Origin of the sequence: Azospirillum sp. TSO5 (assembly GCF_003116065.1) — a bacterium.
Lineage (GTDB): Bacteria > Pseudomonadota > Alphaproteobacteria > Azospirillales > Azospirillaceae > Azospirillum.
Window position 1 is genome coordinate 1 of record NZ_LGQY01000116.1, and the last position, 49,745, is coordinate 49,745.

Sequence of the window (49,745 nt, forward strand, 5' to 3'; positions counted from 1 at the left end):
TTTCCAGACTGCCCCTCCCGCCATATGTCTCCATCCGACACATGAAGAAGCGCCGCGGCGCCGATCAGGAGAGAGCAGGATGCAGACCGTGAAGGCAAATGGCGCCGAAATCCCCGCACTGGGCTTCGGCGTTTTCCGCATGTCGGACGAGGAGGTCGAGCGGGTGGTTCCGGCCGCGTTGGAAGCCGGTTTCCGTCATTTCGACACCGCGCAGATCTACCGCAACGAGGCGGCGCTGGGCCGCGCCCTGCAGGCCGCCGGCGCCCGCCGCGACGATCTGTTCCTGACCACCAAGGTCTGGGTCGACAAGTACAGCCCCGACCTCTTCGCCGCGTCGGTCGATGAAAGCCTGGACAAGCTGAAGGTCGACCGGGTGGACCTGCTGCTGCTGCACTGGCCGGCCGATCAGGTCGCCATCGCCGACCAGATCGAGATGCTGAATGCGGTGCAGGCCGCCGGCAAGACCCGCTTCATCGGCGTCAGCAACCAGAACATCGCCCAGTTGCGCGAGTCGGCGCAGTGCAGCCGCGCGCCCATCGTCACCAACCAGATCGAGGTCCACCCCTATCTCGACCAGAGCAAGATGGCGGCAGCGGCCCGGGAGCTGGGCGTGGCGATCACCGCCTATTACGCCATGGCCGACGGCAAGGTGCCGCGCGATCCGGACCTGCAGCGGATCGGCGCCAAGTACGGCAAGACCGCGGCCCAGGTGACGCTGCGTTGGCTGATCCAGTTGGGCCACATCGTGCTGTCGAAGACCGCCAAGCCGGAACGGGTGCCGGAGAATTTTGCAGTGTTCGACTTTGCGCTGGATGACGGCGACATGGCGGCGATTGCGAAGCTGGCGCAACCGAACGGGCGGATCGTCAGCCCGGCGGGGCTGGCGCCGGTTTGGGACAAGTGAGAAGCGAACAGGGCTGACGATTGAGGCGCGTGTCGTCGGCTCTCCGACTCACGCGCCAATCAGCATGTCCAAGGCGGCTACGATTGCGGTGTCCTCAGACAGCAAGTTACTGACCTGGGGGCCAAGCTCTGAAAGCATCACCGCACTGGCGAACTGGGTCACCATGACATGCGGGCGGCCTTCGACAGAGAACACGGGATTGAGACGCGCTGCCGGGCGCGGAGCCTTGTCCGGCGGAAGCAGCGGAGCCACGAAGCGCGTGTTCAGATCACGCAAAATATCGGCTTGAAGGTCCAGTAGATAACCCGGTCCGTCCAGCCGGCGATAAACGTCGAAACGCGCCATCAGTACGGCCGGTTCTTCGCCAGCGGAAGGCCATGCGCCTCCACATAGGCATTGGACGACTGTATGGCTTCCCGGTTCTCTTCCAGCCACTGCCGGTCACGCAGCTCGGCAATCTGCTGTGCCAATCCGCGTTCACAGGCACGCGACACATTGATGCCGAGTGCCTTTGCTTGCTCCAGCAAATCACTGTTCAGGCTAATGTTCGTTGCCCGCCGGGGTGCAGACGCATCGAAGGAGTGGCGCTCACCGGCCATCGGAACCTCCATGATAATACGCATAGAGAGTGCGCATACCAGACGCCCAAATCAAGCCGCAACCGCTCCCACAGCGACCAGAACGGTTACAACATCCGCGGCAGCGTCACCCTGACGCGCAAGCCGCCGCTGGCGCGGTTGCTCAGCTCGATACGGCCCTGGTGCGCTTCGACGATCGACTTCACGATGGACAGGCCGAGCCCGCTGCCGCCGGTCTTGCGGTTGCGGGAGCCTTCCAGCCGGACGAAGGGCTTGAAGACGTTGGCGATCTCCGCCTCCGGGATGCCCGGCCCGTCGTCGCAGACATCGACCACGATCTCGGCGGCGTCGGCATCGACGGAGACGGTGGCGCGCTCGCCGTATTTGATGGCGTTGTCGATCAGGTTGGCGAAGGCGCGGCGCAGGCTGGAGGGGCGGCCGGCGAGGCGGAGTTGGCGCGGCTGGTCGAAGCGGTCGTTGCGCTCCACCCCGCCGCCGAAGATGGTGCGGACGGCGGCGAACTGCAGCGGCGGCGGCTCGTGGTAGGTCACCGGGGCGCCGGTGTCGGCGTAATCGTCGCACAGGCTCTGCAGCAGGCTGGCGAAGGCGACCACCTCCACCTCCTCGCGCAGCACGTCGTCGCCGAGGAATTCCAGCGTCGCGGTGACCATCGCCGCCATCTCGTCGATGTCGGCCATCATCTTGGCGCGCAGCGCGTCGTCATCGACATATTCGGCGCGCAGCCGCAGCCGCGTCGCCGGTGTGCGCAGATCGTGGCTGATCGCCGCCAGCAGATGGGTGCGCCCCTCCATCAGGTCGCGCAGCGCGTTGCGCGCCTGGTTGAAGGCACGGGCGAGCGAGGCGACCTCCTCCGGCCCGTCCTCCGGCAGGGGACGGGGGTGCAGGCGGTCGTGGGGACGGGTCGCCTGCTCCGCCAGCGCCTCCAGCGGGCGGACCAGCCGGCCGGGCAGCCAGAGCAGCAGCGCCAGCGCCAGACCGAAGGCGGCCAGCCCGGCCAGCACCATCTCGAACGGCGTGCTGCGCGGCCGCCAGAAGCGCGGGCTGGCGAACTCCAGCCAGCCGCCGCCGGCAAGCTGGACATAGACGCGGGCGTCGCGCAGTTGGGCCGCCGTGTCCTCCGCCACCAGGGACAGCGATTCGGCCAGCGTCTGGGCGTGGGCGGGCTGGAGCGGCAGCAGGGCGCGCTGGGCGGCGACGAACACCGGGCGCGGCGCGTCGACAACGCCGTCCAGCACCCAGCCGGGCGGAACGGTGGGGGTGCCGGGCGCCTGCCAGGATACCGACAGGTCGGGCAGACCGTGCAGCGCCAGCGCCGGACCGGCGGCGACGCCGTCCTGCACGGCGCGGTCGGCCGCCTCCACCGCCGCGGCCATCGCCGGACCCAGCCGATGGGCGGTCAGCAGCTCCCGCGCGCGGTCGTCCACCAGCCGCATGCCGACCAGCGCACCGCCGTGGGTCAGCGCCAGCAGCGCGACCATCGCCAACAGGATGCGGTGGCGCAGCCGGGCGGCGCGCAGCCGGGCCGGCAGCAGACGCTCAAGCGCCACGGCCGGTCCCGGAACTGGTTCCGGAAGAGGCGGCTTCGCCCTGGTCCACCACCGTCGCGGTGAACTGATAGCCGATGCCGCGCACCGTCTTGATCAGCGCCGAGCCGCCCGGCCCTTCCTCCAGCTTGCGGCGCAGGCGGCTGATCTGGATGTCGATGCTGCGGTCGAAGGGAATCGAGGTGTCGCCGCGGTGCTTCTCCAGCAGTTCGGTGCGCTCCACCACCTGCGGTGCGCGTTCCAGCAGCGTGCCGAGCAGGGCGTATTCGCCCTGGCTGAGATGCACCACCACCCGGTCGGGCGTGCGCAGTTCCCGCCGGCCCTGGTCGAGCGACCAGCCGGCGAAGCCCAACACGCGCGGCCGTTCGCGCACCGGCTCCGGCCCGCCGCAGCGGCGCAGGATGGCGCGGATGCGGGCCAGCAGTTCGCGGGCGCTGAAGGGCTTCACCAGATAATCGTCGGCGCCGACCTCCAGCCCGACGATGCGGTCGACCTCGCTGCCCATCGCGGTCAACATGATGACGGGGGTTTCCGATTTGGCGCGCAGACCGCGGCACAGGCTGGTCCCGTCCTCCCCCGGCAGCATCACGTCGAGGACGATGAGGTCGACCGGCCATTGCGCCAGAACCCGCGCCATCTCGCGGCCGTCGCCGGCGGTGGAGACGCGGAAGCCGCTCTTCACCAGGAAATCATGCAGCATGTCCCGGATCTCGGGATCGTCGTCCACGACCAGGAGATGGCGCGCGCGCTCCATGGCTTTCCTTCCCTATTCCGTATGGAACTTTCTTCTTGGTTGGCGCCGAGTGTAGCCTCCCCGGCCGGTCCGGGTACAGTGCGCCGCCAAGGCTCGTTTGTAACGGTTGCGTAACAGCGGCGTGGCCGTGAAAAGGCGTTGTTACCAAATAATCCGGGCGCCGAATTGCCTGCGGGATAGAGTTCCTCCAGCGGCCGAACGGCCAGCCGGAATACCGAATGAAGAAGGGAACAGGGGGAAATGTCCAAGATGCCGTCTCTCAGCACATCGATCCTCGGCATGACCGCGATCGCGACCGTGATGGCCGGCGCCCTGCTGGCCGCGCCGGCCCAGGCCGAGCCGAAGGTGGAGGTGCTGCATTACTGGACCTCCGGCGGCGAATCGAAGGCGGCGGGCGCGCTGCGCCAGGACTTCGAAGCGGCGGGCGGCAAGTGGATCGACGCGCCGGTGGCAGGCGGCGGCGGCGACGCGGCCAGCACCGTCCTGCGCTCCCGCGTGCTGGCCGGCGACCCGCCGAACGCGGTGCAGTTGAAGGGTCCGAACATCAAGGACTGGGCGGCGCAGGGCAAGCTGGCGACGCTGGACGACGTCGCCAAGGCGGAGAATTGGGACGCCATCCTGCCGCCGCAGATCCGCGACGTGGTGACCTACAAGGGCCATTACTACGCCGTTCCGGTGAACATCCACCGCGTCAACTGGATGTGGGTGAACCCGCAGGCGATGAAGAAGGCCGGCGTCGAGATCCCCAAGACCTGGGACGAGTTCAACGCCGCCGCCGAGAAGCTGAAGGCCGCCGGCATCATCCCGCTCGCCCATGGCGGCCAGCCCTGGCAGGAAGGCGCGCTGTTCGAGGATGTCGTCCTCGGCCTCGGCGGTCCCGACTTCTACCGCAAGGCCCTGGTGGAGCTAGACGAAAAGTCGCTGACCAGCGACACGATGGTCAAGGTGTTCGACCAGATGCGCAAGCTGCGCGGCTATGTCGACGACGGCTTCCCCGGCCGCGAATGGAACCTCGCCGCCGGTCTGCTGATGAACGGACAGGCCGCCATGCAGATCATGGGCGACTGGGAAAAGGGCGAGCTGACCGCCGCCGGCAAGGTGCCGGGCAAGGATTTCGTCTGCGCCCATGTGCCGGGCAAGTCGGGCTACATCGTCAATTCCGACAGCTTCGTCATGTTCAGCTCGGCCGACCCCGACCGCGCCGCCGGTCAGAAGCTGCTGGCCAAGCTGATCCTGGGCAAGAAGTTCCAGGAGACCTTCAACGTGCTGAAGGGCTCGATCCCCGCCCGCCAGGACATGGCGCGCGACAGCTTCGACGAATGCGCGGTGAAGTCGATGGACGATCTGAAGACCGCCATCGACAGCAACAGCGCCGTGCCGTCGATGGCGCATGAAATGGCGGTGCCCGGCGCCGTCCGGGGCGCCTTCCTGGACGTCGTCACCGCCCACTTCAACTCCACCATGTCCTCGCAGGACGCGGTGAAGCGTCTGGCCGAGGCGGTCGATCTGGCGAAGTAAGTCTCCGTTTTTATTTGGTGTCGTCTCTCCTTCTCTGGTGTTGCGCGTGACCTTGAAGCCCCCCTTCCACCATGGGAGAGGGGCTTTCTTCTTTCGCCCCACGAATTGCGGGAGCACCGCGGTTCCAGCGGTGAAACAGGATGGCGCCGGGCAGTCGAAAGTTCGCCGCGGCACCCCGATAGTCATTCCGGTGATCTCCGACGGGAACCGGATGGGTCCGACAGGCCGGACATTTGCCGGCGACTGGCGGCTTACTTCCCCGATCGTGCGGAAGCGAAGGAAATCGGCGCGCACGCAAGGCGAATGGCCGCCGTCCGACAGGCAATGCCGGCATTAGCGCCGGAGCAATCTCTCTAGAATCTCTTTAGAAATTTATCGGTTCCGCCGACTTCCGCTAACGTGTTTACCGGCCTTTCCGTCGGGAACATCATTGGTGGGCGAAATGCGGATGCCGTTCCAGAAACAAACACTGCCTGCGGACGCCCCTTTACCCGGCGGATTCGGCACCGGATCAATCAGGATCCTTGACCGTCTTGGACTGACGACAACCCTGTGCTTGTTGTCGCTCTCGGTGTTGAGCTATTTCCTCGCCGCGTCGAATACCCATTATGGCGAAGTCGGCTTGCCCAATCAGGCGGCGTTCTTCGACCGTCTGGCGACCTCCATCGCCGACCTGCCCGTCCCGCAGGCCCTCCAGTTGGCCCATGCGCTGACCGCCGGAAACGTCTTCACCCATGACGGCCTGTATTTCCTAGCCTATTGCCTGCCGCTCGCCCTTCCGGTCGCCTTGGCCGCATGGCTGTTCCGCTGGCTGTCCGACGCCGACGGGCCGGTTCCCAAGGCGGTGACGGACCGGCTGTTCCTGTGGCCGGTCGTCTTCACCGCCGTCAGCATCCTCTCGTTTCCGGTGATGACGCAGGACATCTGGTTTTCCGCGCTGTGGGGCGAGGAGATCGTCCGGGGACAGAATCCCTATTATGTTCCCTTCACGCCGGAGCAGGCCGCCGCCTTCCCGTTCGACGAGGTGCCGGCGATGATGACCTACGGCCCGCTGTGGGCGGTGGTCTCGGCCGGCGTCATGGCGCTCAGCGGCGGGAATGTCTGGGTGACCGCGCTTCTGTTCAAGCTGCTGCTAGCGGGGGCCTGGATCGGCGGGCTCGCCATCATCCGGCATATCGGCCGGACCCATGACGAGGCGACCGCCGCCGCCGGGCTCGTCGCCTTCGGCTGGCTGCCCATCGGCCACATCTATTCGGCCGGCGAGGCGCACAACGACATGGCGATGGTCGTCCTGATGCTGTTGTGGCTGATGCGCCTTTCCGCCGGCGACCGCGCCGGCCCGCTGGCGCTGGCGGCCTCGGCCGCCTGCAAATACACCAGCGCCGCCCTGGTCTCCGTCGATCTGCTCTACAGGCTCGGCAAAACCAGGAAGCTGGATTTCAAGGACAGGCTCACCGCCTACCTGCTGCGCGGGATTCCTGCCGCCGCCTTCTTCCTGGCCGTCCTGTTCCTCTTCTACCGCTCGCCCGCCTTCTTCGACGCCGTGCGCGGCATGTCCGGATGGCAGTGGCTGCAGCCGGCGGACGTCGTCCGGGTGGCGGAGCGGCTGCTGGGCATCGACATGGCCCCCCTGCGCTGGCTGGTGCGCGGAGCCTTCGCCGGCTTCGCCCTGTGGACTCTGGCCGCGCTGTACCGGCGGCCGACCGCGGAGAATGCCTGGAAGGCGGCCACCGCGGTGATGGCGGCGGTGGTGTTCGGCCTGTCGACCCACCTGTGGCCCTGGTTCATGCTGTGGCCGCTGGCGCTGGCCGCGCTGGTGCCGTCCTGGTGGTTCTCGCGCTGGATCTTCGGCGTCGCGGCCTTGGCCCCCTTCGCGGTCGTCCCCTTCTGGCGCTATGAAGACGGATTCGATCCCTTCTACACCAAGACGCTGACCGCCCTGCCGCTCTATGCGGGGGCGACCCTCTTCATGGTCTGGATGCTTGGCCGCAAGGAGAGGGCGGCGGTCGCCGCATGGGCGGCGTCGCTGCCGGGCCGCCTGCGCATCGCCCGGGCTCACCGATCATGAGGGGCCGATCATGAGGGGCAGGTCATGCGGGAGCGCCGGATGCCAGCCAACACGATCGAAACCCTCGCCACGACAGGCCGGACCACGGCTCCGCCCTTGCCTGGGAGTGACCCTATGCTGATGCCGACCCCGCAGCCGGCCAGGGACAGAAGCCTGGACGTCATCCGCTTCACCGCCCTTGTCTTCATGGTGGCGGCCCATTGGGGCCGCACGATCAAGGACGCCGACCACCTCGTCAACGTCCTCCAGTTCGTATTCGAACTGGCGCCGGTGATGTTCTTCTTCGCCTTCGGAATGACGCTCGATCATTTCCTGAGAAAGCCGCTGGCCCGGCGGATCGAAGGCCATCTGAAGCTGTTCATCCTGGCGGCAATCCACGGCCTGTACCAGGAGAAGAACCCGTTCACCAGCGACTTCTTCATGTTTCTCTTCGCCGCCCGGCTTCTGTTCGACATCCACGCCAGTATCGGCGCCGCCAACCGGGTGTTCATCGCCCTCTTTCTACTCGCGCTGTGCGGCGCCTGGGTCGTCCTTCCGCTCCCCTACGTCTACGACCTGTTCGCGTCGCCGTTTCCGGGCTGGTTCCCGGTCTTTCCCTGGTTCCTCTTCGTCGTCGCCGGGCGGATGTTCGCCCATCACCGGCAGTCCTCCCGCACCGCCGTCATCGCCCTGCTGGGGCTGTCGGTGGCGCTGTTCGACATCCTGATCCTCGGGCACAGACTGTCGAAATGGCCGCTGTCGCCCGATTATGCGCTGCTGTTCGGCAGTGCGACCGCGCTGGCGTTCCTCGCCCTCGATCGCGTCCGCTGGCCGACCTTCCTGTCCTGGCGGACCGTGGACCTGCTGTCCGGCAATCTGCTGCTGGCGACCGCGCTGCATTACATCGCCGTCGCCGCGGTGAGGTCGGCGCATGGCGCGCTGGCGCCGGTCCTCGCCGGATCGGTTCCCGCCGCTTATCTGCCGGCGGCAATCACCCTGGAATATGTTCTGCTGGCTGGCATCGCCTTCCTCATCCTGATCGCGCTGGTCCGCGCGACCCTGGGGGTGGGAGCATGGCTGGACGGACGCGGCATCCTGGGCATCGCCGACACCCTGCTGCCGACGATCGCGGTGACCGGCATCGTTCTCTATGCCGCCATGCTCCACCTCAACAACGATCTGCGCGACGCCGGGCTTCCCTTCCTCTGCGCCGTGGCCTTCCTGATCGTCTACAAACGAGGCATAGGAGGGCGCGCATAGGGGGACGCCGGCGTCGCGACCGCCGTCAGTTCGGCGTGATCGCCACCTTCAGCACGCCGTCGCGCTGGTGGCCGAACAGCTCATAGGCCGCCTCGATCTGGTCCAGCGTGAAGCGGTGGGTGACCAGCGGTTTCAGGTCGACGCGGCCGGAGGCGACGACGCCCAGCAGCCGGCGCATCCGCTCCTTGCCGCCGGGGCAGAGCGAGGTGACGATGGTGTGGTCGCCCAACCCTGCCGCGAAGGGGCCCAGCGGCAGGCGCAGGTCGCCGGAATAGACGCCCAGACTGGACAGCGTGCCGCCGGGACGCAGGACGCGCAAGGCGGCTTCGAAGGTCGCCTGGGTGCCCAACGCCTCGATGGCGACATCGACGCCGCGGCCGTCGGTGAGGCGCATGATCTCCTCCACCGGATCGACCTCGCGGAAGTTGACCACGTGATCGGCGCCCATGCGCCGCGCCATCTCCATCCGCGCCGGCACGGCGTCCACGGCGATGATGGTGGTGGCGCCCTTCAGCTTGGCCCCGGCGGTGGCGCAGAGGCCGATGGGGCCTTGCGCGAACACCGCCACCGTGTCGCCGATGCGGATGTTGCCGCGCTCCGCCCCGGCGAAGCCGGTGGACATGATGTCCGGGCACATCAGCACCTCCTCGTCCGTCAGCCCGTCGGGGACGGGGGCGAGGTTGGTCATCGCGTCGGGCACCAGCAGATATTCGGCCTGGGCGCCGTCGATGCTGTTGCCGAAGCGCCAGCCGCCCAGCGGCTTCCAGCCATGCCTGGTGCCGGCGCCGTCCTGGGAATGGCAGCCGCACAGGCAGGCGTTGCTGTGGCCGCTGGGGGTGATGGCCCCGGCGATCACCCGCTGGCCCTCCTGGTAGCCGGTGACGGCGGAGCCCAGCTTTTCGATGATGCCGACCGGCTCGTGACCGATGGTGAGGCCGCGATTGACCGGATATTCGCCCTTCAGGATGTGGATGTCGGTGCCGCAGATCGTCGTCGTGGTGATGCGGATCAGTGCGTCGAGCGGTCCGACGTCGGGGACCGGCTTGTCGTCCAGCACGATGCGGCCCGGTTCGACGAACACCGCCGCTTTCATCATGACCATGGCGTCCTCCCCTTGATGGTGGCCGCCGGTCCCGGAGCTGCGTCGCGCAAACATCGCGAACGGCCCGCGGCCGGCGCTGTGCTTCACGCCGTCCAGTCTGGCACGGCAGGGAGGGAGCCCGCGTTGATGCAGATTAAAAGGTGGGAGCCTTGGCGTCGGGGCCCGCACCGTCACGGCGCCCCAACCCTTCGGAAAGGAGCGAGACGACCAGAGTGTTCAGGCTGACGCCCTCACGTCCGGCCCGTTCGCTGAGCCGCCGGTGAAGCGATTTCGGCACCCTCTGCTGCCATTTACCGCTGAAAGCCCCGTCATCGGCGACCGACGGCGGCGGAATCTCCCGGCCGGCGGCGCGCATCGCCTCGATCCAGCCATGCATGGCGTCGGCACCGTTGGAAATCGCCTCTTCGATGGAATCGCCGTCGGACATGCAGCCGGGAAGGTCCGGAAACTCGATCAGATATCCGCCGCCATCCTCGTCGCTGAGGGGCCGGATGGTGAAAGGATAGTCGAGTTTCATCGGTCATTCTCCTGTGCTTCGCGCTGCTCCAACACCCGTCGTTCCTGGACGGCTTCGATGAAGGCGACGAACGCTTTGACATAAACCGGCTTGATCGGGCGATGAGCAGGGACGGATGGCGCCTCGACAACACCGGGATAGTCGAAAATAACGTGGCTGCCGGAAGGCTTTCGGATAGTCACGCCCTGTGCGCGGGCGACAGCCTCAAGATCCTCGATCCGCCAATCCCGCGGATTGTTCTTCATGCGGGCGAGGATCTTATCCGTCTGAGTCATGGTTGGATAGTATCACGGGCGGTACCGACAAACAAGCTGCCGACGGCCTCGCCGTCCCATCTTGACGCCTGTCCGCGCCTGACTAAATTTTGCCCGCGCCAGGGTGCCTCACCCGACAGGATCCCGGCGCACCCGAAGACCGTGTCCTGCATGTTGCTCTACGGAGGATGTGTGCGATGCCGATGACCAGACTTTTGCGCGCCCCGCCCCACCAAGTTCGGCCGGAGTCGGCGCCCGTCTGAGACAGCGACCGACCCCCGGCCTTCAATAGCTCAAGAAAAAATTCGAGAAGCCAGCGCGCCTGTGCCTGTGAAAGCGGCCACGGGCACTTGGTGCTGGAAGTTAATTCATCAATAATTTCAAAGATTCTTCTTCAAAACCCCCTTGACGACAAAAACAGCCTGAGTAAATTCTCCAACCGAAAGCGCGGCCCATTCGGGCGTGCTTGGAAAAGACAGACATTCGCTTAAGCTCAAGGAGTGTCACACCATGAAGTTCAAACCGCTTCACGACCGTGTTCTGGTCCGCCGCGTCGAATCCGACACCCGGACGAAGGGCGGCATCATCATCCCCGACACCGCCAAGGAAAAGCCGCAGGAGGGCGAGGTCATCGCCGTCGGCGCGGGCGCGCGGGACGAGGCCGGCAAGCTGATCGCCCTCGACGTGAAGCCCGGCGACCGCGTGCTGTTCGGCAAATGGTCCGGCACCGAGGTGAAGATCGACGGCGAGGATCTCCTGATCATGAAGGAGAGCGACATCCTCGGCGTGATCGAGGCTGCCGCCGAACCCGCCAAGAAGGCCGCGTGATAGGGGAGGAACAGGACCATGGCTGCGAAGGACGTGAAGTTCGGCTCCACCGCCCGCGACAAGATGCTGCGCGGCGTGGACATCCTGGCCGATGCCGTGAAGGTCACGCTGGGGCCGAAGGGCCGCAACGTGGTGATCGAGAAGTCGTTCGGCGCCCCGCGCATCACCAAGGACGGCGTGTCGGTCGCCAAGGAAATCGAGCTGGCAGACAAGTTCGAGAATATGGGCGCGCAGATGCTGCGCGAGGTGGCGTCGAAGACCGCCGATCTGGCCGGTGACGGCACCACCACCGCCACCGTGCTGGCCCAGGCCATCGTGCGCGAGGGCGCCAAGTCGGTGGCCGCCGGCATCAACCCGATGGACCTGAAGCGCGGCATCGACATGGCGGTCGACGCCGTGGTGACGGAACTGAAGGCCCGCTCCAAGAAGGTGACCACCAACGAGGAGATCGCCCAGGTCGGCACCATCTCGGCCAACGGCGACCGCGAGATCGGCGACATGCTGGCCCGCGCGATGGAGAAGGTCGGCAACGAGGGCGTCATCACCGTCGAGGAGGCCAAGAGCCTGGAGACCGAACTGGACGTGGTCGAGGGCATGCAGTTCGACCGCGGCTACACCTCGCCCTACTTCGTCACCAACGCCGACAAGATGCAGGTGGAACTGGACGACCCCTACATCCTGATCCACGACAAGAAGCTGTCCGGCATCCAGGCGATCATCCCGGTGCTGGAGAAGGTCGTGCAGTCGGGCAAGCCGCTGCTGATCATCGCCGAGGAGGTCGAGGGCGAGGCGCTGGCGACCCTGGTGGTCAACCGCCTGCGCGGCGGCCTGAAGGTCGCGGCGGTGAAGGCCCCCGGCTTCGGCGACCGCCGCAAGGCCATGCTGGAGGACATCGCCATCCTGACCGGCGGCCAGGTCATCAGCGAGGAGGTGGGCATCAAGCTGGACAGCGTCACCATCGACATGCTGGGCCGCGCCGGCAAGGTGGTCATCACCAAGGACAACACCACCATCGTCAACGGCGTCGGGTCGAAGGACGACATCAAGGCCCGCTGCACCCAGATCCGCCAGCAGATCGAGGAGACGACCTCCGACTATGACCGCGAGAAGCTGCAGGAGCGGCTTGCCAAGCTGGCCGGCGGCGTCGCGGTGATCCGCGTCGGCGGCGCCACCGAGGTCGAGGTGAAGGAGCGCAAGGACCGCGTCGACGACGCCATGCACGCCACCCGCGCGGCGGTGGAGGAAGGCATCCTGCCCGGCGGCGGCGTGGCGCTGGCCCGTGCGGTCGCGGTGCTGGAGAGCGTCAAGCCGGCCAACGACGACCAGCGCGTCGGCGTGGAGATCGTACGCCGGGCGCTGACCGCGCCGGTGCGCCAGATTGCCACCAACGCCGGCGTCGACGGCTCGATCATCGTCGGTAAGCTGAACGACAGCAAGGACTACGGCGTCGGTTACGACGCGGCCAAGGGCGAATGGTGCGATCTGGTGAAGGCCGGCATCATCGACCCGGCCAAGGTGGTGCGCACCGCGCTGCAGGACGCGGCCTCCGTCGCCGGCCTGCTGATCACCACCGAGGCGATGGTCGCCCAACTGCCGGAGAAGAAGCCCGCCATGCCCGCCCCCGGCGCCGACATGGACTTCTGATCCGGACGGCTTCCGCCCGGACATGTCTTAGGATGTTCCCTGGACGGGGTCGCGCCCTTGGTGGCGCGGCCCCTCTTTTCATGCGGCGGCCGGCCTGTCGTCCGACTGCGCCGCCACCCGGCAGCAGGGAAAGCGCAGGGTGACCTTCAGTCCCTGCTCCGGCCGGGGTTCGAGGTCGAGGCTGCCGCGCAACTGCTTGGCCAGCTGCCGCATGATCCGGCCGCCCAGCCCGGTTCCCTGCGGCCGGTCGGACAGGATGCCCACACCGTCGTCGCAGACGCGCAGCACGCACTCCCCCTCCTCCTTGCGGAAGGACAGGTCGATGCGGCCGGATCGGCCGTCGGGGAAGGCGTATTTCAGCGCGTTGGTGATCAGCTCGTTGGCGACGGTGCCGACCGCCACGGCAATGCCCATGTCGAGATCGACGTCGTCCACCTCGGCGCCGACCGCCACCGGCCGCACCCCGACGACGCCGAGTTGGATATCCTCCACCAGACTTTCCAGGAAGTCTTTGGAACTGACGATGTTGACGCCCTCCACCCGGCGCAGGCGGACATAGACGCGGGACAGCACGCCGATCCGCTCGATGGTGCCGTTGACGATGTCCTGCCCGGTCCCCGACCGGTGGGCCGCGAGCGTCAGCTGGGCGCAGATCTGCTGCAGGTCGTTGCGGATCCGGTGATGGATCTCGTGCAGCATCAGGTCCTTTTCCGCATTGGCGGCGGATAGCTGGTCCCAGGACAGACGCAGTTGCTCGTTCGCCCGGCGCAGGGCGTTGGCTCCGCCGGCGATCCCGAAGCCCAGCGCCATATAGATGAGGAAGGCCAGCCGGTCGCCCGGTTCGGCGATCCACAGCTGCCATTCCGGCTTCATGAAGAACCAGGCCGAACACAGCCCGGACAGAGCCACGGCCAGATAGCCCGACCCGCGGTCGAACAGCAGCGAGATGACGAAGATGGTCGGGATGAAGACCAGGAATGGGTATTTGAACAGCAGCGGGTCCAGCGCATAGCGCAGCAGTGCCGTCAGCCCCACCAGCAGCAGCGTGATCCCGTATTGTGCCCAGACTGCGTCCGGCAAACTGGAATTCAGCCGGCGCAAGATGCTTTCCATACTCCGTGCCCTGTTCCCGACAACACAACGGAAGGGATAACAGCCAGAATCCGGAATCGGATGACCGGGGTATGCGCACAATGTTGTGACGAATTTCGTCGATGCCCCTTTTCGCGGTGGCGGCATCGGAGTCTTTCGGAGTGGCCGGCCTTGGCCGCCGGTATGGCACCCCCACCTACAAGGCCAGCCAATTGAAACCGGAGGATCGTGATGCGCAGCACCCTGACCCTGTCGGCCCGCAGCCCTGTTGCCGCCCTTGTTGCCGCCGGTCTTTTGGCCACCGGCCCTGCCCTGGCGCAGGCGGTCAAGACCGTTCCGACCAGTGCCGGGCCGGTGGAGGTCAGCCGCTTCGCCGACGGGCTGGAGCGGCCCTGGGGAATCGATTTCCTGCCGGACGGCCGGGCGCTGGTGACGGAAAAGCCGGGGCGGCTGCGGATCATGGCGCGCGACGGCTCTCTGTCCCCGCCGCTGGCCGGCACGCCGAAGGTCTTCAATCAGGGCCAGGGCGGGCTGATGGACGTGGCGGCCGATCCGGATTTCGCCCGCAACCGCACCGTCTATCTCGCCTATGCCGAGCCGGGCGAGAACGGAACCGCCGGGACGGCGCTGGGACGCGGCACGCTGGGAGACCGCGGGATCGAGGATTTCCAGGTCATCTTCCGCCAGTCGCCCAAGGTGGACGGCGGCAACCATTTCGGCACCCGCATCGCCTTCGCCCCCGACGGCCACATCTTCCTGACGCTCGGTGAACGCTACAAATTCGACCCGGCGCAGAAGCGCGACAACACGCTGGGCAAGGTGGTCCGGCTGAACCGCGACGGCTCGCTGCCGAACGACAACCCCTTCGCCGGCGAGGGCAAGACGGCTGGCGCCATCTGGTCCTACGGCCACCGCAACATCGAGGCGGCGGCCATCGACCCGCGCAGCGGCTCGCTGTGGATCGGCGAGATGGGGCCGCTGGGCGGCGACGAGCTGAACCGGCCGGAAGCTGGCAGGAATTACGGCTGGCCGGTGGTCAGCTGGGGCAAGCATTACGACGGCCGCGACATCCCCGATCCGCCGACCCGCAAGGACTTCGCCGATGCGGCGATCCATTGGACGCCGGTGATCTCGCCCTCCGGCATGGTATTCTACACCGGCGGGCTGTTCCGCGACTGGCAGGGCAGCGCTTTGCTTGGCAGCCTGAGCGCCAGGGGGCTGGTGCGCGTCGCCATCGACGAAAGCAGCGCGAAGGAGGTGGAGCGCATTCCGCTCGACGCGCGCATCCGCGATGTGGCACAGGGACCGGACGGCGCCCTCTATGTCATCACCGATGCCGCCGACGGCGTGGTCCTGAGGCTGACGCCGGCGAAGTGACCGCCTGAAGATGGGCCGAAAGAAGGGGCTGATGAGGATCAGAGACTACCGGCCGTCGGACGCCCCGGTTCTGGCGCAGATCTATGCGCGCTCCGTCCGCGGCATCGGCCGACGATTCTACAGCCCCGAGCAGGTGGAGGCCTGGGCCGCGCAGGCGCCGACGGTGGAGCGGGTGCGGGAGGCCTATGGCGACGGCCGGGTCGCCCTGGTCGCGGTGGACGAGACCGACCGGCCGGTGGCCTTCAGCGACGTCGAATCCGATGGCCACATCAACTTCCTCTATTGCGCGCCGGAAGCCGCCGGCCAGGGCGTGATGTCGGCACTGGTCGACAGGCTGGAGGCGCGCGCCCGCGCGCTCGGCCATCCCCACCTGCATGTGGAAGCCAGCGAGGCGGCCCGCCCCTTCTTCCTGCGCCGCGGCTTCACCCTGCTGGAGCGCCGCGAGTTGCGGATCGGCGACGTGCCGATCCACAACTATGCGATGGAGAAGTGGCTGGCGCCGCAATAGGCGGCGCGTCAGGCCGGCGTCAGTTGGGCATCAGCACCAGGGCGCCGCTGGTGCCGCGTCCTTCCAGCGCGCGATGGGCCTCGGCGGCGGCGTCCAGCGGCAGGCGGGTCACCGGGCCGGCGCTCAGGCCCTTGGCGACGCGCGACAGAACCTCCTCGGCAGCGACGCGGTAGGCGGCGAGGTCGGACATGTAGCCGAACACGCTGGGCCGGGCGAGGCAGAGCGAACGGCGCGGGCCCAGTTCGGACAGCTCGATCGGCGAGACCGGGCCGCCGGCCTGACCGACGCTGGCCACCGTGCCGAACAGCCGCACCGCGTCGAAGGTCCGGCGCAGCGTGTCGCCGCCGATGCCGTCCACCGCGACGTCGGCGCCGCGCCCGCCGGTCAGGTCGCGCACCGCGGTGACGAAATCCTCCTCTTGATAGAGAATGGCATGGTCGAGCCCATGGGCGCGGGCGGTCTCCGCCTTGGCGGCGCTGCCGACGGTGCCGATGACGGTGGCGCCGAGGCTCTTCGCCCATTGGGTCAGCAGCAGGCCCAGCCCGCCGGCGGCGGCATGCACAAGGATCGTGCTGCCGGGACCCACCGGGCAGACCCGGTTCAGCAGCATGTGGACGGTGATCCCGCGCAGCATCAGGGAGGCGGCGGTCACCGGCTCCACCCCGTCGGGCAGGCGCACGGCACGGTCGGCGGCCAGCAGGCGCGCCTCGGCATAGCCGCCGGCCGGCAGTCCGGCCCAGGCGACGCGGTCGCCGACGGCGAGCCCGTCCACGCCCGGCCCGACCGCCTCCACCACGCCTGCGCCCTCGACGCCAAGCGTGGCGGGATAGGATGGCAGCGGATACAGGCCGGTGCGATGGTAGATGTCGACGAAATTGACCCCGGCGGCCTCATGGCGCAGGCGGATTTCCCCGACGCCCGGCGCCGGCAGGTCGATAAGGGCGTGCTTCAGCACCTCGGCGCCGCCCGGCGCGGTCATCTGAATAGAGCGGATCATAGCGGCTGTCTCCGTCGATCGTTGCGATGAGGCGGAGGTTAATCTGTGGTACAACGCGCAGGAATTCGGCAAGATTGCCCAAAAGCTGGGTGTTTTTGCGCAGACTTGGTGAGCGATGAATTGGGATGACCTGCGCGTCTTCCTGGCGCTGGCGGACAGCGGCAGCCTGTCGGCAACAGCGCGGAGGCTGGGGGTGGACCATTCCACGGTCGCCCGCCGGGTAGCGGCGCTGGAAGCCGATCTGGGCGTGCGCCTGTTCGACCGGCTGCCGCGCGGCTACGCCCCGACGGCGGAAGGGGAGGAGTTCGCGGCGCTGGCCCGCCGGGTGGAGGACGGCGTGCTGGCGGTGGAACGCCATGCCCGCAGCCAGCCGGGCGAACCGGCCGGCACGGTGCGCCTGTCGGCCCCGCCGGCCTTCGCCAGCCATTTCCTCGCCCCGCGGCTGGCCGGGCTGCGGCGGACCCTGCCGAAGCTGGTGGTGGAGCTGGTGGGCGATGCCCGCGCGGTCAGCCTGACCCGGCGGGAAGCCGACCTCGCCCTGCGCCTGCAGCGGCCGGAGGACGAAGGGCTGGTCGCCCGCCGTATCGGCGCGATGGGCTACGGGCTTTACGCCACGCAAGCCTATCTCGACGGAAGGGACGAGGCCGGCTGGGAGTTCATCGGCTATGACGAGAGCCTTGACCATGTGCCGCAACAGCGCTGGCTGCGCCAGATCGCCGGCCGCCGCCCCTTCGTCTTCCGCGCCAACGACCTGATGAGCCTGCGCGGGGCGGCCTCGGCCGGCGTCGGCATCGCGGCGATTCCGCATTTCCTTGGGCGGTCCGATCCCGCCCTGGTCGCGGTCATGCCCGACCCCGCTCTCCCGCCGCCGCAGCCACGCGAACTCTGGCTGCTGGTGCATGGCGACCTGCGGCGGTCGGCACGGGTGCGGGCGGTGATGGACGCCCTGGTGTCGATCATCGCCGACGGGCGGCAACTGCTGGAGGATTGAGGGAACTCATCGCCTGCCCACCGCCCAATTCCGGACGGTTACATCCGCGGCGTCCTTGAAATTTTTGCGTCTACCGTGAGCGCGACAAAAAAATGATGGAACAGATGCCCACGCCGCTCCGTTAAATCGGCAGCATCGAAGAGTCCTGCTCTTCCAACCTGTCCCTCGGAATATGGAGGCGTCGCATGCCTATCTTGCTTTGGCTTCTGGGTGTCCCCGGAATTATCGTGATCCTGCTTTGGATGACCGGCATCATCGGCTTCTAAGCCCGGCGAGGGGAGCGGTTGGCCCGCGTCTTCCAGACGAATTCCGCGGGCAGCCGCCCCGCCGCTCACCCCTGCGATGTCAGCGATCAGTCGCCAGCGGCCAATCGCAGGGCTTTCCCATTCCATTCACCGGCAATGCCGGGCCGAAGGCGAGCGCACGCGGACGCTGCGGGGCGGGAAGCGTCGCCTCGATCCAGTCGGTCAGCCGCCGGTACAGCTCCTCCCGCGGCGGAGCATTGCGTGCCGGGATGATGAAGGCCTTGAGGCGTGTCCCCTCCTCCGGCCGCATCAGCCGTACGGCGGCGGCTTCGACATTGGGATGGCCGGCCAGATGCGCCTGCACCGCCGCCAATGACACGTTGACCCCACCGACCTGCACGACGGTGTCGAGGCGACCGCTTGGGCGGAAGCCTCCTTCGTCGTGACTCAACCGGTCCTGGAGCGTTGCGGACAGGACCGTCCCGTCGGCCAGATGTCGGGTCACCCTGCCGTCGTCGCCGAAACGCCACCAGGGAAAGGGCCGGAACGGTGCGTCGGGGCTCTCGCGCCAGCCGAGCCCGGCAGTTTCCGAAGACCCGAACACCTCCACCAGCCGCGCCAATCCGATCCCACGCACGCCGCGCGCCGTGTCCGCCGGACAGGGCGCGGTGGAACTGGTGCCCGTCACCCCGCCCGGCAGCGCCGCGCCGGACCGCAGCAAGGCGCCCCACCAGTCGGGGTGGGCGATGACAAGGTCACCGGGACCCAGCTGGGCCGCAAGACCACCGGGCGAGGTGCCGCGTCCATCCACCACCGGGACGGCGAGGCGGTCCGGCAGCAGCACCGTGAACAGGAAGCCGTAGATGTGGTGGGCCGGGACGACGCTCACGACCCGCCGCGGCGCCTCCGCGCCGCCGGACAGGAGAGCGGCCAGCGCGTCGGCCTCTTCCTCCAGCGCGGCCAGCGGATGCTCGCAGCGCTTCCCCTCGCCGGTGCTGCCCGAGGTGCGGAAACTCAGCGCACCGTCGAAACGGCCGAGCGCCGCCTCGCAAACGTCGAGCCAGTCCCCGACCGTCCGATGCACCAGAAGGTAATCCTCGATGCCGCTGCGGTGCAGGTGCAGCGCCTCGTTGAGAGCCGAGGCGAGTTGCAGGAGATCGAGGGAGTCGGCTCCCACCCCGTCAGGGCCGAGCGGTAGCGTCTCCGGCCAGCGATGGGGATGCGCCGGCGGCGAACCGCCCGGCCGAAGCCGTGCGAATTCGCCGGCCAGCAAATCGCACACGACCCGGCTCAGGCTCTCGCGATTCCGCCACCATCGTTGGATCGTCATGGCAACCCGCTCACAGGCGCTTGACGAACACCCAATAGCTGTCGCCGATCAACGCCTTCTTCATGTGCACCTTCACCTTGGTCGGCTGCATCTGGTAGTTGAAGGTGTACTCGATCATCGTGTTCAGGTCTCCGGACTTGACTCCCTTGTCGAACACGCCCTTGAAGGCCGGCGTGTTGGTGCAAGGGGCGATCTCGGTGAAGAAATTCTTGCCGACGACGGTCTTCGGGTCGCGTCCGGTGATGGCGCCTTCGGCGGAATTGTACTGGAGGATGCGACCGGTGGCATCGAGCTGCACGGCGCCGAACGCCAGACGGTCGATCTCCGACGCGCTCATTTTGCCGAGGGTGTTTTCGATGTCGGAGGAGCCGAACTCGACGAGCTGCATGGTCGCGGGCATGGTGGGGAGTTCTCCGTATCCAGAAAGACGCGCGCCGCGCCGGGCGCGCAGCGGACGAAAGTCGATGCCTGTTGGCGGACATCGCTCATGAATGGACAATGAATTCGAAGAGGGCGTTGATCGCCCCAATCCTCTTCGTCATCGGCGTTATCGATAGAGGTATGTTTCGATGACTCGCTTGTCTATAGGGACTCAAAAGCATAGAAATAAAATCATTCTGAATTATGACGTAATATGATTTTGGTTGTGCCGCATTCTTAACTGGATCTTGAAACTCTCCGCGCCGCCGATGCGGTTGCCGACAATCTCCGGAAGGCTGTCCCGTCCACGGCGCCGGGCGGCCACCGGTCATTTCGACTGTCATCGAAATGAGATTGACAGCCCAGCCCACGGCCGTTAATTCGATGATTGTCGAAACATCGAATTTATAGGGGCCGGCATGGAGAAGAGGGACGTCCTGGCCGGGCTGGCGGCGCTGGCGCAGGAGACGCGGCTGGACATCTTCCGCCTGCTGGTGGAAGCGGGGCCGGAGGGCCGCTCCGCCGGGGCGATTGCGGAGGCGCTGGCGGTCGCGCCGGCCACCCTGTCCTTTCACCTGTCCAACCTGACCCATGCCGGGCTGATCGTGCAGCGGCGCGAGAGCCGGTCGCTGATCTACTCGGCCGATTTCGAACGGATGACCGGCATCGTCGGATTCCTGTCGGAGAATTGTTGCGGCCGGTCGGCCAATCCCGCCGCCTGCGCGCCGCTCTGCGCCCCGACGCCGGGACCGGCCAACACGGTGACTGAGGAAAATCCCTGCCAAGGAGCGTCCGCAGGGCCGCGCCGCGGCTGCTGACCGCCTGCAAACGGAGCGAAGAATGGCCGAGAATCGCGTCTACAACGTGCTGTTCCTGTGTACCCACAACAGCGCCCGCAGCGTCATGGCGGAATGCCTGCTGAACCGGGAGGGCAAGGGCCGCTTCCGCGGCTACAGCGCCGGCAGCCAGCCGTCCGGGCGCATCAATCCGTATGTCCACGACCTGCTGGAGCGGCTGGGCTTCCCGACGGCGGAGTTGCGGTCGAAGAACTGGGACGAGTTCGCCGGCCCCGGCGCCCCCCACATGGATTTCGTCGTCACCGTCTGCGACAACGCCGCCGGAGAGGTCTGCCCGGTCTGGCCGGGCCAGCCGATCAGCGCCCATTGGGGCTTCCCCGATCCATCCAGCGCCACGGGCACCGATGCGGAGAAGGCCGCCTTCACCGCCACCGTGTTCGGGCAGATCCAACGCCGCATCCAGGCCTTCGCCGCCCTTCCCATCGCCTCGCTCGACCGCATGGCGCTGAAGCGCAAGATGGACGACATGGCACGGGCGGAGCCTTCCCTGCAGGGCGAGAGCCATGACCGCTGACATCCATTCCACCCCGGTGGCGCCTCCCGCCATGGGCCTGTTCGAGCGCTATCTCAGCCTGTGGGTGGCGCTGTGCATCGTCGCCGGCATCCTGCTCGGCCATCTGGTGCCCGGCCTGTTCCGGGGCATCGCGGCGGCGGAGGTCGCCCAGGTCAATCTGCCGGTGGCGGTGCTGATCTGGCTGATGATCGTGCCGATGCTGCTGAAGATCGACCTCGGCGCGCTGGGACAGGTCAGAGAGCATTGGCGCGGCATCGGCGTGACGCTGTTCATCAACTGGGCGGTCAAGCCCTTCTCGATGGCGCTGCTGGGCACGCTGTTCATCGGCAACCTGTTCGCCCCGCTGCTGCCGCAGGAGCAGATTTCCTCCTACATCGCCGGGCTGATCCTGCTGGCGGCGGCCCCCTGCACCGCCATGGTGTTCGTCTGGTCGAACCTGTGCGAGGGCGAACCGCACTACACACTGAGCCAGGTGGCGTTGAACGACCTGATCATGGTGTTCGCCTTCGCGCCGATCGTCGGGCTGCTGCTGGGCGTCGCGTCGATCACCGTGCCGTGGGGGACGCTGCTGCTGTCGGTGCTGCTCTACATCGTCATCCCGGTGCTGGCCGCCCAACTCTGGCGGCGCAGCCTGCTGGCGGCTGGCGGCGAACCGGCGCTGGCACGCGTTCTCGGCCGGATCCAGCCGGTTTCGCTGCTGGCGCTGCTGACCACGCTGGTGCTGCTGTTCGGCTTCCAGGGCGACCGGATCCTGGCGCAGCCGCTGGTCATCGTCCTGCTGGCGGTGCCGATCCTGATCCAGGTCTATTTCAACGCCGGTCTGGCCTATTGGCTGTCGCGCCGGTTCGGGGTGGCGTGGTGCGTGGCGGCACCGGCGGCGCTGATCGGCGCCTCCAACTTCTTCGAACTGGCGGTGGCCGCCGCCATCAGCCTGTTCGGGCTCGGCTCCGGCGCCGCGCTCGCCACCGTGGTCGGCGTGCTTGTCGAAGTGCCGGTGATGCTGTCGGTGGTGCGCATCGTCAAGGCATCCAAGCCATGGTACGAGGGACGAGCGGGGACGTGAGCCCCGCCGGTCTTCAGTGCTTCACCCGCCGCAGGATCAGGGCCAGCGGCACGGCCGAGGCGGAGATCAGCATCAGGGTGAAGAACACGTCGATGTAGGCCCAATAGGCGGTCTGCATCTGCACCTGCTGCCCGATATAGGCGATGGCCCGCTCCCGCGCCCCCGCCTGTCCGCCGGTGGTGGAGAAATAGGTCGTCGCCTGTTCAAGGGTGTGCTGATAGGCCGGGTTGGAAGGGACGATGGTCTCGACCAGCCGGCTGTGGTGGAACTGCTCGCGCATGGCCAGCACATTCTGGGCGATCGACACGCCGATGGAGCCGCCGACATTGCGCGCGACGTTGATGAGGGCGGAGGCCTGATCGGTCTTGTCGCGCGGGATGCCGTCATAGGATGCAGTGGTGATCGGAATGAAGATCAGCGGCAATCCGATGCCGATATAGATGCGCGACCACGCGAAGAACCAGAAGGTCGAATCCGGGTTCAGCCGCGTCAGGTCCCACGGGATCATCAGGCAGAAGGCGGCGACGCAGATGACGGTGAAGATGATGATGAAGCCGGATGCGAACCAGTCGTCGGTCTGGCCGCGGTCGAGGATCACCTCCAGCGAGCCGAGGAAGGTCGCCACCAGCAGGAAGCCGATCACATCCATGCGGATGCCCTGCCGCTTCATTCGCTGACGCTCCTCGATGGCGGATTTCGGCTCCTGAACCAGAAAGCTGACCAGCGCGAAAGCGAACAGCCCGACCGGTCCATTGATCAGGAAGCACCAGTGCCAGGACAGATTGTCCGACAGCCAGCCGCCCAGTGTCGGCCCGACCACCGGCGCCACCACCACGGCGATGCCGAAGATGGCGAAGGCCTGCCCGCGCTTGGCCGGGGGAAAGCTGTCGGCCAGGATCGACTGCGAGATCGGCACCATGCCGCCGCCGGCGAAGCCCTGGAGCACCCGGAACAGCAGCAGCGATTCCAGATTCCAGGCAAAGCCGCAGGCGATCGAGCTGGCGGTGAACAGGCCCAGGCAGGTCAGATAGAAGCGCTTGCGGCCATAGCGCTTGGCGATGAAGCTGCTGGCCGTCAGCACGATGGCGTTCGCCACCAGATAGGAGGTGACGACCCACGACGCCTCGTCGGCGCTGACCGCCAGCGTGCCGGAGATGTAGCGCAGGGCGACGTTGGCGATGGTGGTGTCCAGCACCTCCATGAAGGTGGCGATGGAGACCACCACGGCGATCAGCCAGGGATTGCGGCCACCGGCGGCACTCTGCGACGCATCGAAGCCGCCGGCGTTGGCGCCTTCCGCCGCGGCGCTCATCGCACCGTCACCCGCGGCACCACCGACATGCCGGGGCCGATGGACACGCCGTCGGGCCATTGGTCGACGACGATCTTCACGGGGATGCGCTGCACCACCTTCACGTAATTGCCGGTCGCGTTCTGGGCCGGCAGCAGCGAGAAGGCGGTGCCGGAGCCGGGCTGCACGCTGTCGACATGGCCGGTGACCTTCCGGTCGGGATAGGCGTCGATGCGGATGTCCACCGGCTGGCCCGGCCGCATGTCGGTGATCTGGGTTTCCTTGAAATTGGCGGTGACCCAGATGTCGTCGGGCACGAAGATGGCGAGGCTCTGTCCGGCCTGCGCGAACTGGCCGACCGCCCCGCTCAGCTGCACCACCCGGCCCGGCTGCGCCGCGGTGATGGTGGTGTAGGACAGGTTCAGCTTCGCCTGGGCCAGCTGCGCCCTGGCGCGCGCCAGATCGGCCTCGGCGCTGGTGCGCTGGGCCTGGAGCGCGCCGACCTGCCGCTCGGCGGCGATCACCGCGGCGTTGGCGCTGGTCAGCTTGGCCTGCTGTTCCTGCAGGTTGGCGGTCGATTGCTGCGCCTGCTGCACGGTTCCGGCGCCGCGGGACTGCAGGTCGCGGTAGCGCGCCGCATCCTCCTTGGCGAAGCCGACCGCCGCCTCCGCCTGTGCGACCTCCGCCTTGGTCTGATCGATCTGAGCGCGCTGGGCGGCGATCTGGGCGTCATAGCCTGTGATCGCCGCCTGGGCGGAGTCGATCTGGGCCTGCGCCTGCTCCAGAGCGGTCTGGTAATCGCGCGGGTCGATGCGGAACAGCAGGTCGCCGGCCTTCACATGCTGGTTGTCGCCGACCGCCACCTCCGTCACATAGCCGGACACCTTGGGCGCGATCGGGAACTGGCGGGTGTCGATGAAGGCGTCGTCGGTCGATTCATAGGGATGGATGTTGCGCTGCCAATAGATGTAGCCGGCAACCGCCAGCAAGGCGACGACCACCAGCCCGACGATGATGGCCAGCGGATGGCGCCGGATGAATCCGGGCTTCTTGCGGCCGGTTTCGGCGGACGGCTGTCCGCGTTCGCTGCGGCCGGCATCCTGATCCGCAAGTGTGACGACATCCCTGTGCTGCTGGTCGTCCGGCATGGTGTGACGCTCCTGACCGAAATGCCGGGCGATCGGTAAAGGCCCGGTCGTTGTCGCGCGGGAGCGGTGCGGCTCCCCAGCGCGAAACACATCAGCCCCCCATTGCGTTGCACCAACGCGGCAGAAAGCTGACCGGCGCGACTGCAAACCGGCCATGTCCATCGCCGGACAACCACCAATGTGCTGTGGTGGTCGCTGGCGCTCGGCGCCTGCCTGGGCGGCAACGGCACCCTGATCGGCGCCAGCGCCAACGTCACCACCGTCGGGCTGCTGGAAAAGGACGGACACCACATGCCGTTCGTCTCGTTCCTGCGCTTCGGCGTGCCGGTCACCGCCATGACGATCGGCATCGCGGCGCTGTACCTCACCAGCTATGTCTATGGCGGGGCGATCCAGACCAATCTGGTGGGGGCGATGGCGCTGCTGGCGCTGGGCGTCGCCGCGGTCCTGCGCGGCATGAGCCGGCGGATGCCCAAGACGGCGGACGAAGTGGCCGATGGGGCGGCCGATGGGGCGCTGTCCCCGCCGGTGGGGGAATAGCGCGGACTGCCCGCGGGCAAGGATGGGGGCGGCCGTCCCGCTACGCGGCAGCAAATAATTCCAAATCCGCAAATCCAAAACTGCGCCCAAACGTAGAAGGAAGGCAGCCCCATCCATCGCATTGCGGAACCCCAGCCCATGACATTTCTGACGGAGACCGGCGGGAGCGGCACCGCCCGGGAGTTTTCTCCAAGCATCATCCCGCGCGGCGCGGTCCCCATCGACGACGAGACGGCAAGGCTGGAGGCGCTGCGGCGCACGGGACTGCTGGACAGCGAGCCGGAGCCGGCCTTCGACGATCTGGTCTCCTGGGCCTGCGACCATTTCCGCGTGCCCATCGCGCTGGTGTCGCTGCTGGATGCCGACCGCCAGTGGTTCAAGGCGCGCCGCGGCCTCGCGGTGCAGGAAACCCCGCGCGACATCGCCTTCTGCCGCTTCACCATCCGCCAGAGCCTGCCGATGGTGGTGGAGGATGCCGCCTGCGACCCACGTTTCCAGAACAATCCGCTGGTGCTGGGCGAGCCGCACATCCGCTTCTATGCCGGCGCGCCGATCATCAACCGGGAGGGGCTGGCGCTCGGCTCCGTCTGCCTGATCGACACGGTGCCGCGCAGCTTCGGCACGGTGGACCGCATGGTGCTGGCCCAGTTGACGGTGACGGCGCTGGCGGCCATCGAGCGATGCCAGCACGAAAAATTGCAGGACGAGAGTCGGCAGGGCTGAGGTAGGCAGGGTTGAGGGCGGCCGGTTGTTTTTATGCTGCGCCGCACCATTCTCACTGGCTCGTTGACGGATTTGACGGCAGGATCGGTGCCGGACTTGGTTGAAGACGATACTGCCCGGAACAGGATGACCATCCCCATGACGCCCGCGTCGGCCTTGCCGCCGATCCCGGCCCGCGAGGACGACCGCCTTGCGGCGTTGCAGCGGTACGAACTGCTCGACACACCTGCGGAACCGGCCTTCGACCAGATCACCCGGCTGGCGGCCAAGCTGCTGAAGGTGCCGGTCGCGCTGATCTCGCTGGTCGACCGCGACCGGCAGTGGTTCAAGTCGCGGATCGGGCTGCCGGTGCAGGAGACGCCGCGCCACCATGCCTTCTGCGCCCATGCGCTGGAGTCCGACGCCCTGTTCGTGGTCGCCGACGCCCGGCAGGACGAGCGCTTCTCCAACAACCCGCTGGTCACCGGTGATCCCAGCATCCGCTTCTACGCCGGAGCACCGTTGCGGACGGCCGACGGGCTGGCGCTGGGCACCATCTGCGTGATGGACGACCAGCCGCGCGCCGCCCTGACTCCGGAGGAGGAGGATGCACTGCGCGACCTGTCGGCGATGACGATGGCGCATATCGAGGCGCGGCGCGCGGTCGGCTATCTGCATCCCGTCACCGCGCTGTCGAACCGCTTCCGCTTCCTCGCCGATGTCGATGCCATGACGGCCGAACCGGCGGATTCCGCGGAAACGGCGGTGGTGATCGACACCGCGGCGTCCCAGCAATATGCCGAGCTGACCCGCGTGCTGGGGCAGGTCTGCGCCGATGCGTTCGAGGTCGATTGCGCCCGCCGCATCCTCGCCAGCCTGCCGGAGCGGACGCGGCTCTACCATGTCTCGCCGGCCCGCTTCGCCTTCATCCTGGCGGGCCATGACGCGGCGGACGGCGAGCTTGTTTCCACGCTCCACCGCGTCAGCACCGCCATTCGCAGCCCCTTCAAATATCAGGGCGTGCCGATCGCCACCTCCACCGGCATCGGCTTCGTCCACCGGTCGGACAGTCCGCCGGGAAGCGTCGAGCTGCTGCGCGCAGCCACCAGCGCCGCCCACCAGTCGCTGGAGAAGCAAAAGCCCTGGTGCGCCTATGACGAGGAACAGGACCGCGCCGCCCATCGCGCCTTCCTGCTGCTGCGCAGCCTGACCGAGGCGATGGGCGCGCGGGATCAGCTGCACATCGCCTACCAGCCCAAGGTCGATCTGCGCACCGACCGCTGCATCGGGGCGGAAGCGCTGCTGCGTTGGACCCATCCGGAGCTGGGGCCGATCTCTCCGGCCGAATTCGTGCCGCTGGCCGAACGCACGGCGCTGGTGCGGCCGCTGACCGAATGGGTGATCGCGGCGGTGTTGGCGCAGGTCGCGCACTGGCGTCGGCGCGGCATCGCCCTGCCGGTGTCGATCAACATCTCGATGCTGGATCTCGGCACCGGAGATTTCGCCGACCGGGTGGCGGCGATGCTGGACCGCCATGGGGTGCGGGCGGACTGGATCGATTTCGAGGTGACGGAAAGCGCCCTGATGACCGACCGGGCGGAGGTCGACCGCCAGCTCCACCGGCTGCGCCATCTGGGCATCGCCGTCGAGATCGACGATTTCGGCACGGGGCAGAGCGCCCTGTCCTATCTGAAGGACATCCCGGCGACGGCGGTGAAGATCGACCAGCGATTCATCCGCGCCATCGCCGCCGAGCGCAGCGACCAGATCATGGTCCGCTCGACCATCGAGCTTGCCCATGACCTGGGCTATCTCGTCGTCGCCGAGGGGGTGGAGACGGCGGAGGCTTACGACTGGCTGCGCCTGCACGGCTGCGATTTCGGCCAGGGCTACCTGATTTCCCGGCCGCTGGCGCCGACGGCGTTCGAGGACTGGCTGGCGGCGGGCGCCTTCCGCACCGCCGCCATGTCCGCCTGACCTACTTCCCCGCGACGCAGGCGGCGATGGAGGCCCGTTCGATCTCGGCATAATGGTCGAACGGGTTCAGCACCGGGGCGCCGAGATCGGCTTCGAAGCGCTGCTGGTTCGGGCTGGCGGTGAAGTCCTGCTGCGCGTCGTCGCCCAGGTTGGACTGGAAGATGCCGGCGGCGCTGACCGGCAGGAAATCCTCGTAGACCACCGGGTCGAAGCGGACTAGGCCGCTCTCGATCAGCGTTTCCAGATCGCTGCCCGGCGCCGGCGGGTTGCGGCGCCCCGCTTCGGTCAGCGAATAGGTGAAGTAGCCGAACCCCTGGCGGCGGATTTCGTCCCAGCTGTCGGGGAAGGGCGCGAAGACTTCCCTAAGGGCCGCCATATACTGCGCTGCGTTGGAGCCGTCGGCGGCCGGAGCGACGAGGCGGCGGGAATCCTGCAGCAGCGTGTCGTACAGCGCCCGCCCCTTCGGCGTCAGGGCGATGCCGCGCTGCTCGATCTCGCCGAAGCGGGCGGTGTGGACACCCGGGCGCCAGCCCTCACCGTCGCCTTCGCGGAAATCGACCGGCTCGCTCAGCGCCTTGAAGGAGGTCTGGCGCAGCAGGATCGGGCAGCGGCGGGTCGGCGGGCCTTCGACCACCGCCTTCGGCGCAATGCCCTTTTCCGGCATCATCCGCTGGACTGCGTCGATGTCCAGCGTGCGCGGCGTCAGGTGGTTGATGTGCGGCCCCTTGAAGGACACCACGTCGGCGATCAGCCGGTGAGCGTCGTGCAGGCGGTTGTAGAGGTCCAGCGGCACGTTGGCCCGGCTGTGCCAGCGGAAGGTCTCCAGCGCCTCCGCAACGAAGCGGTCGGCATCCTCCTCGTCCAGCCCGCCTTCGGCCTCCGCCTTTTCGATCAGGGCGAGGCAGCCGGGGGTGAAGATGTTGCGGGCGGCCAGCACCTGCTCCGCCTCCCGCCGCAGAGCGGGGTCGGCGATCAGGTCGAGCCGCAGCAGGGAGGTGAAGACGCGGAAGGGGTTGCGGCTCAGCGCCTCCCCGTCCACCGGACGGAAGGCGGTGGAATGAACGGGGACGCCAGCCTCCGACAGGTCGTAATATCCGACCGGATGCATGCCCATCACCGCAAACAGGCGGCGCATGGTCGACAGCTCCTGCGCGGTGCCGAGGCGGATGGCGCCGTGGCGCTCCTCCGTGATGCGGGCAAGGCCGCCGGCGGCCTCCAGCCGGTGGCGTTCGGCCGGATCGGCGGCCAGCACCGCCGCGTTCACCTCCTCCACCAGCTCGACGAGCGTCTGATAGGCCGGAACCTCCGTCCGATACATCTCCGACATGGCGGTGGAGAACAGGGTGCGGATCGCATCGGGGCTGATGATCGTCTGGACGCTCATTCCAAATCTCGCTCGCATTGGCTTGCCGGACCTGTGCGGTCCCTTCCAAGCCGCTGCTATAGCAACGATTTACCGCGCTGGATTGCGATTGTTTTTCCCGACTTCATGACCAAAGCTCATGACCCTGCAGAGCCGCGGCAGTCCGCCGTCTCCGCCAGGATCCAGTCGCGAAAGGCGGCGAGCGGCGGATAGCCCGCCCGCTCCGCCGGCCAGACGACGTAATAGGCGTTCTCGCTTTCCATCGGCAGGTCGAGCGCCGGCACCAGTTGTCCCGACCGCAATTCCTCCTCGATCAGGAACAGCGGCAGCAGGGCGACGCCCAGTCCGGCGATGGCCGCCTGGGACGCCGTGGCGAACTGGTCGAACAGCATGCCGTGCACACCGTCGGCGGGGGTGCCGTGCAGGGTCAGCCAGCGCTCCCAGGCATCGGGGCGGCTGGTCAGGTGCAGAAGCGGGGCGAGCCGCAGGTCGGCCGGCTGCCGGAAGTCGAAGCGGTCGCGCAAGCCCCGGCTGCAGGCGGGGATGACGGTCTCGCGGCGCAGCAACGCCATCTCCCCGCCCGGCCAGTCGGGACGGCCGAAATGGATCGCCGCATCCACCGGGTCCAGCCGGAAATCGAAGGGCGCCATGCGCGTCACCAGATTGATGGTGATGCCGGGATTGTCGGCCAGGAAGTTCGGCAAACGCGGCGCCAGCCAGCGCGTGCCGAAGGTCGGCAGGATGGCGATGCTGAGCGTGCCGCCGAACGGGTTGGCGCGCAGGTTCAGCGATGCGGTGCTGATCTTGCGCAGCGCGTCGCGGACCTCGCGCACGTAATACTCGCCACCGGCGGTCAGGCGGATGGTCTGCCGTTCGCGGTGGAACAGCTCGACCTCCAGCAGTTCCTCCAACGCCTTGATCTGGCGGCTGACCGCGCTCTGGGTCAGAGACAGCTCCTTGGCCGCGGCGGTGATGCTGCCGGTGCGCGCCGCCGCCTCGAACGCCGAGAGCAGGGCCAGGGAGGGAAGGAAGCGGCGGGGGCTCTGCATTTCATTCTCGTGTGGAATGACTGAATGAGCAAACATCACTTGGCCGAAGGAGGTAGGCAAGTCAAACTTCCCAGCTGTCGATGGGCGCGGTGGCCTGTTCCGCCCATGGATGCGGTGGGGACGGTGTTTCCCGCTGGGAATGACGGGCGTACAAAAGCAAGCGCAACAGACGCGAAAAGGACCACAGGGGATGCAGAACGATCCGCGGTCGCACGGGCTTTGGGAACGCACCGCACCGGCGGCACCGCCGACCATGGCACTGGCCGGCAGCGTCCGGGCCGACGTGGTCATCGTCGGCGCCGGCTACACCGGCCTGTCGGCCGCGCTGCATCTGGCCGAAAGCGGCGTCGACGCCGTGGTGGTGGAGGCGGTGGAGATCGGCTTCGGCGGCGCCGGCCGCAATGTCGGGCTGGTCAATGCCGGCATGTGGGTGATGCCGGACCAGCTGGTCAGCACCCTGGGCCCGGTCTATGGCGAGCGGCTGATCGAGTTGCTGGGCAACGCGCCCCGGTATGTCTTCGACCTCATCACCAAACACGGCATCGCCTGCGAGGACGAGCGCGCGGGCACGCTTCATTGCGGCGTCGGCGAGGCGGGCCTGCGCGAACTGGAACAGCGCGCGGCGATCTGGCAGAAGCGCGGCGCCCCCGTCCGCCTGCTCGACGCGAGGGAAACGGCGAAGAAGGTCGGCACCGAGGCCTACACCGGGTCGCTGCTGGATCTCCGCGCCGGCACCATCCAGCCGCTGGCTTATGCCCGCGGACTGGCGACGGCGGCGATCGCGGCGGGTGCCCGCATCTTCACCGGCAGCCCGGTCCAGTCGGCAAGCCAGAGCGGGGCCAAGTGGGAGGTGAAGACGCCGAACGGGTCGGTCACCGCCGACTGGGTGCTGGTCGCCACCGACGCCTACAGCATCGGCCCCTGGGCGCAGCTGCGCACCGAACAGGTCCACCTGCCCTATTTCAATCTGGCGACGGAGCCGCTGTCCGACGCCATGCAGCGGGCCATCCTGCCGGAACGCCAGGGGGTGTGGGACACCAAGTCGGTGCTGAGTTCCTACCGTTTCGACCGGCTGGGCCGGCTGGTGTTCGGCAGCGTCGGCGCGCTGCGCGGGACCGGGACGGCGGTGCATCGGGCCTGGGCGCAGCGGTCGCTGGCGGCCCTGTTCCCGCAACTCGGCCCCGTGCGGTTCGAGGCGGAATGGTACGGGCAGATCGGCATGACCAGCGACAACCTGCCCCGCTTCCACCGGCTGGACCGCAACGTCATCGCCTTCAGCGGCTACAATGGGCGCGGCATCGCCCCCGGCACCGTGCTCGGCCGCTGCTTGGCCCAGCACATCACCGGCAAGCTGCCGGAGGCGGAGATGCCGCTTCCCAACACGCCCCCCGAAACGGTGTCGGCCCGCGCCATGCGGGAAGCCGTCTATGAGTATGGCGCGCAGGCGACCCATCTGGTGGGAGCGAGGCTGCCGGGGAAGATCTGATCGCGCATCGTCTCCACCCCGGCATCCGGATCACAGCCCCCAGGCGCCGCTTTCCGCTGCGTCGACGACCTGGATGTTGTTCTCCACCGCCTTGACGCCGGGGACGCTTTCCGCCGCGACGCGCACGGCGTCGCGCTGGGATCCGCTGCTGGCGAAGCCCCAGAGCTGGACCACCCCGTTGCGGACGACGATGGCGTCGTGCGAGCGCGAATCCCAGGACACCTCCCTGACGGCGGCGGCCACCCGGTCCCTCAGCGCGCGGTCATCGGGTGCGGCCGCCGGGGTATCCGGGGCGACGCTGGCCAGCGCGCGGAGCAGGTTGGCGCGGCTGACGATGCCGACCAGGGCACCCCGGCGTACCACCGGCACGCGCTTGATCCGCCGGGTCTCCATCAGGCGGACGACGTCCTCCGGCGTGGCGTTCTCGTCCACCGTGGTGACGTGGCTGGTCATCACGTCGGCGACCTTGCGGGAATGGGATTTGATGAAGTCCTCCGCCGGCAGAGTGCCGCCGGACACCATGCCGAGCCACCAGGAGCGATGACGCTCCGTCCCCAGTTCCACACGGCGCAGCAGATCGCCTTCGCTGATGATCCCCACCACCTTGCCGGCCGCATCGACCACGGGCATGCCGCTGATGTTGTTCTCCAGCATCTTCCGGGCAGCATCGGCGACGGTCGCATCGGGACCGATGGTGATGACCCGCGGCGTCATTAGATCGACTGCCTTCATCGTTTCTCTCCCCTTCCAAGTCATTGGCCGTCATGTCGTTCGACAAGAACAGCCTAGGGGATCGACAGACGGGTACGATTGATCTGCAGCAATTCGCGACCTCGCTTTCCGCATGATGGAAAATACGGCAGAGCTATCCGCAATTTCAGGCAGCCCACAGGTGCTCCGCCATCTTTGAGACGCAGAGACTTATTCCATAGCGCTCATTCGCTCCCACCGTGACCCCAAGTATCCTGCCGATTATTCGCTGATTTCCGCCACCAGCGTGCCGATCGGATCGGCGGGCTTGGTCGGGGCCGTCTCGGCAGGCGGCGATGGATAGCGGTAGAAGGCATGGCCGCCGATGGAGGTGGTGTGCAGCCGCGCCTCCGCCCAGTCCGGTTTCTGGCGGCGGAGCGCCGCCTGCGTCGGCGGGCTGTAGAACAGCGAGGCGCGGGCGGTGGGATCGGGCATGTCGTCGTCGTTGAGATTCCAGGCCAGCCCCCGCGCGACGTGCAGCGCCTCCTGGTCGGCGGTGAGGCGGGGCTTCGGCCAGGACGGCATGCCGCCCGCCCGGATGACGCGGGCCTGCCGGCGGATCTCCGCCAGGATGCGCCGCGCCTCGACACGCGGGTCGGCGGCGAGCTTCGCCTGCTCGGCGGCCTTCTCCCGCTGCTTTGCCTGGTGCTTCGCCGTTTTGCCGTGCTTCTCCCGCGTCTTCGGCTCGACCGGCGGCACCGCGAAGGGTTCGAACTGGCCGGCGGCGACGATGACGCGACAGGGCAGCGACGGCTGGTCGGCCGAGGCGGCGCGGTTGGCGACCACCCACATCACGGCCGCCATGGCGTCGGCCCCCTCCCCCCTCGCCTCGGCCCAGCCGGCCAGCGCCAAACAGCGGCGCTCCCGTTCGGCCTGCCAGGGCGTCAGCATGTAGACCGACGTGCCGATGACGACCGGCTGCTTGGCGCCGCCCCGCTTCGGCATGCTCCCCTTCACGTCGCCGACGAACCGCGCGCACCCGCTGTCGCCCGACCGGCAGGCGGCGTCGCTGGCATCGATGACCTGCGCGCCGGCCTCGGCCGGCAGCAGGGTGGTCGCGAGCATCAGGGCTGGAAGGAGATTGCGCATCCCGGTCTCTCCGTCTTCGGAAGGGGACTTCCTTCGACAGGAGGGCGGATGGCAAGTTCCCTGATTCGTCCACTTCTCAGACAGCGTAAGCCTGAGGGCGGAGGATGTACGCCGTTCGGGTCCGGGAAGAGTCCGTCCCCCTGCCCTTCACGCCGGAGAGCGGCCGGAACCTTCCGGCTTTCCGCCGTCGCCGGTCCAGTCGTCGGTCAGATACTCCTGCGAGCGGCTGATCTCCTCGACCTCGGCGCGGGAGGGCGGCTTCGGCACCTGGGCCTGACCGGAGTTGCGGTCTTCGGTGCGGTCGGTGGTGGAATCGAGACGGGGATCGGGGGTGCTGGGCATGGAGGGCTCCTTGTCAGTCTGGGTAGAGCCCCAGCAAACAGGAGGCGGACGGCAAGATCGCGGCGCTGGCCTGCGCGAAACCGGAGGCGCAAAGGCTGCGGGAGACGGCGCCGGAGCACTCGGTAGCGTGCATTCGGGATGATGTGGGAGCGGAGTGAGAGTCTGTTGTGCGCCAGGAGTTGCGCTTCACCTTCTGCTCCGATGCGAAGCAGGCTTGACGCAAGCGACGTCCATCCCCATTAATTATACGATGTATAAATAATGGGGATGGAAATGATCAGCGGTCATGTCTTCATCGCGACTAGTCTTGATGGGTTCATTGCACGCAATAACGGGGACATCGGCTGGCTGCTGGAAAGGGACGACCCTTCCGAGGATCATGGCTATGACGCCTTCATCAATAATATCGATGTCATCCTCATGGGACGCGGCACCTATGAAAGCATTCGGAATGTAAGGCCCTGGCCCTATACACGTCCAGTTGTGGTGATGTCGAGCTCGCTTAAGGGCCAGCAGGTTCCAGAGGACTTGGTGGGAAAGGTCCAATTCTCTGACAAATCTCCAGAGCAAGCGATGACAATGCTGGAGGCTGCGGGAAATCGCCGGGTCTATGTAGACGGCGGTTTAATCATCCAATCATTCTTGCGCAAGGGGCTGATTGACGACATGGTGATCACCCGCGTCCCGGTGCTGCTTGGACAGGGGCGCAGCCTTTTTGGCGCAATCCCTTCCGATATTGCACTCGTCCATGAGGAGACCAGCAGCTTCGCCTCCGGCCTCGTCCAGTCACGCTACCGGATCGCACCGTGACACGCCCACGGGGACGCCCGCCCCAGAACAAGGCAACCGTCTCGCGTGATGATATGCTGTCAGCCGCCCTCGACCTTGTTGACACCAACGGGGTCGATGCGTTCACCATGCGTGCATTGGCTGGACGGCTCCAGATCAATCCCATGACGATATACCACCATTTCGGTGATCGTGACGGTTTGATCGGAGCCATGTCGGAACGGGTCTACCGCGACGTCTCGGCACCAGCATCAGGCGACCCCCGAAGCCGGATCGAAGCCCTCTTGCGGGCCTATCATGGCCAAGTGCTGAACCATCCCGGCCTCACCCTGCTCATCTTCAGCCGACCCACAGTCTTTCCGGAACAGGCGCAGCGGATAACCAAAGAAATTGCCGAACTTTTGGCCGAAGCTGGCTTGTCGCCGCCGAGAATCCGGCTTTGGGTAAACATACTCGTCGATTTCACCCATGGTGCCGCAATCGCAACCGCGATCAGTGGTCGATCCAATTCTGAAGGCTTTGATTTGAAGGACGATTACGACAAGGCCCTTACTGAACTGTTGAATGGGCTCAACAGCTGATTGTAGGGAGCGGTGCTGCCAGTGTGAATGACCGCTTTGGGTCGCAAGCCGACACACCTCCACCGCACCCCCACAAATCCCCTCACCCCCGCCGCGCCGCCTCGATCGCCGCCACGTCGATCTTCGTCATCCCCATCATCGCCTCGAACGCTCGCTTGGCCTCGTCCCCACCCGCCGCCAGCGCATCGGTCAGCACGCGGGGCGTGATCTGCCAGGAAATGCCCCAGCGGTCCTTGCACCAGCCGCAGGCGCTCTCCTGGCCGCCGTTGCCGACGATGGCGGTCCAATAGCGGTCGGTCTCTTCCTGGTCGTCGGTGGCGATCTGGAACGAGAAGGCCTCGTTGTGCTTGAAGGCCGGGCCGCCGTTCAGGCCGAGGCAGGGGATGCCGGCGACGGTGAACTCGACCGTCAGCACGTCGCCCGCCTTGCCGGACGGGTAGTCGGCGGGGGCGCGGTGGACGGCGTGCACGACGCTGTCGGGGAAAGTCTCGGCGTAGAAGCGGGCGGCGGACTCGGCGTCCTTGTCGTACCAGAGGCAGATCGTATTCTTGGCGACGGCCATGGCTTGTCCTTTCGCGCTGAAATCCTCCCGGTCCAACACCATACCGTGTTCAGTATGGCTTCACCACCACCAGAGTGACGATGGCGATGACCCCGGCGATCACCGCCAGCGGGGAGAAGCGCAGCAGCGGCGAGACCGGGCGGACACCCGACGCGGGATCCTGTTCGGCCAGCCGGCGCAGTCCGGCGGCGAGCTTGCCGTGCAGGGCGGACAGGGCGATGACGATGGCGACCTTCGCCACCAGCCACGGCTCGAAGCCCCAGCCGCCGACCACCACCAGCGTGGGCCCGAGAATCCAGGCGAGCCCCATCGCCGGGGAGGTCACGCGGCGGTCCCAGCGCAATGCCGCGCGCAGGATGCGGGACGGTCCCTCCTCGGCGGCGGTCGCGGGGTCCAGGGCGCTGATCAGAATGGCGGCGACGGACAGTCCCGCGATCCACACCGTCACCGCGGCGACGTGCAGACCGATCAGCCAGATATACACAACGACCGCCCCTCATAAAGCCTCTTGCGGGCGTCAGGCGCCCACTTGGAGGATGATCTTACCGCGACCGTGGCCGGAATCGAGCCGTTCATGCGCCTTCCCGACCTGCTCCAGCGGCAAAACGGCGTCGACGATCACCCTCGCCTGCCCGCGTTCGAACAGCGGCGCCATCTCGCGCAGGCGGGCGCCCTCGCGGGTGAGGAAGGTGCCGTAGAGGGTCTGGTTCTTCACATAGAGCGCGTCGAGGTCACCGGTCGGCGGCAGGATGGTGGCGATGCGGCCGAAGGGGCGGGTCACCTGGGTACTCATCGGCACATTGCCGCCGGCGGTGTCGAAGGAGGCGTCCACCCCCGCCCCGCCCGCCTCGCGCAGGATCTGGTCCATCACGTCGGTGTCGCGATAGTCGAGCGTCACGTCGGCGCCGAGGTCGCGCATCGCCTCGTGGTTGGCCTTGCTGGCGGTGGCGAGCACGCGGGCGCCGGCCGCCTTGGCGAACTGGATGGCGAAGCTGCCGACGCCGCCGGCCCCGCCATGGATCAGCACCGTCTCGCCCGGCCGCACCGCCAGACGGCGGACGATGGCCTCCCACGCCGTACCGCCGGCCAGCGGGATGCCCGCCGCCTCGACATGGCTGAGCGACGGCGGCTTGTGCGCGACAATGGACGCGGCGGCGACGGTGTAGTCGGCATAGCTGCCGTTGGGATTGCCGAAGATCTCCGGCGTGTAGAACACCTCGTCGCCGGCCTTGAAGCCGGTCACGCCGGGGCCGACCCCCTCGACCACGCCCGACACGTCGTAGCCCAACACCGCCGGGAAGGGGATGCCGGCCCAACTGCCGGCCTGCCGGATCTTGGCGTCCACCGGGTTGGTGCCCGACGCCACCACCCGCACCAACAGTTCGCCCGGCCCCGCGACCGGACGCGGCCGGTCCTGGAGTTCGAACACGTCGGGGCCGCCGAACCGCGAAATCACCATCGCACGCATGCCGTCATCCTCCGTTCCGGGCTTTGCACTGGAGCAGCAGCAACGTGGGACGCCGGCCCCCGCCTGTCCAGCGGGGGAAAGGGGGGCGGACGACTCTTGGGAATCCTCGCCACGCGCCCCCCTCACCCTAACCCTCTCCCCGGGGGGAGAGGGGACTGGCCTCAGCCGATGCGGAACTCCTCGCGGTGGATCGCCGTCATCGCCAGCCCTTCCGGACCGATGGCGCCGCGATACATGCCGGAGCAGTTGAAGGGCAGCGCCACCCGGCCGTCGCGGTCGATGGCGATCAGGCCGCCGGAGCCGCCGATCACGCCCAGTTCGTCCACCACGTCACCGGCGGCGCGCTCCAGGCTCTGGCCGGCCCAGCGCATGCGGGCGTCGATCTCGTGGGCGGTGCAGCGGCGGATGAAATGCTCGCCGTGGCCGGTGGCGGAGACCGCGCAGGTGATGTTGTCGGCGAAGGTGCCGGCGCCGATCACCGGGCTATCGCCGACGCGGCCCTTGGCCTTGGCGGTCATGCCGCCGGTCGAGGTGGCGGCGGCGAGGTTGCCGTCGCGGTCACGGGCGACGGCGCCGACGGTGCCGTGGCGGCGCTGCTCATCCCCGTCGTCGGGCGCGCCGGAGCGGCGGCGCTCCAGTTCGGCCTGGAGAGCATCCCAGCGCGGCTGGGTGAAGAAATAGGGGGCTTCCTCCATCGCCAGACCCTGGCGGCGGCAGAGGTCCAGCGCGCCCTCGCCGATCAGCAGGACATGCTCCGTGTGCTCCATCACCGCGCGGGCGGCCAGGATGGGGTTGCGCGGGCCGAACAGCCCGGCCACCGCACCGGCGGAGCGGTCGCGGCCATCCATGATGGCGGCGTCCATTTCCTGCACGCCCTCGGCGGTGAAGACGGCGCCGCGGCCGGCATTGAACAGCGGCTCGTCCTCTAGCGCCATCACGGCGGCGGTGACGGCATCCAGCGCGCTGCCGCCGTCGGCCAGCACCTCGTGCCCGGCGGCCAGCGCGCGGCGCAGGCCGGCGTGATAGCCCTCGGTCAGCGCCGGGGTCAGGGCGCTGCGCTTGATGGTGCCGGCACCGCCATGGATGGCAAGGGCGAAGGGCTGCGGGTGCGAAAGGGTCATGGGGGCAGGTCTCAGCGCAGGGTGGCCGACATCGCGGACAGAGTGTTGATCCAGCCGAGCGCGGCGGCCATGCTGGCGGCCGGCAGGCGGATGGTGACGGGATCCAGGCGCTCCGACACCGGGATCAGCGATGCCAGATCGGCCAGCGCCGGGCTGTTCATCTCGATCTCCAACCGATAGGGCGCGCCTTCGTCCCGGGGCGGGACGCGGAAGGGCGGGATGGTCGCGGCCCGGCTGACGGCGCGGGTGGCCGCCGCGCGGATGCGGTCGCGGGCGACCGCTGGCGCGACGGAGCGGGCGGCGCGCTGGCCGAGCGCCTGCTTGACCACCACGCGCTCGGACGCCGGGAACAGTGGCTCCATCTCGGCGGCGAAGCGGTCGTCGCCACTCAGCAGGATCACCGGCACGCCAATCTCGCCGGCATAGGCGCCGTAATTGCCGGCCTCCCCCAACTCCAAACCGTTCACCCGGACGCGGCCGAAGGCGAAGCTGTTGGTGGTGTGGGCGAGGATGCCGTATTGGCGCGCGGAGGTGTGGAAGCCGACGCACATCACGCCCGCCGTGTCCGGCTCCAGCCCGGCGAACATGCCGATCGGCTTCGGCCGACCGAGAATCAGCTCGGCGGCGGGGTGCAGCTCGTCCGGCAGCAGATTGACCATCGGGCCGTGGCTGTCGTTGACCAGGATCTCAGTGGCACCGCCTTCCAGCGCGCCTTCGATGGCGGCATTCACCTCGGCGGTCATCAGGCGGCGGGCGCGCTCGTACTCGGGGTTGCCCTGCGTCACCTGCTGCTGGGAGACGATTCCGGCCACCCCTTCGATGTCGGCGGAGATGTAGATCTTCACGGAGTGCTCCCGGAGGTCAGCAAATCGGACAGGCAAGGCCGGCTGGCGCCGTCTCGGCCCACCACCGGCGTGGCGGCGACCAGCGCGTCGAGAACGGCTTCCTGCGTCGCGTCGGCCATCGCCTCGAACACGGCATCGATGCGGCGCTCGTTCAGCATGCGTAGTGGGATGAGGTCGGCCCGCTCGTCATGGTCGATGCGGTTGGCGGTGGTGAAGCCCAGAGCGATGTCGCCGCTGCCATGGCCCCAGAAGGATCCCACCCGCGCCAGCCCGACCCCCGCGCGGCGGATTACCCGGCGCAGCTGGCGGTGGTCGAGCGGAACGTCGGTGGCGGCGATGACGATGACGGAGCCCTTCTCCGGCGCGTCGTCCCTTTCCGGCACAGCGACGCGGCGGCCGTCGGGCAGGCGCAACTCCCCTGGCCGGCCGAAATTCGCCAGGACCAGCACGCCCAGATGATGGCGCTTGCCGTCCAGCTTGAGGCGGCGAGACGAGGTACCGATGCCGCCCTTGAAGCCGAAGCAGGACATGCCGCGCCCGGCGCCGACCGACCCGACCGCGACCTCGGCGCCGTCGGGCGTGCCGAGAGCTGCGGCAAGGGCGGCGGCGGCGTGCGCTTCGGTGACCGCCAGGGCCTGGATGTCGTTCAGCGGGCCGTCGTTGCACTCCATCACCAGCGGATTGACGGTGGCGGTGGTGCGGCCGATGTCGGGGTTGGCGGCGATGGCGTGGCGGACAAGGGTGGTGGACAGGGTGCCGACCGACAGGGTGTTGGTCAGCAGGATCGGGGTTTCCATCGCGCCGAGTTCCTCCACCTGCATCAGCCCGACGCTCTTGCCGAAGCCGTTCAGCACCTCCGCCGCCGCGACCGGCTTGTCGCGGTAGAGGTTGCCGGCATGGGGCAGGATGGCGGTGACACCGGTCTGGATCGCACCTTCATCCAGCGTGACATGGCCGACGCGCACGCCCGGAACGTCGGTGATGGCGTTGCGCGGCCCCGGCGTCAGCCGGCCGCAGGCGAGCCCGAAGGCCCGCGCACGTTTGCCGTGCTCAGCGGAGTTTCGGGTCGAGGGCATCGCGCAGTCCGTCGCCGAGCAGGTTGAAGGCCAGCACCGTCAGGAAGATGGCGAGGCCGGGATAGAAGGTGACATGGCTGGCGACGCCGATGTAGCTGCGCCCGTCGGCCAGCATGGCGCCCCATTCCGGGCTGGGCGGCTGGGCGCCCAAGCCGATGAAGCTGAGGCTGGCCGCCGTCAGGATCGAGGTGCCGATGCGCATGGAGACATAGACGATCACGCTGGGCAGCGTGCCCGGCAGGATGTGGCGCACCATCAGCAGCCGGTCGCGCACGCCGATGGCGCGGGCGGCGTCGACATAGACCGCGCGCTTCAGCGACAGCGTGCTGCCGCGCACAAGGCGGGCGAAGACCGGCACGCTGAAGATCGCCACCGCATAGATGACGTTCTCGATGCCCGGCCCCAGGATGGCGACGATGCCGATGGCGAGCAGGATGCCGGGGAAGGCCAGCAGCACGTCGCAGATGCGCATGATGAGGCTGTCGATCCAGCCGCCGCGGAAACCGGCGATTAAACCCAGCGCCACGCCGGCCGCCCCGCCCAGCAGCACCGACAGCAGACCGACCGACAGCGAGATGCGCGCGCCCCACAGGATGCGGCTGAAGATGTCGCGGCCATAGGCGTCGGTGCCGGCCCAATGATCGATGGACGGGCCTTCCAGGATGCGGTCGTAATCGAAGGCCGCCGGATCGAACGGCGCGATCCAGGGCGCCGCCGCCGCGGCCAGTGCCAGCGCCAGCAGACAGATGCCGGCCGCCATGGCGGTGCGGTTGCGCCGGAACTTGCGCCAGAACTCGCGCAGCGGCGAGCGGACGGCTTCGTGGACTGCGGCGGCCACGCCGGTTGCGTCTGTCGTGGTCATGAGTAGCGAATCTCGGGGTTGGCGAGGGCGTACAGCACGTCGACCAGCAGGTTGATGATGATGAACTCCAGCGAGAACAGCAGGATCTCGGCCTGGATGACGGTGTAGTCGCGGTAATTGACGCTATCCACCAGCAGCCGGCCCAGCCCCGGCCAGGAGAACACCGTCTCCACCACGATCGACCCGCCGAGCAGGAAGCCGAACTGCAGGCCGACCATGGTGATGATCGGGATCAGCGCGTTGCGCAGCGTGTGCTTCCACACCACCAGCCGGGCCGGGACGCCCTTGGCCCGCGCGGTGCGGACGTAATCCTCGCGTGCGATCTCGATGAAGGCGGAGCGGGTGAAGCGCGCCATCACCGCGGCGACGCCGAGGCCGAGCGTCAGCGACGGCATGACGAAATGCTGCCACGTGCCATAACCGCTGGTTGGCAGCCAGCCGAGCTTGACCGAGAACAAATCGATCATCAGCAGGCCGAGCCAGAAGGACGGGAAGGCGATGCCCGACACCGCCACCACCATGCCGACGTGGTCCTGCCAGCGCCCGCGCTTGGTCGCCGACGCCACCCCGATCAGCAGCCCGGCCAGCGTCGCCCACACCATGGCAACGACGGTGAGGTAGAGGGTCGGCATGAAGCGTTCGCCGATCTCCTGCGACACCGGCCGCTTCGACTTCATCGACCGTCCGAACTCGCCCTGCACCGCATTGCCGAGGAAACGGCCATACTGCACCCACAGCGGCTGGTCGAGGCCGAGATCCTGGCGCACCAGTTCGACGTCGCGCTGGGTCGCATCCGGCCCGGCGACCAGCCGCGCCGGATCGCCCGGCAACAGATGGACGAAGCCGAAGACGAAGACGGAAATCACCAGCAGAACCGGCAGGATGCCGGCGAGACGGCCGACGAGATATTTCAGCATGGGGCAGAGGTCCTGGTGAAGATGTCGGCTTCGAATGCCCCCTCCCTAACCCTCCCCCGCCTTCGGCAGGAGAGGGAACTCCGCCGCTCTCGCGCTAAGCTCCCTCTCCCGCGAAGCGGGGGAGGGTTGGGGAGGGGGCAACGCGGCGCCAGCCGCGACGGCGACTGGCGCCGCAGTCACATCACTGCAGATCAGCCTCTTCCATCTGCAGACCGCCGTCGGCGACGTAGTAGAAGCCGGTCAGCTTCTTCGACTTGCCGGCCAGCAGGTTCTCGACGCCGAGGAAGATCCACGGCGCGTCCTTCCAGATCTGCTCCTGGGCGACGCGATAGGCCTCGGCGCGCTTGGCGGTGTCGGCGGTGCCGATGCCGGTCTCGATGGCGGCGTCGACCGTGTCGTTCTTATAGTACGCCACGTTGAAGAACTTCGGCGGGAAGCCCTTGCCCCACAGCAGCGGGCGCAGGCCCCAGTCGGCGTCGCCGGTCGAGGCCGACCAGCCGCCATACTGCATCTGCACCGTGGCATCCTCCGGCTTCTCGACACCCCAGACGCGGGCGGTCTCGACGCCGGCCTCAAGCGGGGTGACGGTCAGCTTGACGCCGATCTGGGACAGCTGCTGCTGCACGAACTGCATACCGCGGATGAAGTTGGTGCTGTTGCGGCCGAACATCTCGGCCTCGAAGCCGTTCGGATAGCCGGCCTCGGCCAGCAGTGCCTTCGCCTTGGCAAGGTCGTAGGTGTACTGGTTCGGCTGGGTGACGTGGAAGCCGAGCTTGGACGGGATCGCCGAATCCAGCGGGCCGGCATAGCCGCGATAGACCACCTTCGCGTAGGCGTTCTTGTCGATGGCGTAGTTCAGCGCCTGACGGACGCGCGGGTCGTTGAACGGCTTCTTCATGGTGTTCATCGCCACATAGCGGGCGATGATCGACGGGGCGTCGATGACCTCCAGCTGATTGTTGGCTTCCACCATCTTCACCATTTCCGGCGGCAGCGGATAGATGAACTGCGCCTCGTTGGTCTGGAGCATGGCGATGCGGCTGCCGTTCTCCGGCACGCTCTTCAGCGTGACGTGGTCGATCTTCGGCAGGCCTTGCTTCCAATACTTGTCGTTCTTCTCGACCTTCAGCGTGTCCGCTTCCCAGCTGACGAACTTGTAGGGGCCGGTGCCGACCGGATGGCGGCCGATCTCCTTGCCGAAGGTCTCAAGCGCCTTCGGGCTGTGGATCATGGCGCCGGGGTGGGCGAGGTTGTTGTTCAGCGCGCCGAAGGGCTGCGACAGCTTCAGCGTGACGGTGTAGTCGTCGACCACCACCGTCTCGGCCAGCATCGCCAGCAGGCTCTGGCGCTTCAGCCGGTTGGCCGGGTTGGACAGGCGGTCGAAGTTGGTCTTCACCGCCTGGGCGTTGAAGGGCGAACCGTCATGGAAGGTGACGCCCTTGCGCAGGTGGTAGGTGTATTCGGTGGCGGTGTCGTTGACCGTGAAGCTTTCCGCCAGCAGCGGGACCAGCTTCATGTCCTTGTCGAAGCCGAACAGGCCCTGCATCATCGTGCGGCTGGCCGACTGCGACAGGGTGTCGTTGATGTCGGCCGGGTCCAGGGTGGTGATGTTGTCGGGGATGCCGACGACCAGATCCTTGGCGGCGAAGGCCGGACCGGCCAGCGCGGTGCCGGCGAGCAGGCCGGCCAGCAGGGGAAGAGCAAAACGCTTCACGTGAGAACTCCCTGTTTTTTGGTTCAGAAATCGCCGCCGACGGCGTGGCGCGCGACGAAATGGTCGTCGCCGACCGGCACCAGCGGCTGGACCACCGGCTCATCGCCGATGGCGCGGATCGGGCTCGGGATCTCGCCGGTCAAAAGCCGCAGGTCGCGGGTGCGGCGGCTGGGATCGGCGATCGGCACCGCCGCCATCAGGCGACGGGTGTAGGGGTGCTGCGGATTCTCGAACACGGCGCGGCGGGGGCCGAGTTCGACGATCTGGCCGAGATACATCACGGCGACGCGGTGGCTGACCCGCTCCACCACCGCCATGTCGTGGCTGATGAACAGGTAGGACAGGCCGCGTTTGGCCTGCAGTTCCATCAGCAGGTTGACGATCTGCGCCTGGATGGACACGTCGAGCGCCGCCACCGCCTCGTCGGCGATGATCAGCTTGGGATCGCAGGCGATCGCACGGGCGATGCAGATGCGCTGGCGCTGTCCGCCGGAGAATTCGTGCGGATAGCGGCGCGCATGTTCCGGCTTGAGGCCCACCTGGGTCAGCAACTCCGCCACCCGCTCCTCGACGGCGCGGCGGCGCGACATGCCCGGCTTGGCGGCCGGCGCATAGTCGTGGACCAGCATCGGCTCGGCGACGCTGAAGCCGACGGTCATGCGCGGGTTCAGCGAGGCGAAGGGATCCTGGAAGATGTACTGGATCTTTTCCTTCAGCTTCGCCTGACCGTTGGAATCCAGCGTCGCGGTGTCGGTGCCGTCGAAGCGGATGGTGCCGGAGGTGGCGGACTGCAGCCCCATGATGGTGCGGCCGGTGGTCGACTTACCACAGCCGGATTCGCCGACCAGTGCCAGCGTCTCGCCCGGACGGACGGCGAAGCTGACCTTCTCCACCGCATGGACGCGAGCCTTCAGCGAGCCGAAGATGCCCTTGCGGACGTCGAAGCGGGTGGTGAGGTCGCGCACCTCCAGCAGCGGCGCGTCGGTGGCGCGCACGGTGTCCTGCACCGGTGGCGGGGCCGGCGGCGCGGCCTCCGCCTTGGCGTCATCGACCACCAGCAGCGGGAAGCGCACCGGCAAATCCTGGCCGCGCAGCGCGCCCAGCTTCGGCACCGCCGACAGCAGCGCCTTGGTGTAGGGGTGCTGCGGCGCCTGGAAGATGCGCTCGACCGTGCCCTCCTCCACCTTGCGGCCGCGCCACATCACGACGACGCGGTCGGCCACCTCCGCCACCACGCCCATGTCGTGGGTGATGAAGATGACGCCCATCCCCATCTCGTCCTGCAGCAGGCGGATCAGCCGCAGGATCTGGGCCTGGATGGTGACGTCCAGCGCCGTGGTCGGCTCGTCGGCGATCAGCAGCGACGGCTTGCAGGACAGCGCCATCGCGATCATCACGCGCTGGCGCATGCCGCCCGACAACTGGTGCGGGTGGCGGTCGAGCAGCCGGGCCGGTTCGGGAATGCGAACCTTCTCCAGCATGCGCAGAGCCTCCGCCCGCGCCGCCTTGCGGTCGAGACCCTGGTGCAGCATCACCGCCTCGGCGATCTGATCGCCGATGGTGAATACCGGGTTCAGCGACGTCATCGGCTCCTGGAAGACCATGGCGATGTCGTTGCCGCGCATGTCGGTCAGCGCTTCGGCCGGCGGGGATGCCAGATCGCGCTCGCGTCCGTCGCGGCCCTTGAAGCGGATGCGACCGCCGACGATGCGGCCGCCGGCATAATCGACCAGCCGCATCAGCGACAGCGAGGTCACCGACTTGCCGCTGCCGGACTCGCCGACGATGGCGACGGTCTCGCCCGGCGCCACGGTGAAGCTGACGTCGTCGACCACACGCACAGGACCATGCTCGCCGTCGAAGGCGACGCTCAGCCCCTCTACGGAAAGCAGAGCCGGTGCGGTGTCGACCGCTTTCACGGCAGCCGCAGCGCTCATCGTCCGAGCCTCTCGGCGAACAGCGCGAACAGGCGGCGCCACACCATGCCCGGCGCGCCGCTGCCGACCGGCTTGCCGTTCAGGCTGGTGACCGGGGTGATTTCCTTGGTGGTGCTGGCGATCCAGATCTCGTCGGCCGTCTCAAGCTCCGCCGCCGGGATGTCGCGCTCCTCCAGCCGCAGGCCGGCCTCGGCGGCCAGCCGCAGGATCACGGTGCGGGTGATGCCCTCAAGGATGCGGTTGTCGTTGATTGGGGTGGCGATGACGCCGTTCTTGACCACGAAGATGTTGGTGGCGGCGCCCTCGGTCACCATCCCGTCGCGCAGTTGCAGCGCATCGACCACGCCGGCGTCGGTCGCCGCCTGCTGCGCCAGCACGCTGCCCAGCAGCGCCACCGTCTTCAGGTCGCAGCGGCCCCAGCGGATGTCGGGGATGGTGATGGCGGCGACGCCCTGGTCGCGCCACGCCGCGGGCGGACGCTTCAGCGGGCTGGCCATGCCGAAGACCGACGGAGTGACGCCGGCCGGGAAGGCATGGCCGCGACTGGCGGCGGCGCCGCGGGTGATTTGCAGGTAGACGGTCAGATCGCCGTCGATGCCGGACTCCGCCGCCAGCCGTTCCATGATGTCCAGCCAGTCACCGGCCGACAGTGCGCAGTCGATGCGCAGTTCGGACAGGCCGCGCTGCAGGCGGGCGACATGCGCCTCCGGCTCGAACAGGTGGCCGTTGTAGGCGGCGGTCACCTCATAGAGGCCGTCGGCGAACAGGAAACCGCGGTCCAGCGGCGACACATGGACCTCGTCCAGCGGCAGGTAACGCCCGTTCCAATAGGAGATCGTCATCGCTTTTCGGCTTCTTTGTCGCGTGGAAGGGAAAGCCCGGCTCAATCCGTCGGCTGCTTGCTTTTCGGCACGACGTGGAGGTAGGGCAGGATGCGTTCGGCCATGTCGGCGGCCTGATGGACGCTGTCGGGACCGGAGCGCGACAGCGCGGTGCCAAGCGCGACGATCAGCGCCATCAGCCCGGTGGGGGAGCTGTGGCGCACGCCATGGTCGGCCCCGGCCAGCAGCGTGACGTCGGCCAGCGGCACGATCGGGCTGTCCGGCGCGTCGGTCAGCGCGATGGCCTTCGCCCCGTGCTCCCGGCACATCTGCAGATGCTCGATGGTCCGGCGCGAATAGCGCGGCGAGGTGATGGCGATCACCAGATCACCGGGCTTCATCGTCATCAGCCGGCGGATGGTGCGCTCGGTGCCCGCGAACTCGATGGCTTCGTGGACATTGTCGACATAGGGTTCCAGCACGTCGGCCAGGAACAGGGCGAGATAGGCGCTGTCGCCGAGGCCCAGAGCCACGACGCGGCCGGCCTCGCGGATCAGGCGGACGGCGGCTTCGCACTGCTCCGGCTGCAACAAATCCATGGTGCGGGAGATGTTGACGGCGTCGCTGGCCAGCGATTCCCGCATGATCTCGGCGTTCGAGGTGTCGCGCTGCACCGCGACGCGCAACTTCTCCACCGGCGCGAAGGTGGATTCGAAGGCGCGCAGCAGATCCTCGCGGAATTCCGGGAAGCCGTCATAGCCGAGGAAGCGGGCATAGCGGTTGACCGACGCGACGGAGACCTCCGCCGCCGCAGCCAGCTCGCCGATCTTCAGAGTCGCAGTGCGGAAGGGATAGGCCAGCGCCCACTCCCCCACCTTGGCGAGGGCGGCCGGAAGCTGCTGCTGGCAGTTCTGCATGCGGATCAGCAGCGATCCCGTCTGAATGGGCGACTCCATTCCCCCGAACCCCTTCGCAGCGTCAGCACGGCCTCTATGTCGATAGAGTTACAGGATCGGCATATTTCTGTAAATCCATTTTCACATAGCAGCGTATGCGGTGGGCGTGGGTCCGGGTGAGGGGCATTTCCGCAATGTTGGGGACGCAGCCAGCCCTCTACCGCGAACGGTCGCGAAGAAGCTGGTCGGACTGGTTCAGCCACTCCTCCAGCTTCTGCGGCCGGCCGGTGCGGATCGGCGGCGAAGCGGGGTCGGGCTCCACGGCCGACGGGATCGCGGCCGATTGCGGCGGGCGGTCCAGCGGCGCGCCGGCGCCGACAGTGCCGTGGGCGTCGATCCGCGCCCGATAGCGGCGGCCGTCCGCGGTGACGAACTCGCCCTGCCCGGTCGGCCGGTTGCGGTTGAACTGGCCGATATACTTGTTTCCGCTGGGGAAAGTGAGCGTGCCGAAGCCGGTCCGGCGGTCGTCCTTCCACTCCCCCTCATAGATGCGCCCGTCGGGCCAGACATGGGTCGCCTGCCCTGAGACCAGACCGTCGCGGAAATTCCCGTCGAGGCGGCGTCCGTCGCGCCAAGTGACGAGTGCCTTTCCTTCCAGCCGCCCGTCGACCAGCGTGCCCTCTACCTGTCCGTCATAGCGGCCATCGTAGGACCAGCTCAGCACGCCGGGACCATTCCCCCAGCCGTCCGGGCAGGCTCCGGACCAGCGGCTGGTCTTGCGCCGGTCGGGATACTGGTCCCACACCTGACAGTTGCCGCCCTGAACCGTCACCGCCCGTTCCGCCAGGGCGGAGGCCGGCAGAATTGCCGACAGGACGGCAGCGAGACAGGGCGGCAGAAGGGCGGCACGGGCGGGCATGGACGCCACCTTTCGCGCGGGAGGTTGGGGCTGCACCCTCCAACCGCCCCGCCCGGATTCGGTTCCGGCCCCGCCATTTCACACGCCGCCACGCCCTTCCTTATCGTTTGTTAACGATGTTTGTCGCAATCATCGCGCATTGTCTGAATCGCGCATCATGAAGGGTAGCAATGGCTCAGAAGGTTCGTGAGGACTACCGGACCCTCACCGGCCCGGAAAAGGCCGCCATCATGATGCTGGCGCTGGGCGAGGAGCATTCGTCCAAGCTGTTCTCGCTGATGGACGACGAGGAGATCAAGGAACTGTCCCAGGTGATGGCGAACCTGGGCACGGTGTCGGCCAACCTGATCGAGCGCCTGTTCGTCGAGTTCGCCGAACAGATGTCGTCGAGCGGCACCGTGGTCGGCTCCCTCGATTCGACCGAGCGGCTGCTGCTGAAGACCCTGCCGAAGGACAAGGTCGACCAGATCATGGAGGATATCCGTGGTCCGGCCGGCCGCACCATGTGGGACAAGCTGACCAACGTGAACGAGTCGGTGCTGTCCAACTATCTGAAGAACGAGTATCCGCAGACCGTCGCCGTCGTCCTGTCGAAGATCCGCTCCGACCATGCCGGCCGCGTCCTGGCGCAGCTGCCGGAAAGCTTCGCCATGGAAGTCATCATGCGCATGCTGCGCATGGAGGCGGTGCAGAAGGAGGTTCTGGACGACGTCGAGCGCACGCTGCGCACGGAGTTCATGACCAACCTCGCCCGCACCAGCCGCCGCGACAGCCATGAGATGCTGGCGGAGATCTTCAACGGCCTGGACCGCACCACCGAGCACCGCTTCATGGCTGCCCTGGAGGAACGCAACCGCGACAGCGCCGAGCGCATCAAGTCGCTGATGTTCACCTTCGAGGATCTGTCGAAGCTCGACCCCACCGGCGTCCAGACGATGCTGCGCACGGTCGATAAGCAGAAGCTCGGCACCGCGCTGAAGGGCGCCTCGGAGTCGCTGAAGGATCTGTTCTTCTCCAACATGTCCGAGCGTGCGGCGAAGATCCTGCGCGAGGACATGGCCGCCATGGGTCCGGTGCGCGTCCGCGACGTGGACGAGGCGCAGATGTACATGGTCCAGTTGGCGAAGGACCTTGC

The 49,745-nt window shown here is 67.6% G+C and carries 50 protein-coding genes; 19 read left to right on the forward strand and 31 right to left on the reverse strand.

The genetic code is table 11. The features are described 5' to 3' along the window. The first annotated feature begins 79 nt into the window (after positions 1-79). A complete protein-coding gene (locus TSO5_RS25265; RefSeq protein ID WP_109154214.1) occupies positions 80-904 on the forward strand; it encodes an aldo/keto reductase in 825 nt (274 codons plus the stop codon). A gap of 48 nt (positions 905-952) precedes the next feature. Here the strand turns inward: TSO5_RS25265 and TSO5_RS25270 are convergent, their stop codons facing one another. The 4 genes from TSO5_RS25270 to TSO5_RS25285 form a co-directional block, all read right to left on the reverse strand. Further along, positions 953-1,249 carry a CcdB family protein gene (locus TSO5_RS25270; RefSeq protein WP_109154215.1) on the reverse strand — a complete coding sequence of 99 codons (297 nt, stop codon included), beginning with the start codon at positions 1,247-1,249 and terminating at the stop codon, positions 953-955. Next, positions 1,249-1,503 (reverse strand): type II toxin-antitoxin system CcdA family antitoxin, encoded by a 255-nt coding sequence (locus TSO5_RS25275; RefSeq protein ID WP_247870961.1) that lies wholly within the window; start codon positions 1,501-1,503, stop codon positions 1,249-1,251. The genes TSO5_RS25270 and TSO5_RS25275 overlap by 1 nt, the downstream gene beginning before the upstream one ends. Before the next feature lie 86 nt (positions 1,504-1,589). After that, positions 1,590-3,050 (reverse strand): ATP-binding protein, encoded by a 1,461-nt coding sequence (locus TSO5_RS25280; protein ID WP_109154217.1) that lies wholly within the window; start codon positions 3,048-3,050, stop codon positions 1,590-1,592. After that, positions 3,040-3,801: a response regulator transcription factor gene (locus TSO5_RS25285; protein ID WP_109154218.1), complete on the reverse strand. Its 762-nt coding sequence runs from the start codon at positions 3,799-3,801 to the stop codon at positions 3,040-3,042. Before TSO5_RS25285 ends, TSO5_RS25280 begins: the two co-directional genes overlap by 11 nt. A gap of 249 nt (positions 3,802-4,050) precedes the next feature. On the opposite strand from TSO5_RS25285, the gene TSO5_RS25290 reads away from it, so the two are divergent. The 3 genes from TSO5_RS25290 (at position 4,051) to TSO5_RS25300 (ending at position 8,626) form a co-directional block, all read left to right on the forward strand. Continuing rightward, positions 4,051-5,319 (forward strand): ABC transporter substrate-binding protein, encoded by a 1,269-nt coding sequence (locus TSO5_RS25290; protein ID WP_247870962.1) that lies wholly within the window; start codon positions 4,051-4,053, stop codon positions 5,317-5,319. A 556-nt stretch (positions 5,320-5,875) separates the two neighbouring features. Further along, positions 5,876-7,387 carry a hypothetical protein gene (locus TSO5_RS33060; RefSeq protein ID WP_199231007.1) on the forward strand — a complete coding sequence of 504 codons (1,512 nt, stop codon included), beginning with the start codon at positions 5,876-5,878 and terminating at the stop codon, positions 7,385-7,387. Positions 7,388-7,501: 114 nt separating this feature from the next. Continuing rightward, positions 7,502-8,626 carry a hypothetical protein gene (locus TSO5_RS25300; RefSeq protein ID WP_199231008.1) on the forward strand — a complete coding sequence of 375 codons (1,125 nt, stop codon included), beginning with the start codon at positions 7,502-7,504 and terminating at the stop codon, positions 8,624-8,626. Between the two features lie 25 nt (positions 8,627-8,651). On the opposite strand, the gene TSO5_RS25305 is transcribed toward TSO5_RS25300, so the two are convergent. The 3 genes from TSO5_RS25305 to TSO5_RS25315 all read right to left on the reverse strand — a co-directional run bounded on the left by TSO5_RS25305 (position 8,652) and on the right by TSO5_RS25315 (position 10,490). Continuing rightward, positions 8,652-9,728 (reverse strand): NAD(P)-dependent alcohol dehydrogenase, encoded by a 1,077-nt coding sequence (locus TSO5_RS25305; RefSeq protein ID WP_109154219.1) that lies wholly within the window; start codon positions 9,726-9,728, stop codon positions 8,652-8,654. A gap of 133 nt (positions 9,729-9,861) precedes the next feature. Continuing rightward, positions 9,862-10,245: a type II toxin-antitoxin system HicB family antitoxin gene (locus TSO5_RS25310; RefSeq protein WP_109154220.1), complete on the reverse strand. Its 384-nt coding sequence runs from the start codon at positions 10,243-10,245 to the stop codon at positions 9,862-9,864. Beyond that, the gene (locus tag TSO5_RS25315) at positions 10,242-10,490 is read right to left on the reverse strand and encodes a type II toxin-antitoxin system HicA family toxin (protein ID WP_199231009.1); all 249 of its coding nucleotides are present in this window, start codon (positions 10,488-10,490) and stop codon (positions 10,242-10,244) included. Before TSO5_RS25315 ends, TSO5_RS25310 begins: the two co-directional genes overlap by 4 nt. Positions 10,491-11,009: 519 nt before the next feature. Between TSO5_RS25315 and groES the strand changes: the two genes are divergently transcribed. Further along, on the forward strand, positions 11,010-11,327 hold the full coding sequence (gene groES, locus TSO5_RS25320) for a co-chaperone GroES (RefSeq protein WP_109154222.1): 318 nt from the start codon (positions 11,010-11,012) through the stop codon (positions 11,325-11,327). 18 nt (positions 11,328-11,345) lie between these two features. Then, positions 11,346-12,971, forward strand: coding sequence for a chaperonin GroEL (gene groL, locus TSO5_RS25325; protein ID WP_109154223.1), 1,626 nt, complete (start codon positions 11,346-11,348; stop codon positions 12,969-12,971). A gap of 78 nt (positions 12,972-13,049) precedes the next feature. Here groL and TSO5_RS25330 read toward each other — a convergent pair whose 3' ends face one another. Then, positions 13,050-14,084, reverse strand: a complete 1,035-nt coding sequence (locus TSO5_RS25330) for a DUF4118 domain-containing protein (protein ID WP_158282482.1) — start codon at positions 14,082-14,084, stop codon at positions 13,050-13,052. Between the two features lie 210 nt (positions 14,085-14,294). On the opposite strand from TSO5_RS25330, the gene TSO5_RS25335 reads away from it, so the two are divergent. Together TSO5_RS25335 and TSO5_RS25340 are read left to right on the forward strand one after the other, a co-directional pair. Next, positions 14,295-15,440, forward strand: coding sequence for a PQQ-dependent sugar dehydrogenase (locus TSO5_RS25335; protein WP_109154225.1), 1,146 nt, complete (start codon positions 14,295-14,297; stop codon positions 15,438-15,440). A gap of 31 nt (positions 15,441-15,471) precedes the next feature. Then, positions 15,472-15,948 (forward strand): GNAT family N-acetyltransferase, encoded by a 477-nt coding sequence (locus TSO5_RS25340; RefSeq protein WP_109154226.1) that lies wholly within the window; start codon positions 15,472-15,474, stop codon positions 15,946-15,948. A gap of 19 nt (positions 15,949-15,967) precedes the next feature. On the opposite strand, the gene TSO5_RS25345 is transcribed toward TSO5_RS25340, so the two are convergent. Then, the gene (locus tag TSO5_RS25345) at positions 15,968-16,945 is read right to left on the reverse strand and encodes a quinone oxidoreductase (RefSeq protein ID WP_109154227.1); all 978 of its coding nucleotides are present in this window, start codon (positions 16,943-16,945) and stop codon (positions 15,968-15,970) included. A 115-nt stretch (positions 16,946-17,060) separates the two neighbouring features. Between TSO5_RS25345 and TSO5_RS25350 the strand changes: the two genes are divergently transcribed. Beyond that, entirely contained in the window at positions 17,061-17,936 is an 876-nt protein-coding gene (locus tag TSO5_RS25350; RefSeq protein ID WP_109154228.1) for a LysR family transcriptional regulator, read from the forward strand. Between the two features lie 345 nt (positions 17,937-18,281). On the opposite strand, the gene pcl is transcribed toward TSO5_RS25350, so the two are convergent. Together pcl and pyp are read right to left on the reverse strand one after the other, a co-directional pair. Then, the gene (gene pcl / locus TSO5_RS25355; RefSeq protein WP_109154229.1) at positions 18,282-19,511 is read right to left on the reverse strand and encodes a 4-coumarate--CoA ligase; all 1,230 of its coding nucleotides are present in this window, start codon (positions 19,509-19,511) and stop codon (positions 18,282-18,284) included. A gap of 10 nt (positions 19,512-19,521) precedes the next feature. After that, positions 19,522-19,911: a photoactive yellow protein gene (gene pyp, locus TSO5_RS25360; RefSeq protein ID WP_247870963.1), complete on the reverse strand. Its 390-nt coding sequence runs from the start codon at positions 19,909-19,911 to the stop codon at positions 19,522-19,524. 439 nt (positions 19,912-20,350) lie between these two features. On the opposite strand from pyp, the gene TSO5_RS25365 reads away from it, so the two are divergent. From TSO5_RS25365 to arsB, 3 genes are read left to right on the forward strand one after another with little or no spacing between them, the layout of a single operon-like run. Continuing rightward, positions 20,351-20,749, forward strand: coding sequence for a helix-turn-helix transcriptional regulator (locus TSO5_RS25365; RefSeq protein WP_109154230.1), 399 nt, complete (start codon positions 20,351-20,353; stop codon positions 20,747-20,749). 22 nt (positions 20,750-20,771) lie between these two features. Beyond that, a complete protein-coding gene (locus tag TSO5_RS25370) occupies positions 20,772-21,302 on the forward strand; it encodes an arsenate reductase ArsC (protein WP_109154231.1) in 531 nt (176 codons plus the stop codon). Then, a complete protein-coding gene (arsB, locus tag TSO5_RS25375; protein WP_247870964.1) occupies positions 21,292-22,365 on the forward strand; it encodes an ACR3 family arsenite efflux transporter in 1,074 nt (357 codons plus the stop codon). Before TSO5_RS25370 ends, arsB begins: the two co-directional genes overlap by 11 nt. 13 nt (positions 22,366-22,378) lie before the next feature. On the opposite strand, the gene TSO5_RS25380 is transcribed toward arsB, so the two are convergent. After that, positions 22,379-23,677: a DHA2 family efflux MFS transporter permease subunit gene (locus tag TSO5_RS25380; RefSeq protein ID WP_109154232.1), complete on the reverse strand. Its 1,299-nt coding sequence runs from the start codon at positions 23,675-23,677 to the stop codon at positions 22,379-22,381. Continuing rightward, positions 23,674-24,804: an HlyD family secretion protein gene (locus TSO5_RS25385; protein ID WP_109154233.1), complete on the reverse strand. Its 1,131-nt coding sequence runs from the start codon at positions 24,802-24,804 to the stop codon at positions 23,674-23,676. Before TSO5_RS25385 ends, TSO5_RS25380 begins: the two co-directional genes overlap by 4 nt. 180 nt (positions 24,805-24,984) lie before the next feature. On the opposite strand from TSO5_RS25385, the gene TSO5_RS25390 reads away from it, so the two are divergent. From TSO5_RS25390 to TSO5_RS25400, 3 genes are all read left to right on the forward strand, one after another. Next, positions 24,985-25,344 carry a hypothetical protein gene (locus TSO5_RS25390; protein ID WP_109154234.1) on the forward strand — a complete coding sequence of 120 codons (360 nt, stop codon included), beginning with the start codon at positions 24,985-24,987 and terminating at the stop codon, positions 25,342-25,344. Positions 25,345-25,482: 138 nt separating this feature from the next. Next, positions 25,483-26,067: a GAF domain-containing protein gene (locus TSO5_RS25395; RefSeq protein ID WP_109154235.1), complete on the forward strand. Its 585-nt coding sequence runs from the start codon at positions 25,483-25,485 to the stop codon at positions 26,065-26,067. A 138-nt stretch (positions 26,068-26,205) separates the two neighbouring features. Next, positions 26,206-28,023, forward strand: a complete 1,818-nt coding sequence (locus TSO5_RS25400; protein ID WP_247870965.1) for a sensor domain-containing phosphodiesterase — start codon at positions 26,206-26,208, stop codon at positions 28,021-28,023. A gap of 1 nt (position 28,024) precedes the next feature. Here TSO5_RS25400 and TSO5_RS25405 read toward each other — a convergent pair whose 3' ends face one another. Continuing rightward, positions 28,025-29,407 carry a VOC family protein gene (locus TSO5_RS25405; RefSeq protein WP_109154237.1) on the reverse strand — a complete coding sequence of 461 codons (1,383 nt, stop codon included), beginning with the start codon at positions 29,405-29,407 and terminating at the stop codon, positions 28,025-28,027. Positions 29,408-29,523: 116 nt separating this feature from the next. Next, positions 29,524-30,435: a LysR family transcriptional regulator gene (locus TSO5_RS25410; protein ID WP_109154238.1), complete on the reverse strand. Its 912-nt coding sequence runs from the start codon at positions 30,433-30,435 to the stop codon at positions 29,524-29,526. A gap of 190 nt (positions 30,436-30,625) precedes the next feature. On the opposite strand from TSO5_RS25410, the gene TSO5_RS25415 reads away from it, so the two are divergent. Continuing rightward, positions 30,626-31,921: an FAD-binding oxidoreductase gene (locus TSO5_RS25415; RefSeq protein WP_109154239.1), complete on the forward strand. Its 1,296-nt coding sequence runs from the start codon at positions 30,626-30,628 to the stop codon at positions 31,919-31,921. A 30-nt stretch (positions 31,922-31,951) separates the two neighbouring features. On the opposite strand, the gene TSO5_RS25420 is transcribed toward TSO5_RS25415, so the two are convergent. The 3 genes from TSO5_RS25420 to TSO5_RS25430 all read right to left on the reverse strand — a co-directional run bounded on the left by TSO5_RS25420 (position 31,952) and on the right by TSO5_RS25430 (position 34,102). Next, positions 31,952-32,653 carry a CBS domain-containing protein gene (locus TSO5_RS25420; RefSeq protein WP_109154240.1) on the reverse strand — a complete coding sequence of 234 codons (702 nt, stop codon included), beginning with the start codon at positions 32,651-32,653 and terminating at the stop codon, positions 31,952-31,954. Positions 32,654-32,893: 240 nt separating this feature from the next. After that, positions 32,894-33,760 (reverse strand): cell wall hydrolase, encoded by an 867-nt coding sequence (locus tag TSO5_RS25425; RefSeq protein WP_109154241.1) that lies wholly within the window; start codon positions 33,758-33,760, stop codon positions 32,894-32,896. Between the two features lie 147 nt (positions 33,761-33,907). Next, the gene (locus tag TSO5_RS25430) at positions 33,908-34,102 is read right to left on the reverse strand and encodes a hypothetical protein (RefSeq protein WP_109154242.1); all 195 of its coding nucleotides are present in this window, start codon (positions 34,100-34,102) and stop codon (positions 33,908-33,910) included. Between the two features lie 267 nt (positions 34,103-34,369). Between TSO5_RS25430 and TSO5_RS25435 the strand changes: the two genes are divergently transcribed. Both TSO5_RS25435 and TSO5_RS25440 read left to right on the forward strand, forming a co-directional pair. Next, positions 34,370-34,912 carry a dihydrofolate reductase family protein gene (locus TSO5_RS25435; protein ID WP_247870966.1) on the forward strand — a complete coding sequence of 181 codons (543 nt, stop codon included), beginning with the start codon at positions 34,370-34,372 and terminating at the stop codon, positions 34,910-34,912. A 53-nt stretch (positions 34,913-34,965) separates the two neighbouring features. Next, on the forward strand, positions 34,966-35,472 hold the full coding sequence (locus TSO5_RS25440) for a TetR/AcrR family transcriptional regulator (protein WP_199231011.1): 507 nt from the start codon (positions 34,966-34,968) through the stop codon (positions 35,470-35,472). An 82-nt stretch (positions 35,473-35,554) separates the two neighbouring features. Here TSO5_RS25440 and TSO5_RS25445 read toward each other — a convergent pair whose 3' ends face one another. The 13 genes from TSO5_RS25445 to TSO5_RS25505 all read right to left on the reverse strand — a co-directional run bounded on the left by TSO5_RS25445 (position 35,555) and on the right by TSO5_RS25505 (position 48,610). Next, entirely contained in the window at positions 35,555-36,034 is a 480-nt protein-coding gene (locus TSO5_RS25445; RefSeq protein ID WP_109154261.1) for a VOC family protein, read from the reverse strand. 49 nt (positions 36,035-36,083) lie between these two features. Then, a complete protein-coding gene (locus tag TSO5_RS25450; protein WP_109154244.1) occupies positions 36,084-36,518 on the reverse strand; it encodes a CopD family protein in 435 nt (144 codons plus the stop codon). A gap of 33 nt (positions 36,519-36,551) precedes the next feature. Further along, a complete protein-coding gene (locus TSO5_RS25455) occupies positions 36,552-37,502 on the reverse strand; it encodes a zinc-binding dehydrogenase (RefSeq protein ID WP_109154245.1) in 951 nt (316 codons plus the stop codon). A 161-nt stretch (positions 37,503-37,663) separates the two neighbouring features. Next, positions 37,664-38,623 carry an isoaspartyl peptidase/L-asparaginase gene (locus TSO5_RS25460; RefSeq protein WP_109154246.1) on the reverse strand — a complete coding sequence of 320 codons (960 nt, stop codon included), beginning with the start codon at positions 38,621-38,623 and terminating at the stop codon, positions 37,664-37,666. 11 nt (positions 38,624-38,634) lie between these two features. Further along, the gene (locus tag TSO5_RS25465; protein WP_109154247.1) at positions 38,635-39,468 is read right to left on the reverse strand and encodes a M55 family metallopeptidase; all 834 of its coding nucleotides are present in this window, start codon (positions 39,466-39,468) and stop codon (positions 38,635-38,637) included. Then, complete coding sequence (locus TSO5_RS25470) at positions 39,465-40,544, reverse strand: P1 family peptidase (RefSeq protein WP_109154248.1); 1,080 nt, start codon at positions 40,542-40,544, stop codon at positions 39,465-39,467. The genes TSO5_RS25465 and TSO5_RS25470 overlap by 4 nt, the downstream gene beginning before the upstream one ends. Next, positions 40,519-41,406, reverse strand: a complete 888-nt coding sequence (locus TSO5_RS25475; RefSeq protein ID WP_109154249.1) for an ABC transporter permease subunit — start codon at positions 41,404-41,406, stop codon at positions 40,519-40,521. Before TSO5_RS25475 ends, TSO5_RS25470 begins: the two co-directional genes overlap by 26 nt. Then, a complete protein-coding gene (gsiC, locus tag TSO5_RS25480; RefSeq protein WP_109154250.1) occupies positions 41,403-42,323 on the reverse strand; it encodes a glutathione ABC transporter permease GsiC in 921 nt (306 codons plus the stop codon). The genes TSO5_RS25475 and gsiC overlap by 4 nt, the downstream gene beginning before the upstream one ends. Positions 42,324-42,504: 181 nt before the next feature. Then, positions 42,505-44,037, reverse strand: coding sequence for a glutathione ABC transporter substrate-binding protein (locus TSO5_RS25485; protein ID WP_109154251.1), 1,533 nt, complete (start codon positions 44,035-44,037; stop codon positions 42,505-42,507). 23 nt (positions 44,038-44,060) lie between these two features. Beyond that, positions 44,061-45,974 carry a dipeptide ABC transporter ATP-binding protein gene (locus tag TSO5_RS25490; protein ID WP_109154252.1) on the reverse strand — a complete coding sequence of 638 codons (1,914 nt, stop codon included), beginning with the start codon at positions 45,972-45,974 and terminating at the stop codon, positions 44,061-44,063. Beyond that, the gene (locus tag TSO5_RS25495; RefSeq protein ID WP_109154253.1) at positions 45,971-46,816 is read right to left on the reverse strand and encodes a D-amino acid aminotransferase; all 846 of its coding nucleotides are present in this window, start codon (positions 46,814-46,816) and stop codon (positions 45,971-45,973) included. The genes TSO5_RS25490 and TSO5_RS25495 overlap by 4 nt, the downstream gene beginning before the upstream one ends. A 41-nt stretch (positions 46,817-46,857) precedes the next feature. Beyond that, the gene (locus TSO5_RS25500; RefSeq protein ID WP_109154254.1) at positions 46,858-47,751 is read right to left on the reverse strand and encodes a MurR/RpiR family transcriptional regulator; all 894 of its coding nucleotides are present in this window, start codon (positions 47,749-47,751) and stop codon (positions 46,858-46,860) included. Positions 47,752-47,908: 157 nt separating this feature from the next. Beyond that, the gene (locus TSO5_RS25505) at positions 47,909-48,610 is read right to left on the reverse strand and encodes a hypothetical protein (protein WP_109154255.1); all 702 of its coding nucleotides are present in this window, start codon (positions 48,608-48,610) and stop codon (positions 47,909-47,911) included. Between the two features lie 170 nt (positions 48,611-48,780). Here TSO5_RS25505 and fliG point away from each other — a divergent pair. Beyond that, positions 48,781-49,745: flagellar motor switch protein FliG (fliG, locus tag TSO5_RS25510; RefSeq protein WP_109154256.1), on the forward strand; the 965-nt coding region annotated here is incomplete at its 3' end.

What these genes read in the sequence shown, in the direction of transcription:
- TSO5_RS25265 (WP_109154214.1), top strand. Translation starts at nt 80, where the DNA reads ATGCAGACCGTGAAGGCAAATGGCGCCGAAATCCCCGCACTGGGCTTC.
- TSO5_RS25270 (WP_109154215.1), bottom strand. Translation starts at nt 1,249, where the DNA reads ATGGCGCGTTTCGACGTTTATCGCCGGCTGGACGGACCGGGTTATCTA.
- TSO5_RS25275 (WP_247870961.1), bottom strand. Translation starts at nt 1,503, where the DNA reads ATGGCCGGTGAGCGCCACTCCTTCGATGCGTCTGCACCCCGGCGGGCA.
- TSO5_RS25285 (WP_109154218.1), bottom strand. Translation starts at nt 3,801, where the DNA reads ATGGAGCGCGCGCGCCATCTCCTGGTCGTGGACGACGATCCCGAGATC.
- TSO5_RS25290 (WP_247870962.1), top strand. Translation starts at nt 4,051, where the DNA reads ATGCCGTCTCTCAGCACATCGATCCTCGGCATGACCGCGATCGCGACC.
- TSO5_RS25300 (WP_199231008.1), top strand. Translation starts at nt 7,502, where the DNA reads ATGCTGATGCCGACCCCGCAGCCGGCCAGGGACAGAAGCCTGGACGTC.
- TSO5_RS25305 (WP_109154219.1), bottom strand. Translation starts at nt 9,728, where the DNA reads ATGGTCATGATGAAAGCGGCGGTGTTCGTCGAACCGGGCCGCATCGTG.
- TSO5_RS25310 (WP_109154220.1), bottom strand. Translation starts at nt 10,245, where the DNA reads ATGAAACTCGACTATCCTTTCACCATCCGGCCCCTCAGCGACGAGGAT.
- TSO5_RS25315 (WP_199231009.1), bottom strand. Translation starts at nt 10,490, where the DNA reads ATGAAGAACAATCCGCGGGATTGGCGGATCGAGGATCTTGAGGCTGTC.
- groES (WP_109154222.1), top strand. Translation starts at nt 11,010, where the DNA reads ATGAAGTTCAAACCGCTTCACGACCGTGTTCTGGTCCGCCGCGTCGAA.
- groL (WP_109154223.1), top strand. Translation starts at nt 11,346, where the DNA reads ATGGCTGCGAAGGACGTGAAGTTCGGCTCCACCGCCCGCGACAAGATG.
- TSO5_RS25330 (WP_158282482.1), bottom strand. Translation starts at nt 14,084, where the DNA reads ATGGAAAGCATCTTGCGCCGGCTGAATTCCAGTTTGCCGGACGCAGTC.
- TSO5_RS25335 (WP_109154225.1), top strand. Translation starts at nt 14,295, where the DNA reads ATGCGCAGCACCCTGACCCTGTCGGCCCGCAGCCCTGTTGCCGCCCTT.
- TSO5_RS25340 (WP_109154226.1), top strand. Translation starts at nt 15,472, where the DNA reads ATGAGGATCAGAGACTACCGGCCGTCGGACGCCCCGGTTCTGGCGCAG.
- TSO5_RS25345 (WP_109154227.1), bottom strand. Translation starts at nt 16,945, where the DNA reads ATGATCCGCTCTATTCAGATGACCGCGCCGGGCGGCGCCGAGGTGCTG.
- TSO5_RS25350 (WP_109154228.1), top strand. Translation starts at nt 17,061, where the DNA reads ATGAATTGGGATGACCTGCGCGTCTTCCTGGCGCTGGCGGACAGCGGC.
- pcl (WP_109154229.1), bottom strand. Translation starts at nt 19,511, where the DNA reads ATGACGATCCAACGATGGTGGCGGAATCGCGAGAGCCTGAGCCGGGTC.
- pyp (WP_247870963.1), bottom strand. Translation starts at nt 19,911, where the DNA reads ATGCCCGCGACCATGCAGCTCGTCGAGTTCGGCTCCTCCGACATCGAA.
- TSO5_RS25365 (WP_109154230.1), top strand. Translation starts at nt 20,351, where the DNA reads ATGGAGAAGAGGGACGTCCTGGCCGGGCTGGCGGCGCTGGCGCAGGAG.
- TSO5_RS25370 (WP_109154231.1), top strand. Translation starts at nt 20,772, where the DNA reads ATGGCCGAGAATCGCGTCTACAACGTGCTGTTCCTGTGTACCCACAAC.
- arsB (WP_247870964.1), top strand. Translation starts at nt 21,292, where the DNA reads ATGACCGCTGACATCCATTCCACCCCGGTGGCGCCTCCCGCCATGGGC.
- TSO5_RS25380 (WP_109154232.1), bottom strand. Translation starts at nt 23,677, where the DNA reads ATGAGCGCCGCGGCGGAAGGCGCCAACGCCGGCGGCTTCGATGCGTCG.
- TSO5_RS25385 (WP_109154233.1), bottom strand. Translation starts at nt 24,804, where the DNA reads ATGCCGGACGACCAGCAGCACAGGGATGTCGTCACACTTGCGGATCAG.
- TSO5_RS25395 (WP_109154235.1), top strand. Translation starts at nt 25,483, where the DNA reads ATGACATTTCTGACGGAGACCGGCGGGAGCGGCACCGCCCGGGAGTTT.
- TSO5_RS25400 (WP_247870965.1), top strand. Translation starts at nt 26,206, where the DNA reads ATGACGCCCGCGTCGGCCTTGCCGCCGATCCCGGCCCGCGAGGACGAC.
- TSO5_RS25405 (WP_109154237.1), bottom strand. Translation starts at nt 29,407, where the DNA reads ATGAGCGTCCAGACGATCATCAGCCCCGATGCGATCCGCACCCTGTTC.
- TSO5_RS25410 (WP_109154238.1), bottom strand. Translation starts at nt 30,435, where the DNA reads ATGCAGAGCCCCCGCCGCTTCCTTCCCTCCCTGGCCCTGCTCTCGGCG.
- TSO5_RS25415 (WP_109154239.1), top strand. Translation starts at nt 30,626, where the DNA reads ATGCAGAACGATCCGCGGTCGCACGGGCTTTGGGAACGCACCGCACCG.
- TSO5_RS25420 (WP_109154240.1), bottom strand. Translation starts at nt 32,653, where the DNA reads ATGAAGGCAGTCGATCTAATGACGCCGCGGGTCATCACCATCGGTCCC.
- TSO5_RS25425 (WP_109154241.1), bottom strand. Translation starts at nt 33,760, where the DNA reads ATGCGCAATCTCCTTCCAGCCCTGATGCTCGCGACCACCCTGCTGCCG.
- TSO5_RS25430 (WP_109154242.1), bottom strand. Translation starts at nt 34,102, where the DNA reads ATGCCCAGCACCCCCGATCCCCGTCTCGATTCCACCACCGACCGCACC.
- TSO5_RS25435 (WP_247870966.1), top strand. Translation starts at nt 34,370, where the DNA reads ATGGAAATGATCAGCGGTCATGTCTTCATCGCGACTAGTCTTGATGGG.
- TSO5_RS25440 (WP_199231011.1), top strand. Translation starts at nt 34,966, where the DNA reads ATGCTGTCAGCCGCCCTCGACCTTGTTGACACCAACGGGGTCGATGCG.
- TSO5_RS25445 (WP_109154261.1), bottom strand. Translation starts at nt 36,034, where the DNA reads ATGGCCGTCGCCAAGAATACGATCTGCCTCTGGTACGACAAGGACGCC.
- TSO5_RS25455 (WP_109154245.1), bottom strand. Translation starts at nt 37,502, where the DNA reads ATGCGTGCGATGGTGATTTCGCGGTTCGGCGGCCCCGACGTGTTCGAA.
- TSO5_RS25460 (WP_109154246.1), bottom strand. Translation starts at nt 38,623, where the DNA reads ATGACCCTTTCGCACCCGCAGCCCTTCGCCCTTGCCATCCATGGCGGT.
- TSO5_RS25470 (WP_109154248.1), bottom strand. Translation starts at nt 40,544, where the DNA reads ATGCCCTCGACCCGAAACTCCGCTGAGCACGGCAAACGTGCGCGGGCC.
- TSO5_RS25475 (WP_109154249.1), bottom strand. Translation starts at nt 41,406, where the DNA reads ATGACCACGACAGACGCAACCGGCGTGGCCGCCGCAGTCCACGAAGCC.
- gsiC (WP_109154250.1), bottom strand. Translation starts at nt 42,323, where the DNA reads ATGCTGAAATATCTCGTCGGCCGTCTCGCCGGCATCCTGCCGGTTCTG.
- TSO5_RS25490 (WP_109154252.1), bottom strand. Translation starts at nt 45,974, where the DNA reads ATGAGCGCTGCGGCTGCCGTGAAAGCGGTCGACACCGCACCGGCTCTG.
- TSO5_RS25495 (WP_109154253.1), bottom strand. Translation starts at nt 46,816, where the DNA reads ATGACGATCTCCTATTGGAACGGGCGTTACCTGCCGCTGGACGAGGTC.
- TSO5_RS25500 (WP_109154254.1), bottom strand. Translation starts at nt 47,751, where the DNA reads ATGGAGTCGCCCATTCAGACGGGATCGCTGCTGATCCGCATGCAGAAC.
- TSO5_RS25505 (WP_109154255.1), bottom strand. Translation starts at nt 48,610, where the DNA reads ATGCCCGCCCGTGCCGCCCTTCTGCCGCCCTGTCTCGCTGCCGTCCTG.